The sequence below is a fragment of the Thermococcus sp. genome (assembly GCF_015521605.1).
GTDB lineage: Archaea > Methanobacteriota_B > Thermococci > Thermococcales > Thermococcaceae > Thermococcus.
Genome location: NZ_WANV01000038.1, coordinates 1 through 55273, shown reverse-complemented (window position 1 = coordinate 55273; position 55273 = coordinate 1). Strand labels below are relative to the sequence as shown.

At 53.1% G+C, this 55273-nt stretch carries 64 protein-coding genes, 1 tRNA gene and 1 riboswitch (1 of these 66 cut by a window edge); of the genes, 28 read left to right on the top strand and 37 right to left on the bottom strand.

All coding sequences use genetic code 11. From position 1 onward, the window contains the following. The 5 genes in view from F7C11_RS10045 to F7C11_RS10025 are tightly spaced (at most 24 nt apart) and all read left to right on the top strand, a layout consistent with a single transcriptional unit that may run on beyond the window. Positions 1-916, top strand: the end of a protein-coding gene (locus F7C11_RS10045; RefSeq protein WP_297093059.1) for a hypothetical protein. It extends 3836 nt beyond the left edge of the window; only the last 916 of its 4752 coding nucleotides appear in the window; its start codon lies off the left edge, out of view; its stop codon occupies positions 914-916. A 17-nt stretch (positions 917-933) separates the two neighbouring features. Next, positions 934-2043 (top strand): DNA double-strand break repair nuclease NurA, encoded by a 1110-nt coding sequence (locus F7C11_RS10040; protein WP_297093058.1) that lies wholly within the window; start codon positions 934-936, stop codon positions 2041-2043. Positions 2044-2067: 24 nt separating this feature from the next. After that, positions 2068-2862, top strand: coding sequence for a DUF5591 domain-containing protein (locus F7C11_RS10035; protein WP_297093057.1), 795 nt, complete (start codon positions 2068-2070; stop codon positions 2860-2862). Continuing rightward, a complete protein-coding gene (locus tag F7C11_RS10030; RefSeq protein ID WP_297093056.1) occupies positions 2852-3904 on the top strand; it encodes a tRNA-guanine transglycosylase in 1053 nt (350 codons plus the stop codon). The genes F7C11_RS10035 and F7C11_RS10030 overlap by 11 nt, the downstream gene beginning before the upstream one ends. A gap of 15 nt (positions 3905-3919) precedes the next feature. Beyond that, positions 3920-4375, top strand: coding sequence for a DUF6884 domain-containing protein (locus tag F7C11_RS10025; RefSeq protein ID WP_297093055.1), 456 nt, complete (start codon positions 3920-3922; stop codon positions 4373-4375). A gap of 194 nt (positions 4376-4569) precedes the next feature. Here F7C11_RS10025 and F7C11_RS10020 read toward each other — a convergent pair. The 23 genes from F7C11_RS10020 to F7C11_RS09910 all read right to left on the bottom strand — a co-directional run bounded on the left by F7C11_RS10020 (position 4570) and on the right by F7C11_RS09910 (position 25389). Further along, positions 4570-4656: transfer RNA gene (locus F7C11_RS10020), tRNA-Ser, on the bottom strand. 16 nt (positions 4657-4672) lie between these two features. Further along, complete coding sequence (gene rpsJ, locus F7C11_RS10015) at positions 4673-4981, bottom strand: 30S ribosomal protein S10 (protein WP_055429342.1); 309 nt, start codon at positions 4979-4981, stop codon at positions 4673-4675. A 52-nt stretch (positions 4982-5033) separates the two neighbouring features. After that, positions 5034-6320 (bottom strand): translation elongation factor EF-1 subunit alpha, encoded by a 1287-nt coding sequence (gene tuf, locus F7C11_RS10010; RefSeq protein WP_297093054.1) that lies wholly within the window; start codon positions 6318-6320, stop codon positions 5034-5036. A gap of 358 nt (positions 6321-6678) precedes the next feature. After that, on the bottom strand, positions 6679-8877 hold the full coding sequence (locus F7C11_RS10005; protein ID WP_297093053.1) for an elongation factor EF-2: 2199 nt from the start codon (positions 8875-8877) through the stop codon (positions 6679-6681). Positions 8878-8998: 121 nt separating this feature from the next. Then, on the bottom strand, positions 8999-10078 hold the full coding sequence (locus F7C11_RS10000; protein WP_297093078.1) for an HD domain-containing protein: 1080 nt from the start codon (positions 10076-10078) through the stop codon (positions 8999-9001). Positions 10079-10131: 53 nt separating this feature from the next. Continuing rightward, positions 10132-10884 carry an ABC transporter ATP-binding protein gene (locus tag F7C11_RS09995; protein WP_297093052.1) on the bottom strand — a complete coding sequence of 251 codons (753 nt, stop codon included), beginning with the start codon at positions 10882-10884 and terminating at the stop codon, positions 10132-10134. Then, positions 10881-11342: a hypothetical protein gene (locus tag F7C11_RS09990; protein WP_297093051.1), complete on the bottom strand. Its 462-nt coding sequence runs from the start codon at positions 11340-11342 to the stop codon at positions 10881-10883. The genes F7C11_RS09995 and F7C11_RS09990 overlap by 4 nt, the downstream gene beginning before the upstream one ends. Further along, positions 11339-12106, bottom strand: coding sequence for an MYXO-CTERM sorting domain-containing protein (locus tag F7C11_RS09985; RefSeq protein WP_297093050.1), 768 nt, complete (start codon positions 12104-12106; stop codon positions 11339-11341). Before F7C11_RS09985 ends, F7C11_RS09990 begins: the two co-directional genes overlap by 4 nt. A gap of 4 nt (positions 12107-12110) precedes the next feature. Beyond that, positions 12111-13211, bottom strand: coding sequence for a hypothetical protein (locus F7C11_RS09980; protein ID WP_297093049.1), 1101 nt, complete (start codon positions 13209-13211; stop codon positions 12111-12113). Beyond that, complete coding sequence (locus F7C11_RS09975) at positions 13198-14283, bottom strand: hypothetical protein (RefSeq protein WP_297093048.1); 1086 nt, start codon at positions 14281-14283, stop codon at positions 13198-13200. Before F7C11_RS09975 ends, F7C11_RS09980 begins: the two co-directional genes overlap by 14 nt. Next, on the bottom strand, positions 14264-15193 hold the full coding sequence (locus tag F7C11_RS09970; RefSeq protein WP_297093047.1) for a hypothetical protein: 930 nt from the start codon (positions 15191-15193) through the stop codon (positions 14264-14266). Before F7C11_RS09970 ends, F7C11_RS09975 begins: the two co-directional genes overlap by 20 nt. Positions 15194-15357: 164 nt before the next feature. Next, positions 15358-16386 (bottom strand): hypothetical protein, encoded by a 1029-nt coding sequence (locus F7C11_RS09965; protein ID WP_297093046.1) that lies wholly within the window; start codon positions 16384-16386, stop codon positions 15358-15360. Between the two features lie 49 nt (positions 16387-16435). Continuing rightward, complete coding sequence (locus F7C11_RS09960; RefSeq protein WP_297093045.1) at positions 16436-16774, bottom strand: hypothetical protein; 339 nt, start codon at positions 16772-16774, stop codon at positions 16436-16438. Positions 16775-17059: 285 nt separating this feature from the next. Further along, positions 17060-17863, bottom strand: a complete 804-nt coding sequence (locus tag F7C11_RS09955) for a GTP cyclohydrolase IV (RefSeq protein ID WP_297093044.1) — start codon at positions 17861-17863, stop codon at positions 17060-17062. A 58-nt stretch (positions 17864-17921) separates the two neighbouring features. Continuing rightward, positions 17922-18692 carry a DUF4129 domain-containing protein gene (locus F7C11_RS09950; RefSeq protein WP_297093043.1) on the bottom strand — a complete coding sequence of 257 codons (771 nt, stop codon included), beginning with the start codon at positions 18690-18692 and terminating at the stop codon, positions 17922-17924. Further along, on the bottom strand, positions 18680-19090 hold the full coding sequence (locus F7C11_RS09945) for a DUF1699 family protein (protein WP_297093042.1): 411 nt from the start codon (positions 19088-19090) through the stop codon (positions 18680-18682). The genes F7C11_RS09950 and F7C11_RS09945 overlap by 13 nt, the downstream gene beginning before the upstream one ends. A gap of 4 nt (positions 19091-19094) precedes the next feature. Continuing rightward, entirely contained in the window at positions 19095-20342 is a 1248-nt protein-coding gene (locus F7C11_RS09940) for a DUF530 family protein (RefSeq protein WP_297093041.1), read from the bottom strand. Beyond that, positions 20339-21499 (bottom strand): DNA topoisomerase IV subunit A, encoded by a 1161-nt coding sequence (locus F7C11_RS09935; protein ID WP_297093040.1) that lies wholly within the window; start codon positions 21497-21499, stop codon positions 20339-20341. Before F7C11_RS09935 ends, F7C11_RS09940 begins: the two co-directional genes overlap by 4 nt. Next, complete coding sequence (top6B, locus tag F7C11_RS09930) at positions 21492-23186, bottom strand: DNA topoisomerase VI subunit B (protein WP_297093039.1); 1695 nt, start codon at positions 23184-23186, stop codon at positions 21492-21494. The genes F7C11_RS09935 and top6B overlap by 8 nt, the downstream gene beginning before the upstream one ends. A gap of 2 nt (positions 23187-23188) precedes the next feature. Then, positions 23189-23887 carry a KH domain-containing protein gene (locus F7C11_RS09925; protein WP_297093038.1) on the bottom strand — a complete coding sequence of 233 codons (699 nt, stop codon included), beginning with the start codon at positions 23885-23887 and terminating at the stop codon, positions 23189-23191. A 10-nt stretch (positions 23888-23897) separates the two neighbouring features. Further along, positions 23898-24671: a serine protein kinase RIO gene (locus F7C11_RS09920; RefSeq protein WP_297093077.1), complete on the bottom strand. Its 774-nt coding sequence runs from the start codon at positions 24669-24671 to the stop codon at positions 23898-23900. A gap of 21 nt (positions 24672-24692) precedes the next feature. Next, a complete protein-coding gene (eif1A, locus tag F7C11_RS09915; protein WP_297093076.1) occupies positions 24693-25058 on the bottom strand; it encodes a translation initiation factor eIF-1A in 366 nt (121 codons plus the stop codon). An 85-nt stretch (positions 25059-25143) separates the two neighbouring features. Beyond that, the gene (locus F7C11_RS09910; RefSeq protein ID WP_297093037.1) at positions 25144-25389 is read right to left on the bottom strand and encodes a hypothetical protein; all 246 of its coding nucleotides are present in this window, start codon (positions 25387-25389) and stop codon (positions 25144-25146) included. A 129-nt stretch (positions 25390-25518) separates the two neighbouring features. Here F7C11_RS09910 and F7C11_RS09905 point away from each other — a divergent pair, with 129 nt between their 5' ends. From F7C11_RS09905 to F7C11_RS09890, 4 genes are all read left to right on the top strand, one after another. Beyond that, positions 25519-26313 carry a metal ABC transporter ATP-binding protein gene (locus tag F7C11_RS09905; RefSeq protein WP_297093075.1) on the top strand — a complete coding sequence of 265 codons (795 nt, stop codon included), beginning with the start codon at positions 25519-25521 and terminating at the stop codon, positions 26311-26313. Continuing rightward, the gene (locus tag F7C11_RS09900) at positions 26310-27131 is read left to right on the top strand and encodes a metal ABC transporter permease (RefSeq protein WP_297093036.1); all 822 of its coding nucleotides are present in this window, start codon (positions 26310-26312) and stop codon (positions 27129-27131) included. Before F7C11_RS09905 ends, F7C11_RS09900 begins: the two co-directional genes overlap by 4 nt. Positions 27132-27135: 4 nt before the next feature. After that, the gene (gene rnhB, locus F7C11_RS09895; protein WP_297093035.1) at positions 27136-27837 is read left to right on the top strand and encodes a ribonuclease HII; all 702 of its coding nucleotides are present in this window, start codon (positions 27136-27138) and stop codon (positions 27835-27837) included. A gap of 122 nt (positions 27838-27959) precedes the next feature. Beyond that, positions 27960-28262: a PIN domain-containing protein gene (locus F7C11_RS09890; RefSeq protein ID WP_363316576.1), complete on the top strand. Its 303-nt coding sequence runs from the start codon at positions 27960-27962 to the stop codon at positions 28260-28262. Between the two features lie 45 nt (positions 28263-28307). On the opposite strand, the gene F7C11_RS09885 is transcribed toward F7C11_RS09890, so the two are convergent. After that, a complete protein-coding gene (locus F7C11_RS09885) occupies positions 28308-29693 on the bottom strand; it encodes a dolichyl-phosphate-mannose--protein mannosyltransferase (protein ID WP_297093034.1) in 1386 nt (461 codons plus the stop codon). A gap of 61 nt (positions 29694-29754) precedes the next feature. On the opposite strand from F7C11_RS09885, the gene F7C11_RS09880 reads away from it, so the two are divergent. Beyond that, on the top strand, positions 29755-30897 hold the full coding sequence (locus F7C11_RS09880; RefSeq protein ID WP_394354851.1) for a methyltransferase domain-containing protein: 1143 nt from the start codon (positions 29755-29757) through the stop codon (positions 30895-30897). On the opposite strand, the gene F7C11_RS09875 is transcribed toward F7C11_RS09880, so the two are convergent. Beyond that, positions 30892-31095, bottom strand: coding sequence for a PCNA-inhibitor (locus F7C11_RS09875; protein WP_297093074.1), 204 nt, complete (start codon positions 31093-31095; stop codon positions 30892-30894). The genes F7C11_RS09880 and F7C11_RS09875 overlap by 6 nt on opposite strands. Positions 31096-31256: 161 nt before the next feature. Here F7C11_RS09875 and glmS point away from each other — a divergent pair, with 161 nt between their 5' ends. Beyond that, positions 31257-33065 (top strand): glutamine--fructose-6-phosphate transaminase (isomerizing), encoded by a 1809-nt coding sequence (gene glmS, locus F7C11_RS09870; RefSeq protein ID WP_297093032.1) that lies wholly within the window; start codon positions 31257-31259, stop codon positions 33063-33065. Between the two features lie 10 nt (positions 33066-33075). Then, a complete protein-coding gene (locus tag F7C11_RS09865; protein WP_297093031.1) occupies positions 33076-35940 on the top strand; it encodes a peptide transporter in 2865 nt (954 codons plus the stop codon). Here F7C11_RS09865 and F7C11_RS09860 read toward each other — a convergent pair. From F7C11_RS09860 to F7C11_RS09845, 4 genes are read right to left on the bottom strand one after another with little or no spacing between them, the layout of a single operon-like run. Next, positions 35937-36341: a ParB/RepB/Spo0J family partition protein gene (locus F7C11_RS09860; RefSeq protein WP_297093030.1), complete on the bottom strand. Its 405-nt coding sequence runs from the start codon at positions 36339-36341 to the stop codon at positions 35937-35939. The genes F7C11_RS09865 and F7C11_RS09860 overlap by 4 nt on opposite strands. Beyond that, complete coding sequence (locus F7C11_RS09855; RefSeq protein ID WP_297093029.1) at positions 36338-37009, bottom strand: class I SAM-dependent methyltransferase; 672 nt, start codon at positions 37007-37009, stop codon at positions 36338-36340. Before F7C11_RS09855 ends, F7C11_RS09860 begins: the two co-directional genes overlap by 4 nt. A gap of 1 nt (position 37010) precedes the next feature. Then, on the bottom strand, positions 37011-37292 hold the full coding sequence (locus tag F7C11_RS09850) for an MTH1187 family thiamine-binding protein (RefSeq protein ID WP_297093028.1): 282 nt from the start codon (positions 37290-37292) through the stop codon (positions 37011-37013). Continuing rightward, positions 37292-37573 (bottom strand): ubiquitin-like small modifier protein 1, encoded by a 282-nt coding sequence (locus F7C11_RS09845; RefSeq protein WP_297093027.1) that lies wholly within the window; start codon positions 37571-37573, stop codon positions 37292-37294. The genes F7C11_RS09850 and F7C11_RS09845 overlap by 1 nt, the downstream gene beginning before the upstream one ends. Before the next feature lie 65 nt (positions 37574-37638). Here F7C11_RS09845 and F7C11_RS09840 point away from each other — a divergent pair, with 65 nt between their 5' ends. Beyond that, positions 37639-38397 (top strand): hypothetical protein, encoded by a 759-nt coding sequence (locus F7C11_RS09840; RefSeq protein ID WP_297093026.1) that lies wholly within the window; start codon positions 37639-37641, stop codon positions 38395-38397. On the opposite strand, the gene F7C11_RS09835 is transcribed toward F7C11_RS09840, so the two are convergent. After that, the gene (locus F7C11_RS09835; RefSeq protein WP_297093073.1) at positions 38360-39034 is read right to left on the bottom strand and encodes an adenylate kinase; all 675 of its coding nucleotides are present in this window, start codon (positions 39032-39034) and stop codon (positions 38360-38362) included. The genes F7C11_RS09840 and F7C11_RS09835 overlap by 38 nt on opposite strands. 56 nt (positions 39035-39090) lie before the next feature. On the opposite strand from F7C11_RS09835, the gene F7C11_RS09830 reads away from it, so the two are divergent. Further along, entirely contained in the window at positions 39091-39537 is a 447-nt protein-coding gene (locus F7C11_RS09830; RefSeq protein WP_297093025.1) for a single- stranded DNA-binding family protein, read from the top strand. On the opposite strand, the gene trmY is transcribed toward F7C11_RS09830, so the two are convergent. The 4 genes from trmY to pyk form a co-directional block, all read right to left on the bottom strand. Next, positions 39521-40132, bottom strand: coding sequence for a tRNA (pseudouridine(54)-N(1))-methyltransferase TrmY (trmY, locus tag F7C11_RS09825; protein ID WP_297093024.1), 612 nt, complete (start codon positions 40130-40132; stop codon positions 39521-39523). The genes F7C11_RS09830 and trmY overlap by 17 nt on opposite strands. A gap of 77 nt (positions 40133-40209) precedes the next feature. Then, positions 40210-42456, bottom strand: a complete 2247-nt coding sequence (locus tag F7C11_RS09820) for an amino acid permease (protein WP_297093023.1) — start codon at positions 42454-42456, stop codon at positions 40210-40212. Between the two features lies 1 nt (position 42457). Further along, entirely contained in the window at positions 42458-42652 is a 195-nt protein-coding gene (locus tag F7C11_RS09815; RefSeq protein WP_297093022.1) for a hypothetical protein, read from the bottom strand. 52 nt (positions 42653-42704) lie between these two features. After that, a complete protein-coding gene (pyk, locus tag F7C11_RS09810; RefSeq protein ID WP_297093021.1) occupies positions 42705-44141 on the bottom strand; it encodes a pyruvate kinase in 1437 nt (478 codons plus the stop codon). Between the two features lie 98 nt (positions 44142-44239). Between pyk and F7C11_RS09805 the strand changes: the two genes are divergently transcribed. Continuing rightward, positions 44240-44701 carry a peroxiredoxin gene (locus tag F7C11_RS09805; protein WP_297093020.1) on the top strand — a complete coding sequence of 154 codons (462 nt, stop codon included), beginning with the start codon at positions 44240-44242 and terminating at the stop codon, positions 44699-44701. A gap of 48 nt (positions 44702-44749) precedes the next feature. On the opposite strand, the gene F7C11_RS09800 is transcribed toward F7C11_RS09805, so the two are convergent. Then, on the bottom strand, positions 44750-45211 hold the full coding sequence (locus F7C11_RS09800) for a hypothetical protein (RefSeq protein WP_297093019.1): 462 nt from the start codon (positions 45209-45211) through the stop codon (positions 44750-44752). Positions 45212-45315: 104 nt separating this feature from the next. Between F7C11_RS09800 and F7C11_RS09795 the strand changes: the two genes are divergently transcribed. Then, positions 45316-45516, top strand: coding sequence for a TIGR04140 family protein (locus F7C11_RS09795; protein ID WP_297093018.1), 201 nt, complete (start codon positions 45316-45318; stop codon positions 45514-45516). Here the strand turns inward: F7C11_RS09795 and F7C11_RS09790 are convergent. Together F7C11_RS09790 and F7C11_RS09785 are read right to left on the bottom strand one after the other, a co-directional pair. Beyond that, positions 45513-46559 carry a radical SAM protein gene (locus tag F7C11_RS09790; RefSeq protein WP_297093017.1) on the bottom strand — a complete coding sequence of 349 codons (1047 nt, stop codon included), beginning with the start codon at positions 46557-46559 and terminating at the stop codon, positions 45513-45515. The genes F7C11_RS09795 and F7C11_RS09790 overlap by 4 nt on opposite strands. A gap of 39 nt (positions 46560-46598) precedes the next feature. Then, a complete protein-coding gene (locus tag F7C11_RS09785; protein WP_297093016.1) occupies positions 46599-47303 on the bottom strand; it encodes a peptidase M54 in 705 nt (234 codons plus the stop codon). 93 nt (positions 47304-47396) lie between these two features. Beyond that, positions 47397-47471: riboswitch (Fluoride riboswitch) on the top strand. A gap of 24 nt (positions 47472-47495) precedes the next feature. On the opposite strand from F7C11_RS09785, the gene F7C11_RS09780 reads away from it, so the two are divergent. The 12 genes from F7C11_RS09780 to F7C11_RS09725 form a co-directional block, all read left to right on the top strand. Further along, positions 47496-48362 carry a hypothetical protein gene (locus tag F7C11_RS09780; protein WP_297093015.1) on the top strand — a complete coding sequence of 289 codons (867 nt, stop codon included), beginning with the start codon at positions 47496-47498 and terminating at the stop codon, positions 48360-48362. A gap of 9 nt (positions 48363-48371) precedes the next feature. Then, positions 48372-49061, top strand: a complete 690-nt coding sequence (locus F7C11_RS09775) for a DUF6062 family protein (RefSeq protein ID WP_297093014.1) — start codon at positions 48372-48374, stop codon at positions 49059-49061. Next, entirely contained in the window at positions 49052-49354 is a 303-nt protein-coding gene (locus tag F7C11_RS09770) for a hypothetical protein (RefSeq protein ID WP_297093013.1), read from the top strand. The genes F7C11_RS09775 and F7C11_RS09770 overlap by 10 nt, the downstream gene beginning before the upstream one ends. Further along, the gene (locus F7C11_RS09765; protein WP_297093012.1) at positions 49351-49791 is read left to right on the top strand and encodes a hypothetical protein; all 441 of its coding nucleotides are present in this window, start codon (positions 49351-49353) and stop codon (positions 49789-49791) included. Before F7C11_RS09770 ends, F7C11_RS09765 begins: the two co-directional genes overlap by 4 nt. Before the next feature lie 103 nt (positions 49792-49894). Further along, positions 49895-50266: a fluoride efflux transporter CrcB gene (gene crcB, locus F7C11_RS09760; RefSeq protein WP_297093011.1), complete on the top strand. Its 372-nt coding sequence runs from the start codon at positions 49895-49897 to the stop codon at positions 50264-50266. A gap of 4 nt (positions 50267-50270) precedes the next feature. Then, the gene (locus F7C11_RS09755) at positions 50271-50651 is read left to right on the top strand and encodes a DUF190 domain-containing protein (RefSeq protein WP_297093010.1); all 381 of its coding nucleotides are present in this window, start codon (positions 50271-50273) and stop codon (positions 50649-50651) included. A gap of 52 nt (positions 50652-50703) precedes the next feature. Further along, the gene (gene coaBC / locus F7C11_RS09750; protein ID WP_297093009.1) at positions 50704-51918 is read left to right on the top strand and encodes a bifunctional phosphopantothenoylcysteine decarboxylase/phosphopantothenate--cysteine ligase CoaBC; all 1215 of its coding nucleotides are present in this window, start codon (positions 50704-50706) and stop codon (positions 51916-51918) included. 61 nt (positions 51919-51979) lie between these two features. After that, positions 51980-52792 (top strand): mechanosensitive ion channel family protein, encoded by an 813-nt coding sequence (locus F7C11_RS09745; RefSeq protein ID WP_297093008.1) that lies wholly within the window; start codon positions 51980-51982, stop codon positions 52790-52792. An 88-nt stretch (positions 52793-52880) separates the two neighbouring features. Further along, positions 52881-53603 carry a MinD/ParA family protein gene (locus tag F7C11_RS09740; RefSeq protein ID WP_297093007.1) on the top strand — a complete coding sequence of 241 codons (723 nt, stop codon included), beginning with the start codon at positions 52881-52883 and terminating at the stop codon, positions 53601-53603. Positions 53604-53654: 51 nt separating this feature from the next. Continuing rightward, positions 53655-54335, top strand: a complete 681-nt coding sequence (locus F7C11_RS09735; protein WP_297093072.1) for an aspartate/glutamate racemase family protein — start codon at positions 53655-53657, stop codon at positions 54333-54335. Positions 54336-54375: 40 nt separating this feature from the next. After that, entirely contained in the window at positions 54376-54666 is a 291-nt protein-coding gene (locus F7C11_RS09730) for a MazG nucleotide pyrophosphohydrolase domain-containing protein (protein ID WP_297093006.1), read from the top strand. 97 nt (positions 54667-54763) lie between these two features. After that, positions 54764-55273, top strand: a 510-nt coding sequence (locus tag F7C11_RS09725; RefSeq protein WP_297093005.1) for a PmbA/TldA family metallopeptidase, incomplete at its 3' end; no start/stop codon positions are given.

The window sequence follows — 55273 nt, the reverse complement described above, 5'->3', positions numbered from 1 at the left end:
AGATAAGTATACCTCCCTTAAGGAAATACGAGAGCTCGTTAAACACTGGAAAGAACGAATTAGGATAGATAAGTTCTTAGCTTTAATGGAGCAACTTGAGGAAAGTATAAACAAGATCAATGAATCAAAACAGAGAATATTTTCCACTAAATCCATGATGAAGAAAGAAATTGAATACGTACTCTCAAATCTTGAATCTACAAGGACAATAAAAGAAGTTCTAAATACTGAAATTGAGTCATTAAATCAGTTGTCAAAAGACGTAGACGATATAGAAAATGGGCTAAACGCTAGTGTCGTTCTCCCGGAGTTAAAGGAGCAACTGAGTACAATAACAGATCCATACAAGAGACTAAAAACTATTAAAGACCTTCTAAACGAATACCAAAGAGAGATAGATTCAAATGAAAGCAAATACTATGAGATAAAACAGAAGCTCGGAGAGCTTATCGACAAAATAAATTCAAGAATTCATAAGAAATTAATAGACCCCAAGATGAATACTTCTAAAAATCTAGTTATTGCATTGGAGAAGCTAATAGATCTCAATCCACTTAGAAGCTCTGGAGGAGCCTGTACTAAATGGAGAATAAGAGAAGAATATAAGAACATAAGCAAAGAACTAAGCAGTATCTCAAGACTCATCGATCAAGCACTCAGTAATGGGGAGTATTCTAAAGTTGAAAAATACTTGGAGAATCTCGAAACTTATACGAAAACGCTCCAAGAACTGGTAAATTGTTATCTCACAGTAGAGGAACAGGAAGTATTCTTTGAGTATCTCAAAATTAAGAGTAGTGTCAAGAAACTAACCTTGAAACAATTCATTGAGATAGCTTCTGAACGTCTGGGCAAAGATGTCAAAGATACCTTTTTCCGATTAGTTGAGAGAGATATCATTATTTTGTATATCTAGCATGCCTTAGAGGTGAAATGGTTATGAAGCAACTATATAAGGAAATCATAGAAGAGAAAAAGCGTCTAGAGTTCAATATGACTGAGGGAGAAATACTAAATAAGTTAGTTCATGATGCCCACAAACTTAGTAATGAAACTAAACAACTATTTAGGATCTTGGACAATGCAGTTAAGTCAATCTTAGATACTTTGCCGTCATATTTCATTGTAAAAAACACAAATGCCTCATCTTTTTCTCACACAGCTATTGGCATTGATGGAAGTTTTCAAGTAATTGGAGGGATGGGTGGTATTTGGTATGTCCCTCTATCTTCAGTGAGGATTGTTTTCAAAAATGGGCTTGATAGAGATGTCGATTCAAAGTACTTCGCAACGATAAGGAAGATTGAAGCTATAGATGAATCCCAAGCAAAGAAATATGCCTCTTATTTAATGTTATATCTAGAAAGCAGTGAAATCAGGACAATTGCCGATGAGAAAATATCAGATTCCAATATTTTTCTTGATGGGCCGATAATTGATCCCCCATTTATGGTTGATAATCCCTATGTAGATCCTAGGGAATATACCAGCTATCGAACCAGCGCTATTTATGAAGTCTTGAAAAATGGAAATCGGGTTCTGGGATGTGTAAAAAGAATACGAGACCGGAAGCTTATTGAACATATTTCCCAAGAATTTCCAGAGTTAAATAGCATGTTAAATAAATTCCATAATGATTTGTATTTAATCGCTACAATGTTTAAATTCTACAGATTCAAATTAAATCCAAATTATGTAGGACCACTATCGACAATGTTAACTGAAGAAATCCCCCAAAATGAAATTGAGCTTAAATACTCAGAAAAGGGTATTAAGATATACTATTTGTTCTATCAGAGAAACGCCAGATCTCCAATTCTACGGATAGAGATCGCCACGAAGAGCCAATTAACCCAAGAGGAACTCAACGATGTTATCGAAGTTTTGAACTACTGGACAATCCCGGGGCATGGATTGCCAATTCCTGCATTGTTAGCCCATGAGAAATGTACTATACGAGAAGGATGTGCACAAGTATTATATGAGGAGATTATAACCAAAGAATCAGCAACATCCCCGATATTTAACCTTTGGATAAGATAAGCGCAAGAGTGAGGGGGAATCTTCATGAAGACGGACGATAAAATAAGAGCATGGCTTTATCAAAATGTGTCACTACGACATGCAAAAAATGTGAAAATATTGCCTGAATTGTGTGCATACACTCCCAAGGAAGTCTGTGAGCTGATTCAAAACAATTCCAGGATTCAAAATTGGTTTCAATTCATATCTACAGAATACTTGCCCCCATCTGAAAAAAAGATTTTGCTATTGTACCCATGTTCAACTGTAAAACCCTTTTGGGAGTCTCGGTCATATAGAGTTCTCTTCAAGACATTAAATAGTTTAGGAAAGTATAGTAAATATATTCACTTAGTAACAATATCTGAGCCATTTGGGCTAGTTCCTGAAGAATTTTATGGAAAGAAAGGAACATGGTTTAATTGGAAGGACGAATGGTATGATGTTCCAGGATTATTTGAATGGTGGGTTAGAAAATACAAGCTTCCTTATGAAAGAGAATGTGTTGATAGAAGTATCGAGATGATAAGTTCAAGCATTGCAAAATATCTTAAAAGGACAAAGAACCACTATGTTTTTAGAATTGCATTTATTAGGACATATTCATCCACATTAAAACAAAAGCCGTATCACACTCACAGGAGAATGATGGAGCTTGCAGTTAAGACGTCAGGAGTTGATGTCGAAATACTACCCACCAAGCAGATGATTGAGAGCATCGTTAGTAAGCATGGTAGATTCGCATGGGATATGTATGGTATAGCACACCCAGATGCTCAAGAATACCTCAAGCACTATCTAATTAAAGCCATAACGAAGGTGATTTCAAATGAAACTTGAGTTTCCATTTTTATGGTTAACTCAACAAGCAAAGGCTAGTCCAAAGCCATGGAAATATTTCGACATCGAGGGAGTTATGCTAAATGCATATGACATCTTGAAAAAACCTATGATCTCAGAAAGGATCAAAAAACAAAAAGTTCATAATTATTTAAAGTTCGATGGAGTTGTGGCTATAGATTCTGGTGGATTTCTATTCATGAAACACAATGAGGTTCCAATATCCCCTGAGAAGTTAGTTGAAGTTTATGAAGAATGGAAACCAAACTTTGCAGTTTCTCTTGATCATCCGATTTTTCCATCTCTTCCTGAGAATATCATTAGAAAAAGACAACGTAATAGTCTAGAGAATCTAAAAACAATGGTTGAAATCAAAAGGGGAGATAACCCTGTATTAATACCTGTAATCCATGGATACAACAAGGAATCCCTGGAATGGTATATACGAGAATTGGAGAAAATCGGTGAGTTTGATATCTATGGTATCGGAAGCTTAGTGCCTTTAGCGAAGGGAATTAAAGGGGGCAAGGGTGGATTGTATAAGGCCATAGATGTAATAATGTTCATCAAAAAATTAATTCCTGACAGAAAGCTTCATGTATTTGGTGTCGGGAGCTCTTTAACAATGCACATTATGTTCTTGTCAGGGGCCGATTCAATTGACAGTTCCTCTTGGAGATCCAAAGCAGCATTTGGTGCAATTCAACTACCTGGGATAGGAGATAGATACATAACCGGAAAAACAAGTGAGAAGTACCCTGACTTGTCTCCTAACGAAGTCGATATTGTAAAGAGATGCCAGTGTCCGGCCTGCAGAGAGCATGGATTGGAGGGTCTAAGAACAAAATTCACATTGAGAGCAATTCATAATGCGTGGGTTTACCAGAAAGAAATATACAAAATACGTGCTCATATAAAAGAAGGTACTTACGAGGAATACGTTAGAAGCATAATCAAGGGACATAAAGTATACAAAAAGATTTTCGAATACATTTTAAAACAAAGATCCCAGCTTGAAATTATCCATTATCTAAACTACTAAAATGGGGGTATTTTTGTGAATGCTCACAGAAGTAATAGGATAATAGTGATAACTGCTTGTGGAAACAAAAAAAGCACTGAACCAGGACCCGCATGGAAAGTGTATAAATCTTCTCGGATACGATATCTTTACAGAAAATCTCAAGAGCTAGGGTATTCGTTCTATGTTCTTAGCGCTAAGTATGGCCTCATTCATGCAGAGACCATTATTGAACCATACAATGAAATTTTGAATGAAGATAAGGTGCAAGAACTTCTTCCCCAAGTTTTGGAGGCTCTCAAACAGTATGATGTTGTGATATATTATGCCGGGGGAGCCAGAAAAAGTTACAAAACACTCATTCAACTAGCTGCAGGAAAATTAAACAAGGATCTAATTATTTTTGGATACGCAAACATGGGAGACATTAATAAGATAGAAGACGTCATTAACTGCGCCAAAAGACTACGGAAATCCACAAAGAGAGAGTAGTATGTCTAAACTATCGAAAATAATTTGTAGCATCATGACTAAAATTTCTTGGGTAATTTGTTGTTGCCTCGAAAGATTGGACGAATGAGCCGGTCTGATAGGAAAGAAGCAATTATCCTCCACATTGCCGAACCAAATACGCCATCTGTACAGAATTAAACCATTGGCGTCATTCAAGTTTCTTTAGAAGAGTTTGGCGCCGGGGCAGGGATTTGAACCCTGGCGGGCTAACGCCCACGGACTCTCCAGGCCCGCGCCTTCCCAGGCTAGGCTACCCCGGCGCAAAAAGGAGGAGAATCATGAGATAAGCTCGATCTCAATGGTGACGTCTTCCGGAACGCGGATGCGCATGATCTGGCGCATGGCCCTTTCGTCGGCCTCGATGTCAACGAGCCTCTTGTGGACGCGGAGCTCAAACTTGTCGAAGGTTGCGGTACCCTCGCCGTCCGGGCTCTTCCTGGTGGTGATCCTTATTCTCTTGGTCGGAAGCGGTATCGGGCCGCTCATCCTGACGCCGGTCCTCTCGGCTATCTGCTTGATCTGGTCGGTGACCTCGTTGAGGGCCTTAATGTTGGTGCTTGCGAGCTTAATCCTTGCCTTCTGCATTTCCGTCCCTCCTAAAAGTTCCAGGAAGTAAAGGAAAGGTCAGAGAAGGGCTTCACTCGCCCTTCTGGATGGATATGACCATACCGGCGGCGACGGTCTGGCCCATGTCACGGATGGCGAACCTGCCCATCTGCGGTATCTCCTTGACCGGCTCGATGACCATCGGCTTGGTCGGCCTGAGGACGACGATGGCGGAGTCACCGGTCTTGATGAACTGCGGGTTCTCCTCGACGATGTTGCCGGTCCTCGGGTCGAGCTTGGCGAGGAGCTGCTCGAACCTGACGGCGACCTGGAGGGTGTGCGCGTGGAGAACCGGGGTGTAGCCGACGGTGATGGCGGTCGGGTGGTTGAGGACGATGATCTGGGCCTTGAAGGTGTCCTTCGGCCTGACGACGGTCGGCGGGTTGTTGGTGTGTCCGGCAACGTCACCGCGCTTTATGTCGATCTTACCAACGCCACGGACGTTGAATCCGATGTTGTCACCCGGAAGGGCCTCCTGCATGGCCTCGTGGTGCATCTCGATGCTCTTAACCTCACCCTGGATCGGCTTGTGGAAGATCGTTGAAGCAGGCTCGAAGATGACGACGTCACCGACGCGGAGGACACCGGTCTCGACACGGCCGACCGGGACGGTACCGACACCTTTGATTGAGTAGACGTCCTGAATCGGGATGCGGAGCGGCTTGTCGGTCGGCTTCGGCGGCTCGGGGATCTGGTCGAGAGCGTCGATGAGGGTCGGGCCGTTGTACCAGGGCATCTTGTCGCTCTTCTTAACGACGTTGTCACCCTCCCAAGCGCTGATCGGGATGATCGGGAAGTCCTTGTAGCCGAGCATCATAAGGAGCTTCTTGACCTGCTCGGCGACCTGCTTGAACTTCTTCTCGTCGTAGTCGACCATGTCCATCTTGTTGATGGCAACGATAATGTGGTTGATACCGAGGGTCCTGGCAAGGAAGGCGTGCTCCTTGGTCTGCGGCATGACACCGTCGGTGGCGGCGACGACGAGAACTGCAGCGTCGGCCTGGCTGGCACCGGTGATCATGTTCTTAACGAAGTCCCTGTGGCCCGGAGCGTCGATGATGGTGATGTACCTGTGCGGGGTCTCGAACTTGGTGTGGGCGACGTCGATGGTGATACCCCTCTCGCGCTCCTCCTTGAGCCTGTCCATGACCCAGGCGAACTTGAAGGACTTACCCTTCTCACCCATCTCCTCGAACTTCTTGATGATGTTCTCCGGTATGTTGGCGGTGTCGAAGAGCAGCCTTCCGATGGTGGTGCTCTTTCCGTGGTCGACGTGGCCTATAAAGACGATGTTAACGTGCGGCTTCTCCTTAGCCATTTTCATACACCTCCATATTTTGGTCTAGTCTCGTTGACTAGGATGGCCTTTTAAATCTTTCGAACCTCGGCCCCCTCGGGCGGGAAACCCGCCGTTTCTCGGGGAGGCCTCATGAGTTCCGACCCTAAGTTACGAAGCGGGTTTAAAAAGTTAACTAATGAGAGTTGGCAGGAATCTGTCAATTTTTAGGGCGAACTCGCAAGTTCAGCCTTCATCGCCAGTATCCATCCCTCAGAGGCCATAATGCCAGTATCTCACGGTCAACCATAAACTCCGTGTTTGGTTAAGGATGATCTGGCAGGAATGAACGTGTGAAAGGTAAAAGCCGGAAGAGAAAAGCTTGGAGGGCGAAAAGCCCTCACTGCTGCGGGCAGACGTCCTGCTCCTTCGGCGGGTTCGGGTCGAGGCCCTTCCTCTGCCTGATCTGCCTGATGATGTTGACTGCCAGCTCGTTCGGGACACGCTTGAAGCCCGCATGTTCGGTGCTCCAGAGGGCCCTTCCACTGGTGGCGCCACGGATGGCTCCGGCGAATCCGAACATCTCGGCGACCGGGGCCTCGGCGATGATGATCATGACCTCGCCCTCCTGGCGCATGTCGATGAGCTGACCGCGCCTCTGGTTGATCTCCCTGCTGACGGCGCCCATGTACTCGTAGGGCACGTTGATGATGACCTTCTGGTACGGCTCGTAGAGTATCGGTCCGGCCTTCATTATGGCACACTGGATGGCGCCCCTGATGGCCGGGTAGATCTGGGCCGGGCCGCGGTGGACGTTATCCTCGTGAATCTTGGCGTCGTGGAGCCTTACCATCACCTTCATGACAGGCTCCCTGGCGAGCGGACCCTCGTCCATGGCCTGGTGGAATCCGTCAACGAGCAGATCCATGACCTCGTTGAGGTACTGGATACCCTTGGTGTTGTCGAGGAACAGGTTGCCGTTGTAGATGTCGACGATGCCCTTGGCGACCTCGTAGTCCATACCGAGCTCGGCGAGCTTCTTGGCTACCTCCTTCGGGTTCTTGGGTCTGCCCTCGGGGATGAGGCCCTCGCGGATGGCCTGGTATATCTCGTCCGGAAGCGGCTCGACGGTGATGTAGAACCTGTTGTGCTTGTTCGGGCTCTTTCCTTCGACTATCGGGCTCATCTTGCTGACGCTCTCGCGGTAAACGACGATCGGCGGGGAAACGTCGACGTCGAGCTTCCAGTCTTCCTTGAGCTTGACGAGCTTGACCTCAAGGTGGAGCTCACCCATGCCGCTGAGGAGGTGCTGGCCTGTCTCCTCGTCGATCTTGACGTGCAGGGTCGGGTCCTCCTTGGCGAGCTGTCTAAGCGCCTCGATGAGCTTCGGAAGATCCTTGACGTTCTTGGCCTCAATGGCAACGGTAACGACCGGCTCGCTGGTGTAGTGGAGGGCCTCGAACGGCTCGATCTGCTCCTGAGCGACGGTCTCACCGGCCATGGCATCCCTCAGACCGGTGACTGCGACTATGTTTCCTGCCGGAACGGCCTCCATGTTGACCCTCTCGGGACCCATGTAAATGCCGACCTGCTGGATTCTGGCCTTCCTCTTGGCGTTGATGAGGTAGACCTCCTGGCCGGTCTTCACGGTACCGCTCCAGACACGGCCGGTCGAGACCTCACCGGCGTGCTTGTCAAGGATGATCTTGGTAACGACCATGACCATCTTGCCCTTCGGGTCACACTTGAGCATGGCCTGCCCAATCTCGCTCTCGACCTCGCCCCTCCAGAGGTGCGGAATCCTGTATTTCTGGGCCTCAAGGGGGTTCGGCAGGTGCTTAACGACCATGTCGAGGACGACGACGTGGAGTGGGGCCTTCTGCCTGAGGGTCTTGAGGTCACCGGCGTTGGTGAGCTCGACTATGTCCTTGAAGGAGACGCCGGTCTTCTTCATGTAGGGGACGCTGAGGGCCCAGTTGTAGTAAGCGCTACCGAAGGCAACGCTACCGTCCTCAACCCTGACCATCCACTGGCTCCTGAACTCCTCCGGGGCGTACTTCTTGATGAGCCTGTTGACGTCGGTTATTATCTTGGCAAACCTCTGGAGTATCTCGTTCGGGCCGAGCTTGAGCTCCTTGATAAGACGGTCAACCTTGTTGATGAAGAGGACGGGCTTGACGTACTCTCTCAACGCCTGTCTCAGAACGGTCTCGGTCTGCGGCATGACCCCCTCGACGGCGTCAACGACTATGATCGCACCGTCGATGGCACGCATGGCCCTGGTAACGTCACCACCGAAGTCGACGTGACCCGGGGTGTCTATGAGGTTGATGAGGTAGTCCTGACCCTCGTAGTTGTGAACCATCGAAACGTTGGCCGCGTTGATGGTGATACCCCTCGCCTGCTCCTGCTCGTCGAAGTCGAGGACGAGCTGCTTTCCGGCGAGCTCCTCGCTTATCATTCCAGCACCGGCGAGCAGGTTGTCGCTCAGCGTGGTCTTACCGTGGTCAATGTGAGCGGCGATACCCATGTTCCTGATCCTCTCAGGCTGGGTCATAAGCTCCTTGATCTTCGCAATCATCTCTTCCCTTCTTCCCATCTACACCACCTTCTAACCTGATGAGCTTGTTCACCACTCACTTAAGAAGGCCGGTTATAAATCTTTCCCAGTGGAGAAATGGAGAGGTGCTCCGGACGTTCAAACTACTTAAGGTTTTGGGTTATGGAATGAACCCGGCCCGCAGGAATTTCTCAACCCTCTCCACCACGTCCGCCCTCGCGTAGACGCCCCAGCGCCAGTGGGTGTCCTTCAGCTCAACAAGGGAGCGGACGAGGGGCGATACCTCGCTCAATCGTTTGAACATCCCTCCCACAACTACAAAAGCGTTCTTCTCCTCGAACTTCGGCTTTGGGGGATAGTCCAGTAAGACCAGATGACCGAACTCGGCATCGAGTTCCCTCCCGAGTTCCTCAAAGAACTCCCTGCCCGGGTCATCACCGCTGTAAAGAACGCGCTTGTAGAGCCTCCTGCTGTCTATGGCGTTTATCAGCTCCCTGACCTCGGGTTTCTCGCTCTTCCTGAGCCTCGCAACCAAGTCAACCTCGTCCATGGCTCTTATTTCTCTATAGGGTATTCCCTCAAGCTCCACCGCCTTCACCAGCATCGAGCTGGCTATCCTCGAAACGTGATGCTGGTAAACGGTGGGGTACATCATGCTCCTTGCTAGGAGGAGGCTCTGCGCCGCTATGATGCCCTTTTCCCCGACCACCAGCTTTTCCCCATCGTAGCAGAGGTTTCTCACGAGTCTGTCCAGGTCAACGACTCCGTAGGCGGCGCCGGTGTAGTAAGCGTCACGCACGAGGTAGTCCATCCGGTCGGCATCGATGTCTCCGCTCACGAGGGGGTGCTTGAGGAGCTTGAGGAACTCCTCAATGGAATAGCGTTCCCTCACCACGTCGCCGATTTCGCCGTGCCTTATGAACCATTTCGTGTTCTCCTCATGCCTCGGGTAGAGGGCCTCAAGGGTGTGGCTGAAGGGGTAGTGGCCAAGGTCGTGGAGCAGGGCCGCGTAAACTGCGCCTTCCTCAATTTCAGAGTTGTGCTCGCGTATCCTTTTGGCGAGGTGGAAGGTCCCGAGCGAGTGCTCGAAGCGGGTGTGCCTGGCGGATGGGTAGGCAAAAAAGGCCAGGCCAAGCTGGGTTATCCTCCTGAGCCTCTGGAACTCCGGCGTATCCACGAGTCTAACCGCGAAGTCATCGAGTTCAATGTGGCCGTGTATGGGGTCGTGGATGAGCTTCATATTCATCACGCCAACGTGGAAGGAAAAATTAATAAATGTAGTCCCTGAAAAACTCAACCGTTGGCAGGAGTTTGCCGACCCTCCTGCCCCAGGGAGGGGTCTTCCGGGGCCCCTCCCTTCTTACGTCTCACGCGCGGTTTGAACAGCATCTCGACGTCTTCCTGGACTTCTTCCGCTTTCCCGGCCAGAACAAGCTTTCCGTTGCCTATAACCACCACCCAGTCCACTATCGGCATCAGGGGCTCCCAGATGTGGCTGATTATCACGAAGTTCGTCCCCTTCTTCATCTCCTCGATGGTCTCGATGACCCTCTCCATGCTGTCGAAGTCTATATTGGCGAGGGGCTCGTCGAGGAATATGAGCTCCGGCCTCCCCACGAAGGCCTGGGCGAGGCTCAGCCTCTTGAGCATTCCCGAGGAATATCCATTTATCCTCTTGTCGAGGAATTCTCTGGCGTCGAAGAGCTCGGCGGCCCTCTCGGCGTCTTCCTCGTCAAATCCCTTGCTCCTGGCAAACAGGGAAAGCCACTCCCTTCCCGTCACGAACTGCGGAAAGGCAGGCGGGTCGTAGGCGACTCCGAAGCGGGCCTTCAGCTTCCCGTTGTTCCAGGGTCTTTCCCCGAACACCAGTATTTCGCCGCTCGTAGGTCTGTAAACCCCGGTTGCCAGCTTGAGGAAGGTGCTCTTTCCGCCGCCGTTCGGGCCGAGGATGAGGGTTATCCCTTCGGGAATCTCAACGGTCACCCCGTCGAGCGCCCTGATGCTCCCGAAGATTTTCTTAAGTTCTTTCGCCTCTATCAGCATCATCTGACCCACCTCCAGACCACGAGGGCGAGGAGAAGGGCGAATGCCGAACCGCTCACGTAGACCGCGTTCTGAACCTCCTTGGTGGGATAGTTCTTGATGAAGCGGAAGGAGCAGGTGACCTTTTCAGTCCCGTTGTTGATTATCAGGTAGTCCCCCTCCCTGGGAAGGACGAACTGGTACCTGGCATGGCCATAGACGGCGTGTCTGTCCACCTGCGCTCCGGTGATGATGTCGTACACCTCGACGATTCCGTTGCCGTTGCAGGAAGCCTCAACCAGCGAGCTGGTGGGGGTGTGTGCCGTCACAGTGCTGAGGCTGGTGACGTTTCCCTGATGCTCCACAGGGGAGAGGAAGACCGGCCCTATCGAGCCGACCCTGTCCTCGTAGGAGCTGTAGACCCAGAGAGAGCCAATGGAGAGCATCAGCATTGCAGTAAGGAGAGCTGCCCAGAACCTCACACCACATCCCTCCTCCTGATGAGAACCCACGAAAGGGCGAAGAGTACCAGCGGGACGAGAATGCCCCAGCCGAGGTACTGTGCCGTGAAGGGGGTGAAGTTGGTGCTGCCGCTCCTCGAGATGGCATCGATAAAGAGCTGAGGGGGTATGCTGGAGTTCCCCAGAATTCTGGGTGCGTATATCACCGCAAAGCCCACCATGAATGCGAGGAAGGCATTGGGAGAGGCGAGAGAGGCGAGTGTGGCAACCGCTATCAGGTAGAGCACGAGGAAGACGAGCAGGGTCAGCGCGTCGCCGATGAATGGGGAGGTTATTTCTGGCAGATGACCCGCTATGCTGGCGTAGGTGGTCAGGGCGACGTAGACGAAGGGCAACAGGACCATCAGGAACCCGTAGATCAGGAATGAGAGCAGCTTGACCCCGAAGATTTCGTCGTTCGAGTAGGGCAGGGAGTAGACCGAACGCGCCACGCCGCTGTCCCTGTCGTAGCGGAAGGTGAGTGCGCCGAGGAGCAGGAGGAGGAAGCTCAGAAGTGTCCAGACGTCGTCGAGGGAAAGGAGCCCCTGGATAGACGTCGAAACACCACTGGATCGTGAAGCACCGAAGAGCATTATATCCGTTCCCGAGGCGAAGCCCATTGCGCCTCCAACGTGCATCAGCGACTGCTTCATCGACATCCCTGCCAGCAGTACTCCCAGGAACAGCAGGATGGCCTTTATCAGGTCGTTCATCTCCCACCTGAAGAGCGTGTAGAGCTTTCCCATCTCATCACCTCCGTTTTCTGGCAGTGGTAAGGACAAACATCAGGACGAGGAGCCCAAGAGAAGCGTAGTAAGCGTATTCGGACGGGGCCTCCGGACGGGGGAACTGGGCCTCTTCCGTTGCCCCGAAGTCGGCGTTGGTGTCGTAAAGGACAAGGCCGTAGCCCCAGGAGTCGTCCTTTTCGGCCATCATGCGGTAAGCGGCCTTTTCGTCCACGAACTCCGCCCAGAGAATACCTATCGCCATAAAGTCGGCGTAGGGGGCCATGCCTATCGAGTTTGGATACACCGCGAGTCCGGTGGACGGGTCATATATCAGTGAAGGACCCGGCCCATGGAGGGAAATGTCCATCAGCGTGTACTTTCTCCTGCTGTCTATACGCTGGGCAAAGGAGATGTCGCCCCTGGTGAAGTTGGTGGAAAGGGCAACGAGCGGAGGGCCAAACTGCCCGTAGTACGTCATCATGGATCTGTTGATGGACCTTAGCGTGTAGAACGCAATCTCAAAGGTCCCGGCCTCCGAAAAAATCGTCCCGGTTTTTGGTGGGTTCGAGGTGTCCACCCACAGGAAAGTGTGGCCGTAGTAGGCCCCGTCCATGCCCAACACGGCGCTGTCGTTCAGCCGTATCCTGTATTCTCCCACCAGGGTGAGTTTTCGGAGGTTCACTACGAGCCATACACAGTCGAGAAAGCCGACGTCGTGGCTCTTTTCGAGCTTCTCGGAGATGACGTCCCCACCGTCCCAGAACTTCGGAAACTCTGTGGAGTTTAGGCCTATCGACGTGACCGTGACGTTCTCCATTTCGATGATTCCCCGCACCCGGAGGGAGCCTTCCTCCACCCCGAGGAACTCAAAGCGAATCCTCGTGTCGTTGTGGGCCTCTATTCTGAACAGCGTGCCGTTCACGCTGTAGATGAGCATAGCGGTGTTGATCATGTCCGGCCTGGCACCGGTAACGAGGGGAAAGTAGGGGTCGTACCTGTGGGCCGCGTACTCGATGTAAACTCTTGGCTTAACCCAGTATGGTGCCGCCTGTACGGTAGGTGAAAGGAGCAGGCCAAGCCCCAACAACAGGACAATAATACTGGAAATCCTAATCTTTGTCATGGCTTGTCCCCCTCCTGGACTTGGACACTATCACCAAACCAACGAGTATGAGAGAGCCGTAGAAAAGGTAAGCGACTTCGGTTTTTGGTTTATTAAAAATAACCTCTTCTGTCGTTCTCTCATTAATTCTAAACGATTTAAGGACGAGTCCAGTGGCATATGAATTATCGTGTTCAACCTCCACTCTGTACTCGGCGTATTCGTCCATAAACTGGGCATCCAGGATGCCAATCGCCCACAGATCCGGGCCGCCATTGGGTGTTGCTATAAGTTTTCCATCAGAGGCATCGAACGTATAAATCAACGTGGCCAGTTGTACAATCTCAACTGGAAATCCCTTCCCAAACGGCTGGGTCAGATTAAAGGAGTAGTGATTGGTAACCACGGTCTTTATTGGAGGGTAATAGGTGATGTTCCTCCATTTTAGGGGATCCTCGTTGTTGATCGTGATTTTGTCTATGGTCGTGGAAAAGGGATACATCGTAAAGGTTTCTCCTTCCTTGAGCGGATTTCCAGGGTCGTCAAAAAGCATTGTGTGACCGTAGCTCAATTTGTCCTTTATCACTGTCAAGTCACTCTTTCTAATGAGATACTCCCCGCTTATTTTGACCCTTCTCAATTTGAACACGTACCACATCCAGTCCTTGAAGCTCGTATCGTGACTCTTTTCGGTTTTCTTGGAGATCAACTCTGACTCGTTCCAGAAAATTGGGGGAGATACACCCTTGGGGAGGAACGTCATGACTGTGACGTTGCTCAAAAGAACGGTAACGTGCGAGATTATGTACTCGCCTTTGTCCTTAAGTTTGAAGGTTATCTCCGTGTCGTTGTACGCATTTATCCGGTAGAGCACTCCAGAGTAGTTGTAGAACATTAAAGATGTGGTTACCCACTCGGGTTTGTCCCCATGGGAAAGCCGATAATTGACATATGGGTTATATCTTAAAGCTGTGTAAGTCAAATAATCAGTCTCATAGAAGTTGAGGGCATTTAACAAAGGCACAAAGAGGAGGGATATGAGCAGGGGAAGCGTCCACCTGACAATGACCATTTCAAGTGCGTTTGTCTTCATGCCTCCTCACTCTCCAGAGGTTTAAAACGACCGCCAGTCCAAAGAGTACCAGTGAGCCGTAGAAAACGTATTTGAGCTTAGTTCCTGGCCTTGAAAACGGCACCTCCTCTCCTACCTGAAACTCGGCGTTGGTGTCGTAGAGCTGAAGGACAGGATACACAGAGTAGTCCTCCTTCACCTCGTTGAAGTAGCACCCCTTGAGGTCGCTGAAGAGCGCGTAGACCACGCCAGTGGCCCTGATGTCAGTGGGGGGTACCAGCATGTCGCCTGCGAGGGTTATTCCGCTGTCGGGGTCGTACGTGAATCCACCGACGATTTCATGGCCGCCCGTTCCAAAGGGACACACCCTCCGGTTGCCGGCGGAAAAGCATACCTGAATTGGGCCGGGATTCCTCTGAACCAGCACAATTCTGCCGATTGGTGGGCCAAAGGTACCGTAGTACGTCACGAGCTCTTTGTCTATCCCGATAGTTCCGTTGAGGTAGAAGGGTGGCGCAACCGGGGTGAGATTCATGTAAGGGGAACCTTCAAGGTTTTCGGTGGGATCGTACCAGAGGAACGTGTGCCCGTAAGTCCTCCCGTCCCGTCCGATGACCACGCCGTCTCGCTTTCGTATATAGTAACTCCCCGTAATCTCCAGCGATTTCAGGACAATCTTGTACTCCACCCCTCCGGGCCACCAGGCTTCGCGGGCACTGAACGAAACCACTTCCGACTCGTTCCAGAAGGTCGGCAGGTCGGTACCGTTCTCCAGCACGACATCGACGGTAACGTTGTGGGCCGTTAGCCGGAAGGCCACCTCAAAATGGGTTCCGTTGTCGCGCTCTATTTTGAAGGTGAGAAAAACGTCCCCCGTTGCGTGGATGTTGAACAAAGCCCCACTGTGGTTGTAGAACAGTATCATTGTCATCGGCCGCTCCTTAACACCCTGCGACTCCATATACTGCACATACGGTTCATATGAAAGGGCGGCGTATTTAACATAAACTCCTGGCTTGACCCAGTACGGGTATGCATATGCAGGGAAAACAAGAAGGGATATCGTAAATAAAAGTCCCAAACCCCAGGAGACCTTCATCGCCTCTTCCTCCACACCACAAACAGTGCAAGCACCAAGAGAAGGGCAACGGCCGCGTATAGGTACCTCGTGTCCGTTTCAGATTTTGAAAACTGTACAGTCTCAGCGACCCCAAACTCTGCGTTGGTGTCGTAAAACCCTATCCCGTAGGTGTAGAACTTCCCTTCCTCCTTGTGGTTCCTGCTCATGTACATGCCCCACTGGTCCATAAAGTATACCAGCTTAACACCGCACGCCGCGAGATCCGGTGCTGTCGGGAAAAAGCCAGTAACGAACATACCGGTGGATCCGTCGAAATAGAGGATCGCATCGGTTCCCGAGAAAGAAACCTCCCCGACTGGAGTCTTTACACTCCCACCCCCTGCGGTTCTGACGTAGATTACCGGCTTCGTGAAATTGGAAGTTTTGGTGATCACGGTCACGTCAAGAGGAGTAACGTTCACCACCTTTGAAACGGAATTGCCCGCGAAGCCAACAAGCTGAAACGGCTGATCTACCGCTATAGGGGCGTTGCCCAGATCGTCCCAGAGGATTGTGTGGCCGTAGTTTGTGCCCGCGGTATCGAAGACCATGCCGTCCTCCTTTCTAATCTTGTATGTGCACGAGTATCTTGCCTCTGTGACGTTGAATAACGTCTCGTTGTTAAGGTTCTTCTTTGAGATCAAAGCGGACTCCGGCCACAACACCACCGTCCTGTCGCCAAACTGCTTTATTGTTACGTTAAACATTTCCAAACTCAGCTTCATGAGCAGGTAGTCCCCTTCGTCGCCCATGATGGTGAACGTCAAATACGTGTCTCCCAAGGCAGACATCTGGATGTAGGTGCCATTAACCTCAAGAACAACGTCACCCGTTGAGAAGGATGCACCCGCTGATGCATACTTCTGGGCAATTTCTTCGTGTCTTAATGCGGCGTACTTAACATAAACCCCGGGCTTGGCCCAGTATGGCATAGCTTTAACCGGATGCGCGGCAATTATCACGATCAAAAGAATCATAAGGAGTTTCAGGTTTTTGCTGTTCAAGACATCACCTCCAAATATTTTAACGGAAAAAGAAAAAAGGATAGTACTCTCAATATGCCGGCCAGTGGGCAGACGCCACCACGGTCTCTGGAGCATCAGGAGCAAGGACTACGGTCTTCACGGTAATTCCCGTGCTGTCTGGGTACTTGTAGACCCCATAGGAGTATGGATCAAGCTTGTTAATCAGGCCACCATCTCCGTACCTGTAGGTTATCTCATAGTTGGTGTATGGATTGCTGACATCGTACTTGACTCCGATCTCAGCATAGGCCCATCCATACTGGCCCGAGCTGTAGTCCTTGACAACCGTGGTGTTCCATATTGTCGCTGCCGCGAACCCTGCCGCCACTACTAACAGGCCGAACAGCACGGCAACCAGCCTCTTCATGATGCCGACCCTCCTGCCCGAGGGGCTATCGATACGCCCATACGGGCGATTGATAATACATTGAATTGATATTTAACTTTTACTTCGGAGTGGAAGTACAAATTCCAAAAAAAATCGGTCATACTGCGGTGTGGACATGACATAGTGAAAGTAATTGGGTTAGTTATTCCACATTAATAACCAAGTTATGCCAGAATTAACAAAATAATTTAACAAAACGTTCCATCAACGCGAAAAAATTTCGGCTGCCAAAATTGGGGTGAGGGGATATCGAAGTTCGAACCTTCAGCTCCACGTTTCCGCGATAACGTCGTGCTTGTGGATGCTCTCGTTGCTGATGACCTTCACGTGTATCCTGCCCTTGAAGCGCTCCTTTGCCTTGGCGAATATCTCCCTCGCGACGTCTTCGACGAACTTTGGGTTGGCGAACATGCCCTGAACCACCGCGTTCTCGTCCACCGTCTTGAGCAGGGTGTAGGTCGGATGGCTGAAGGAACTCTCGACCACATCAATCATGTCCTCAAGGGCTATCTCCTCGTCGAAGGCAGTCCTCACCTCAAGCTCTCCCACAGCGCGCTGTATGTGCGTCTTCCCGTTGTTGTTGGCCATCGCGTGGGGGCAGGCGGTGTTTCCGATGACCTTGACGCGGAGGGTCTTCTCGAAGGAGCCGTCGTAGTTCTTTATGACTCCGACCTCGACGTCGTAGGGCTCGTAGGAAACCCTCTTGCTCGCCGGCGTCTCGCGCGGGACTATCAGGTGTGTCCTTATCCAGACCTCCGCCCTCTTGTGCGGGTGCTTGCCCTCAAGGCGTCCGATTATCGCCCTTCCGAGTTCCTCAAGCGAGGTGTGGGCCTCCCTAACTTCCTCCTCGACGGCCTCGCTCATGGCCTCGGTTATGCTCTCCACGAGCCTGCTCATGTGGATGCCCTTCTTCTCCTCCGGGACGTCGATGGTTATCTCGAACACGGGAAGGAAGGTATAGACCCTGCCCTTCCAGTTTATTCTCGCCACGGTGCGCAGGTTGGTTATCCCAACGCGGTGAAGACGTTCCATTATCTCGGGAGTCTCCTCCTGTGTCTCAACGAGCATGACATCACCCTCTCCACTCGTTGTGTTTAGGGACTTCTAATTCGACCGCTTTTTAAACCTACCTAAGCAGCTCCATGAGACGGTCATAGCTCCTTCTGGCGGCGGTGACATCGGCCTCGTCCAGCCTGCGGGCGTATTTAGCCTTCTCGAATATCCTCGTGAGGACGTCGAGGTCTTCAAGGTCAGGAAAGATTTCCCTCAGCTTTTCCTCGTGCTCCCAGTGCGTCCAGCTCTTCTGATACGGATAGCCCCTCATAACGAGGCCGGCCACGACGTTCTTGTACATCCTTATTACCCTCTCCGCGGGGGTGCCCTCTATGGAGTCGTACGTTAGCGCTGGCTCAAACTTGACCTCAAAGGGTGTGACGTCCCTCTTCCGCCTCTTTACGGTGAGAAGAAACAGGACGAAGACCATGAAGGGGATGAAGTAGAATATCCCCGGGAGCTCCCTCAGTGTGACGACGAAGTCTCCGGAGGTAACGTTGTACCAAATCCCCGAGAGGGTTTCTCCAACCCTGCCGCCGTTTACGAGTTCTTCCGGCTTCTTTTCGAAGAGCAGTTTGAGGGCAACGAAAATCGACAGCAGGGTTATCGCACCGGCGAGAATGTTGCCCCTCCTGGTTTCACGCGCTCCCCTCTCGAAGTTTCCCTCAAGAAGCATCTTCAGCACGTAACCTGCGGCCGCAAACAGAAACAGGTTCGCGAAGAAAAAGACCCATTCGAAGTTGAAAACCGTAGTGCCCCCGTGAACCGCCGTCCTGCCCAGGAGTGCGGAGACCACGATAAAAGACGCAAAAAGAACCAGGTACAGGTTCCTCACTCTCTCCATTGCCGGACACCCAGCTGCTCGATCATGTAGTAAACAGTCCGGAGCGGGATGCCCATTCTGGCGCTTATCTCCTTTGGAGGAACGCCGTTCATTATGAGGTTTTGAACCTCCTTAATGGTCTTCTCATCGTATTTTCTGGGCCTTCCCCGGGGGTAGCCCTCGGGGACGAGCTCTATACCCATCTGCGCGAGGGCGTTAATTGCTTTCTTGGAGACCTTGGGGTAGAGGCTCGGGGGACAGCTTATGCGCCTGACGTTGGGGGCTCGCTCAAGAATTCTCACGAGTATCTCCTTCGTCGGACGGAGGTTCACGTAGACCTCCGTAACCTCCTCGCTCAGAACTTCGTTGAGCTTCCTTATGAGCTCGGAATTGTTACGGGCCTTAACCTCCACCCTCATAGACTCACCCCTGAAGGAGGGCCAAAAACTGTTTGGCCTTATCGCTCCTCGGCAGAAACTTCTCAAACTTCTTCGTGTTGGCAAAAAGGGTTCTATGGAGGCCGGAAATCACGAACTTCCTGATGGCCTCCTCAAGTTCGTCTCTCGGAACGCCGAGAAGCTCGGCAACTCTGTCCTCGCTGTACTCACTCATCCCATAGAGGAGAACAGCACCCAGCAGGTAGTTGGGGATGTTGGTTATGTCCTTCCTTTTTCCAACGAGGGCATTCTCCATCTCGCACTTCCTTATGATGAGCATACTGCCGTGGCCGGTTCTGAAGCCCGGCTCGTTCCGGAAGGGAAGGTCAAATATCGAGTAGTGGCAGTCTATGCAGAGCTTTATGTTGGGATAAAGGCCGAGGGTTTCCCTCTCATTCTCGGAGGTCAGGAAGTAGTAGCGGAAGAGGTCGAGGCCGAGTTTTTCGGCACCTGCCTCCGGGTCGAGGACGGAGTAGGCTAGGGAGAGATTGTCAACTGTGTAGTGGTTGTTTATGAGCACCCCTTTCGTCTTGACGAAGCTGAGAACGCGCCAGCGGAAGCGCCTTCCGTAGCGTTTTCTCAGCTCCCCCTCTATGTCGGCGTCCGCAGGGAGGTCGAGCCTCGCCTTTTTGAGCCTGTTGTTCTCCCAGTACTCGACCTCTATCCTGAGCCCGCGCGTCCTTACCGTCCCTTTCTCGCGGAGCTTGCCTTTTATGAACTTGAACGACTCCCTGACCGCTATGCTTTCCCTGGCGAGAAGCCTCAGGACGTCGCCGGAGTAGGCCAGGTGTGGTAGAATCTCTATCCTGCCGAGTCCAACGTTTCTCGGAACGGCATCGACGTCCTCAACGTTTTCCCTCGTGAGCTCTTTGAGGGTCACAGGTTTCTTTCCGAGGAAGAAGGTGTAGTTGGCGGAGATGAGGGCAAGGGCCATCTTGTGGGCGGTTATTGCCGCGCGGAGCCTTTCGAGGGCAAGAACCCTGTTGCGCTTTTTCTTATAAATCCACTGGATGTGGGGATCGCGGTCGCGCTTGCTCACGCCCCTGACGGAAGGGGTGGTCTCACCAACCCTCCTCGAAAGGTCGTCCTCAAGCTCCTGGAGGAGGGAGAGGTTTTCTTTAAGGCGATAAGAAATGGACGGGACGTCGAAAGTCTCAAATAACCCGTCCATGTCTATCCCGATGTCGTCCAGTATCTTGTTCACCTGCGCGACGAGTTCCTCCGTCGTCGTCATGGCAGGAGCTCACCGTTGTTTATCTTTTCAGGCAGGTACCTCTTCGCCACGAACTCAAGGCTCTTATTCGCTAAGGCCTGCTGCTCTATCCTGACTCCCATCTTAACGGCCATCTTGAGCTGTCTCTGCCACTCCCTGTTCTGGAACCACGGGTACTCCATCTCCTCCAGGATACGCTTGTAGTCGCCGGTTGGGCCGCCCTTCTTGTTCGGGGGAATGCCCTTAAGCTTTTCAGTGACGTTCTCAAGGCCGTAGCGCTTTATGTCGTCCATTGTCATTCCCACGAACTTCGCCTCGGGCGTTGCCAGCTTGTCGCTCAGGTAGGCAAGGTTGATGGAGCCCTGCTTTATTGTGGAGTATATGTACCAACCGTAGGGGTCTCCGTCGGTGAAGACTATAATCGGCAGCCCCTCCTCATAGTGGAGCCTGTGGATGAGCCTCCTAACGCCGCGCGAGGCCTGTCCCTGCGTTGCTATGATGAGGGCGTTCTCCTTCTTCGGGAACTTTTCCTCTATCAGACGGTCGGCCATAGCGGCAGTCTCGACGACGAGGGCGTAGTCGACGTTGACCTCAACGAACTGGAGGTGCTCGACGGTTCCGGGGACGGCCCAGCCGCCCATACCGAGCTTTGAAGTATTGAACTCGTCCTCGCCGTCGCGTATGACTATGTCGCCGTAGATGTAGCCGCGCCTGTCGGCGGTGAGGTGCATCTCCTCACGCAGAACGCCGAGCATCCTCTCCAGATCCTCGATTATGGGGTCGCTCTCGCGCTGGTCCTCGAAGGTGTTCTCCTTCGTCCCGGGGATGGTGTGCTTGTTGGCGTAGTAGGCTTCACGAAGGCTCGCGTGCTTGCCCTCGCTTACCAGCCTTTTAACGTAGGCCATTATGAGGAGCGTCTGCATGAACTTTCTGGCGTGGGCCACGTTGAGGAAGTACCTCCTGGAGAGCTTGTCGCCCATCCTGATGACGCGCCTCTTCTCGTCGAAGTAGACGTTGTTCAGTCCGCGCATAGGGATGTCGAAGTAGGGGTTCTTCCCGGCCTTTATGTCCTCAAGGACCCTCCTTCCGTACTCCTCAAGCTTGGTGAGCACCCTCGTTGGGTCGTAGGAAAAGCGCTCCCTGGGCTTCTCTCGTTTGACGGCTTTGGATTTAGGCATTCTCGCTCACCTCTTTAAGCTCACCCTCTTTGGATGCAAAGCGGCTCTCTATGAAAGTCAGGAAGTAGCTTTTAACGGCGTCCTCCTCCTCTCCCGTCAGGATGCTCAGGGCTCTCGCTATCTCGGGCACGTACTTCTCAAAGGTCTTCTTCCTCTTGACCTGGTAGAGCTTCCTGTGCTTGCCGCTGAGATACGTCTGGAGCCTTCTGGCGGCATCCATTATTGCCAGCCTTATCTCGTTCTGGATCTCCTCGACGTTGGCTATGCTCTGCTTTCCAGTACCGGTGTACGGGACGTGGACGCTGATGACGTTTATCATGAGAACCACCGGTGCCCTCTCCAGGTCGTCGACCTTGTAGCGCCTCCAGTCTATCGAGCGCGCCGCGAGGGTCGTCACACACGAGCCAGCATCAAAGAGTAGCGGAACGCGGTTGGCGTACCTCAAAAGCTCGAAGCCGGCAGGAATTTCACCACCGTAGGCGAGGCCAACCTCGACCTGGAATGGGATACCTCCTGAATAAACCTTGGGTGACCTCGTTACAGCGGTGACGAACTCCGGCTTGAGGATACCCTTCAGGCCCTTCTCGATGTTTTCCTCGCCGATGGGCCTGAGACCGTGGGTCGGCGGGGCTAGGAACTTCATGTACTTGAAGGCCTCGACTATCTCCTCCGCCTCGTGCCAGGTGAGCTTTTCCGGCGGCTTCTCCATGAGCTTTGCCACCTGCTTGACCACCTTCGTGTATCCCCTGAAGGAGCGGAGAACGGCCTTGACCTCACCCTTCATGAGCCTCTCGTAGAGCTGCTCCTGGACGTTCTTGTCCTCCTCAGTCTTTATGAGCCTCAGAGCCGCTATGTACTCAATGAGCTCATCGACCTTCTTGTCGCTTATCCTTGAGAACTCACCGATGAGGAAGCGCTTCACGGTGTTCCTCCGGGTCTTCTTGGCCATCCGGTAGACGTCGTCGGTGAGGACGCCGCGCGGGTGGGGCTTCATCTCAACCGGCGGCTCCGGAATGTAGTCGCTCGACCTCGGGAAGACTATGAGCTTTCCGTCCGGCTCTATGAGCTCGATGTGGGCGTGGGGGTTAGCTATGGCGGTCAGCTTGAGGTACCAGTAAACGCCCTGCTTCGAGCGTATGTAGCGGACGTTCTTCACCTCGAGTTCTATCCTGGTGCCGCGCCAGCCCTTGGGGTTTGGGTGCTTCTCTTTTTTGACTATTTTACCCTCGTTTTTGTCAACGTCGATCTTAACCCAGGCCTCAATGGTTTTATCGCCGCCGGTGGAGGTTATGACGCGAGTAGCCTTTCCGCTCGTTATCTGTGCGAACATGACGGCACCGCTTATACCTATACCCTGCTGGCCGCGGCTCTGTATGTTCCTGTGCGCCTTGGTTCCTGCCAGCATCTTGCCGAAGACGTGGGTTATGTACTTCTCCGGGATTCCCGGGCCGTTGTCCTCGACTATAACTTTATAGTGCTCCCTCCCGAGCTCCTCTATCTCGACGCGGATGTAGGGGGGAATTCCGGCCTCCTCACAGGCGTCGAGGGAGTTGGTCACCGCCTCATGGACGACCGTGGTGAGGGAGCGTATCTTGCCGGTGTAGCCAAGCATGGCCGCGTTCCGTCTGAAGAACTCGCTGACACTCTGAATCTTGAACTCCTTAAACAGCTGACTTGCTTCAGCCATTTTCACTCCTCCCCGTTTTTCTCCAGTTCGCCGCCAAGGGCCTCGTAATAGCTTATGCTTTCCAGTTCAAGGTCCTTCTTCCTGCGCTCCAGGTATTTGTAAACGACACCGTGTGGAGAGCCCTTGGCGAGCTTTTCTATGGCGGTTTTGGCAACCTCAACCTGAATTGGGTTGCCGATTATGGCTACCGTCTTACCGTAAACGCTCACATCCGCCCCGCTCATCTCTTCGATTATCTCCCTCGTTCTGCCTTTCCTCCCGATTATCCTTCCCCTGACGCGCGGAAGGGCATTCTTGTCATTGCCAATGACTATGTCGGTAAGGTTGACCACCTCAAGGACTTCACCCTCGTTGAAGAGCCTGAACGCCCTCTCCGGCGAGAAGCCCCTCCCGATGGCTATGACAACATCGCGTGCCTTCCACACCGCCAGGGGGTCGTCGGTCTCTTTCGTGGCGGTTATGAACACCTCACCGGTCTCGCTGTCGATCTCTATCTTGGTCTTCGTTCTCCTCTCTATCTCCTTCTTGGTCTGTCCCTTCTTCCCTATGACAACCGCCACCCTGTCGCGGGGGATCCTCACGAACTCCTCCTGCTCTCCCAAGGCCGCGTAGGTTATCTCCTCCTCCGGAGTTTCCCTGATGGGTCTGCCGTCCTTGTCAACGCGCTCGTACTTCTTAAGGAGTCTCTCAAACTCGTCCATACTCTCACCCTCACTCTATCAGCTCACGGAACTTATCATCGAAATCATCAACATCGACGCCTTTCCTACCGAAGTAATTGATGACGTTCCTCAAATCCCTCTTCAGCAACTCGACGCTCATCCTGTTCCTCTTAACGGTCGCCTGGGACCAGTCTATGACCACCGGCCCGTCGTGGAGCAGTATGTTGTACTCGCTCAGGTCTCCGTGAACCATATCACCCCTCTTCCAGAGCCTCTCGATGACCCGCATTGTGAAGTCGTAGAGCTCCTCGAAATCTCTGGGCTCAAGCTCGCGCTCTATGTCCTTGAGCCTTGGAGCGGGCAGCTCGTCACCTATGAACTCCATCACAAGGACGTTGTTGCGGAAGATCACGGGCTCGGGAACGCGAACCGCGTACTTTATCGCCCGCTGGAGGTTCTTAAACTCCCTCCGCGTCCAGACAAAGACGAGCTTTCTCATGTCCTTGGGGAGGTATCCCACCCTCGGATCAGCGGCGAGGTACTCCCATATGCGCCTGAACTCGGTGGTGTATGTCCTGTATATCTTCACCGCCACCCTCTTGCCCTCGCTGTCGATTCCGGCAAAGACGTTCGCTTCTTTCCCCGTGCTGATCACACCGTAAAGCGCCTCGACTTTTCCCCTCCGGTGCAGATACGCCAGGGTTTCTTTGGTAGTTCTGTCGAAGACCTCGTTGGCTATTTTATAGAGCTCACTGTCCTTTTCGCGCCTCTCCCTGAGGCCGAGCATGTCCTCGATCTCTCGCTCGATGATGTCCTCGCGCATCGCTATCACGCAGAGCCATGCTCAGAAGAGCATCTCGCCGCCGGTGAGGAAGTCCTGGCTTATCTTGCCCCTCCTCAGGAGCCAGTCAACCTGGGTTCTGGTGTAGCGGTACACTATGTCGCCTCTCTCGTCAGTCTGAACTGGCCAAGGCTGGACTATGACGACGTCGCCAACGCGCATCCACATGCGCCTCTTCAGTTTGCCCGGGATCCTGCATCTCCTGATTTTTCCGTCCTCGCAGCGGACGTCCATCCAGCCGGAGCCCAGGGCCTGCTCTATCACCCCAAAGAGCTGTCCTTCCTTTGGCAGGGGGACGCGGATAACCTCATCACCCTGAACCTGCCTGTTCTTTTTCTTTCCTCCTCTTCCACCCTTATGGTACGCCATGAGCATCACCTCCAGCGAGTAGGTTCGAGCCCTTATAAACTTGAGCCTTGCAAAAATTTTCTAATGGGAGTACAGGTCTGTGCTTTTAAAATTTTTGCACAAAGTTCCTGATGGAATAACCGATTAGGGCAGCACCGAGTATCAGAAACGCCCAGCGCAACCGGCCCGGGGAAACGTACCACACCAGGATTGCCAAGACTCCCACGGCCAAGTACTTAATCAGCACCTCGGTTCTGGAGAGAACGTTCTCCGGCACGATCGACACTGTGACAAAGGCCATCAGCACAGTTCCCCGGGAATCGCGGCTGAGAATGCCGACCACTACCCCCACGAGGCCGGCAAGGAATGCAAGCCTTGTAAACCGGGACCACCTCGATATGGACTCCATCCCTTATCCCCTTCACAAATAACACATGAAGGTTTAAAAGCGCGCGGTTCAATCTGAAGTCCGGAGATGTTTATGGCAGCGGTAATCGCCGAGAACCTCACGATAACCTACGACGGCAAGCCCGCAGTTGAGGGGGTTGACTTCCTGCTTGAAGAGGGCGAGACGCTGCTCCTCCTCGGGCCGAACGGTGCCGGAAAGACCACCCTCCTCAAGACCATAGCCTGCTTCCACAGGGAGTACTCCGGGGAGCTCCGGGTCTTTGGCAGGCCCCCGTGCGATGCGAGGGACATGATAGGCTACGTCCCCCAGAGCCACAGCCTCAACGAGAAGGTTCCGCTAACGGCTTTAGAGGTAGTCGCGATGGGGAGCATCTACAGGAGGGGCTTCGCGCACTTTAAAATACCCCGCGAGGTTATGGAGAAAGCGGTGGAGGTTCTCGGCTTTGTCGGGCTGTCCGGCCTTGAGAACAGGCTCTTCCGCGAGCTGAGCGGAGGGCAGAAGCAGAGGGTTCTTCTCGCGAGAGCACTCATAAGCGACCCGAAGCTTCTCCTCCTCGATGAACCCCTTTCGGCCCTCGACCCAAGCGCGAGGGTAGAGGTTGCAAACGTTCTTGAGAGGATAAAGCACGAGAGGGGCATAACGATGATAATCACCACCCACGATATAAACCCCCTCCTTGAGGTTGGAGACAGGGTAATGCTCCTCAGCAGGCGTCTCGTCGCCTTCGGAAGGCCCGAAGACGTCATCCGGGACAGCATTATCAAATCTGTCTACGGCCCACTGGCCAGGGTGGTGCCGGTCGAGGGCAGACTCTTCTGCATAACCGGCGACGCACACCTCCACGACCATGGGGGTGGAGCCCTGTGATTCCGGAATACCTCCTGCGCGCCGTACTTGCGAGCATCATGGTCAGCGTTCTCCTTGGGATGCTCAGTCCACTGATCAACGCAAAGGGACTGGCCTTTCTCACCCACGCCCTCTTCCACGCGCTTCTCTTCGGGGCGGTTCTGGGGATGATCCTCGGACTGCTCTTCGAGAACCTCTCACTTGTCATGCTCACAGCCCTGGCCGTGACGGTCACCGTAGTTCTCATCATAGCCCAGCTTGAAAAGGCCGGATTCTCTCCGGACTCGGCGGTGGGGATCGTTGCCAGTTTCGTGGCTGGATTAACCGTTCTCGGCTTCGGCGTTCTGTACAAGGTCATGGCGGACAGGCCGTACTTCCCCCTCAGCCAGAGCATAGTCTCGTACCTCACGGGCGAAATATTCCTGATAACCCTCAACGACCTCACGGCGCTCGTCCTCGGCGGCGCACTACTTTTCTTCACCATGCTCTTTCTGTACAGGGACTTTCTCTATCTCAGCTTCGACCCGGAGGGAGTGGAGAGCTACGGGGGCAACGCGAGGGCCTATTTGACTATCCTCTACGTCCTCGTCGGTGCAATCGGGGCATTGATAGTGCAGACCGTCGGGCTGATTACTCTGCAGGTTGTGGCCGTCCTTCCCGGTGCAATAGCGCTGATGGTGAGTTCGGACGTGAGGAAGGTCCTTGCCGTTAGCCTCCTGCTGACCCTCGCGGTACAGCTCTCATCGGTGGTGCTCGCCTACTTCACAGACATACCGCCGAGCGGTCTGGCAACGATAATGCTGGGCGTCATCTACGGTGTCCTGCTCTTCAGGAGGTGAAACCTTGGGCAGAAAACTCGCTGGAATTGATGAGGCAGGCAGAGGGCCGGTAATTGGCCCGATGGTTATAGCCGCGGTCGTTGTTGATGAGGACAACATCCCTAAACTCGAAGAGCTCGGCGTTAAGGACTCCAAAAGGTTAACCCCAAAAAGGAGAGAGAAGCTGTTTGATGAGATAATTGCACTTTTAGACGATTATGTAATTCTCGAATTATGGCCCAAGGAGATAGACTCCCGCGGAGGAACGCTCAACGAGTTCGAGGTGGAGAACTTCGTTAAAGCTCTAAACTCGCTCAAGGTCAAACCTGACATCGTTTACATAGATGCGGCCGATGTCAAAGAGGCCCGCTTCGGCGAAGAGATAAAGGCAAAGCTGGACTTCGAGGCCGAGATAATAGCAGAGCACAGGGCAGATGACAAGTTCGTGCCCGTCTCAGCCGCATCAATCCTGGCCAAGGTGACCCGCGACAGGGCGATAGATGGGCTGAAGGAACAGTACGGCGAGATAGGCTCTGGATACCCGAGCGACCCGAGGACGAGGGCGTTTCTTGAGAGCTATTATCGCGAGCACGGCGAGTTCCCGCCAATAGTGAGGAGGAGCTGGAAGACGCTGAGGAAGATAGAGGAGAAGCTGAAGGCCGAGGGAAAGCCGAAGGAAAAGAAGGGACAGAGGAGCCTGGAGGAGTTCCTGAGGGGGAAAGCCTAACCGGATAGCTTTTTCAAGAACTCTTCAGCTTTCTTAAATCTCCCGTTTCTCAGGAAGAGAGCGACGGTGGAGTAAAGGCCTAGGAGTTCGAGGTTTCTCACTTCAATGAGCTCTTCTACGTCCTGATTAGAAAGCTCGCCGAGAGAGAATACGGTGTATCCTCAGTATGGGGAGTCAAGAAGCTTCTCAGAAGGGATGGGAAGTTCAGGAAGCGCGCCTCCGAGGTAATATCGACGATCTTCGCATTGCTTGAGGTGAAAAACATTCTCCTCGTTTCTAATTCGAGGGACTGGCTCATGATTGCCACGCTGGTTCATGATTATTCGCTCCTTCCCCCGGATGCCAGGATACCCGCGACGGCACTGGAATACAACTGTGAGAAGCTTGCGACGCTCGATGAGGACTTCAGGATCAGTCTTGCATAAAAAGAACATAGAGGGCAAAGATTTCCTCCTATGAAAGAACAAAGTCTAACGGCCCAGCCTCAGCCTTATCCTGTCCTTCGCCTCCAGCAACCACTCAAGGTACAGCCAGAGTGAATAGGTGAACGCCTCCCAGCGGAGGAGCTCCTTCAACGCAACGCCCATGACGATAGCGGCCGGCGGGACGAGAACCGTGGCGTAGAAGCTGAACTGGGTCGTCCCACCGAGGATGTACTGGAGGACAAAGAACCCCACCGTGCTCCAGAAGACACCGTACGGTATCAGCAGCTTCCCTCTCCTCCTGTAGAGCCAGGGAAGGGCAAGTATGAACAGAACCATGCTGAGGAGCAGGAACGGGTCTGTCTGGGCGAACACGTTGGGGTTGTAGTGGAAGGGAAAGGCCTTCTTGTTTATGAACCAGTCCCAAACAGGTGAGGCCGCAGGATGGCCGCCCTTATTTGAGAGGTGCCAGCGGAAGCTGCCCAGTATGTCGTCCACCCACTGCTCGAATCCCACCGCCCTTACGGCCACCAGGTTTGGGATGAGGAATCCCAGTGCGGGAATAACTGCTATGGTGAGGATGAAGCCCATCAGCTTCCGTTCACCCTTAAAAGCCTTTACGAGGAGCACGGGATAGCCGAACGCTCCACTGAGCTTGGCGGCGGCGGCAAGGCCCACCGCAAAGGCGGAAGACTTTTCCCGATCATAGACCAGCAACGTTGTGAACAGCGACACGAAGAGCGCCACGTGGATGTCCAGCATGGCCGTTACGGCGGTGGCTTCGAGCGTTGGGTCTGCGACCGTAAAGATAAGGGCTATAAGCGCCGCAAGGTAGCTGTCGCTTATCCTATAAGTTGCAAGAACGACCAGAACGCCTATCAGGACGAAGGCGAATATTCCGGGCAGCCGCCAGTTTATAGGCCTGTCCTCGACAAGCATGCCCAGCATTATGAGGTCCTTCCCCAGGAAGGGGTGCTCTGTGTTGAGGTAGTTCTGGATGTTCTCCTTGTCGGGATACCTGTAGCCGGGAACTACGTAGTAGGCATCCGCCGGTATTTCTGCGGACAGGGCATTGAGGAAGTCCTCCACGTTGCCCACAGGTATCTCAAAGTAAACGCCCGGAAACTTGAGGTACTCCATCTCGTAGGTTGCGTTGTATTGGAGGGCTATCTTTTCAACGTCGTACTGGTATTTTATTCGCGTGCTCGTGTCTGAGAAAATAACGTTTATCCCGGCGGAATTCGTCGTTTCATTCACGTAGCGAAGCTCAACGCCAAGCCTGTGGAGGATGTTCCTGCTCGCGGGGACGTACCAGACCTCGTCTCCGATGTAATCCCTGAGGTCGGGACGGGAGGCGAAATCGTAGAGATACCAGAATGAACCGATCAGTATAACGGCCGAAATCGCGATGAAGAGGACCCTTTTCCAGTCCATTTTATCACCGGGTAGATTAGCGCGGCAACGTTTTTAAGCCTCTCCCCGAGGTTCGAACATGATGATAACCGAGGAGCAGGTTCAACTCGCGGTGGACATGATAAGAAGGGGGCTCGACGAGAGAAAGCTCCGAGCCAAACTCGGTGATGAGTGGAAGCTCATAGCCGAGATAGCGAGGGCCAGGATAAGGGCAAGGGACAAGTTCTCCCGCGATGACCTCTGGATGGACTTGGAAGGCCTCCGCTACGCCACCCACGAGGCAGTGGCCAGATACCGTGCCGAACGCTTGGGAGAGCTTGGAGTCAGGAGCATAGCGGACGTCTCCTGCGGAATCGGAATTCAGCTGATTTTCTACGCGATGAAGGTCGATAAGGCATACGGGATCGATATCGACCCTCTAAAAGTGGAGTTCGCGCGGAGAAACGCCGAAAAGTACGGAGTGGACAACATCGAGTTCATAAACGCCGACTCACTCAGCAGGGATGTCATTGAGATGATAGACGCGGATGTAATATTCTCGGACCCAGCTCGTCCCCCGGAGATGCCCGAGAGGAGGCTGGAAGACCTCCTGCCAAGCCCCCTGGAGGTGTATGAGGCGTACAGATCCAAAACGGATGCCTTTATCTTCGACCTGCCGCCCCAGATGAGGCGCGAGAGGGTTCCATGGAGGGGAGAGTTCGAGTATATAGACCTCTTCGGCGCACTCAACCGGCTGACCTTTTACACCGAACCCCTGGCGCGGGCCGAGAGGAGCGCCGTCATACTGCCTGCCGGGGCGAGGCTTGAGAGCGCCCCTGACCTAGAGAACATAGTCGAGTGGACGGAAAAGCCCGGCCAGTACCTCTACGAGATTCCCCAGAGCGTTGACTACGCCGATTTAATAAACGAGCTGTTCCATGCCTTAAACGCAGATGTCAGGATGCTCCTTCGCGAGAAGAGGCGCATTTTAGCAACCGGAGACGGGGAAATCAGAAGCCCATACCTCAAGAGAACCTACGCCGTTGTGGGCGTTGTGCCCTTCCATCCGGTCAGAATAAACGACTTTCTCAGGAGAGAAGGCTTTGGAAGGGCAACTCTCAGGATAAGCGTGCCGGAGGGGGAGTACTGGAAGGTCAGGAGAAGGATAGAGGCGAACCTGAAGGGAGATAGAAGGGCCTTTGTATTCCAGTTCGGAAAGCTGGCGATAATAGCAGAGGGGTTATAGCTCCTCTATTCTGGCGTTTCTTATCTTCTTTGACCCTATGCGGAGTTCCCTGAAATAGTTCACGTATTCCTCGGGGAGGAAAGACTCCAGGCTGGTGGCCTTCAGGCGCTTTTTTCTTTTTCTTCTCCCGCCGTTATCAGCGTCTCCCGGGGCTTTCGATGAGACCGCCTCAAGGAACTCGTCGAGCTTCCTGTTCATCGGCACACCCGGAGTGGATAGACGGCAGGGTATAAAGGCTTTTCCTCCCATCGAGGGTTGAACCAAAGGCCATATGAACCCACCAGAAAACCACCGTTGAGAAACGCTTTTAACTTCCGGCATTTATTTAGGGAAAGAGTAAGAGAGGCGGGTGGAAGGTAATGTGCGGTATAATCGGCTATATCGGAGACGGCAGAGCCTCCCAGATTATCGTCAAGGGCCTCAAAAGGCTCGAATACAGGGGGTATGACTCCGCGGGAATAGTCACGGAAGACGGCGGGAGGCTTTACATAAAGAAGGGAACCGGAAGGATAGACGAACTCGCTGAGAAGCTAGGCTTTCTCGAAATGCCCGGCAAAAGGGGAATAGGACACACCCGCTGGGCCACCCATGGGGTTCCGAACGATATTAACGCTCATCCCCAGAGGGACTGCACAGGCAGGATTGCCCTCGTCCACAACGGCATAATCGAGAACCACCGCGAGCTCCGCGAGGAGCTTCTTAAGCGCGGTCACCGCTTTAACAGCGACACGGACACCGAAGTTATAGCCCATCTCATCGAGGAGGAGCTCAAATCGGGGGGCACCTTCGAGGAGGCCATGAGGAGGGCCCTTCTCAGGCTCAAGGGCTCATTCGCCCTCGGCATAATCTACACGGGTGAGCCTGACAGACTCTACTTCGTCAGGAACGAGAGCCCGCTCGTCCTTGGAATCGGAGAAGGGGAAAACTTTGGAGCGAGCGACGTTCCGGCCTTCCTTGAGTACACGAACCGTGTCGTGTTTCTGGACGACAGGGAGTACGCCGTAGTAGGAAAGGACTTCTGGGTCGTTAAGAACCTCGACAGTGGGGAGATCGTCGAAAAGCCAGTCCAGGAGATAGAATGGAGCCTTGAGATGGCGGAAAAAGCCGGCTACCCCCATTTCATGCTCAAGGAGATATACGAGCAACCAAGGGCCATAAGGGACGCCCTCCATGGGAATGCCGGGATAATCCGTTCGATAGCAGAGGAGGTGGCCAAATACGAGAAGATATTCATCATAGCCATGGGCACCTCGTATCACGCCGGTTTGGTTGCCAAGTACCTCTTCCAGAGGCTCGCCAGGAAGGTCCCGATAGTTGAGGACGCCAGCGAGTTCCGCTATGAGTTCGAGGATCTGGTGGACGAGGACACCCTCGTGATAGCAATAACCCAGAGCGGAGAGACCGCCGATACCCTGGCGGCTATGAAACTGGCCAAGAGGAAGGGGGCAAAGGTTCTCGCGATAGTCAACGTTGTCGGGAGCATGGCGACCAGAATAGCTGACCTCACCCTGTACACACACGCCGGGCCGGAGATAGGCGTCGCTGCCACCAAAACCTACACGACCCAGCTGACGGTTCTCACGATGCTCGCCATCGAACTGGCAAGGGTTCTTGGAACCGTCGGGGAGGAATACCTCGAAAGGCTGGAGAGGGAGCTCAACGCAGTCCCAGAACTTGTAGAGGACGTTCTCAAGCACGATGAATCACTGAGAGAGCTGGCCGAGGGGCTCAAGGAAAAGAGGGACTTCTTCTACATCGGCAGAGGCATAAGCGTCCCAACGGCCCTTGAGGGGGCACTCAAGCTCAAGGAGATAAGCTACATCCACGCAGAAGGTCTAAGCGCGGGCGAGCTGAAGCACGGGCCCCTGGCACTTCTTGAGGATGGCGTCCCCGTGGTTGCCATAGCACCGGGCGGAAAGACCTTTGACAAGATGGTGGGCAACATAGAGGAGTCCCGCGCGAGGGGGGCGTATATAATAAGCATCGGGGACAGGGATGAACTGGAGAGGATCTCCGATGTCTTCATCAAAATGCCAGAAATGGACGAGCTTCTCACCCCGATAGTTTACGTTGTTCCGCTCCAGATACTCGCTTATCATCTGGCTGTCCTGAGGGGTAACGACCCCGACAAGCCGAGAAACCTGGCCAAATCGGTCACCGTTGAATGAGGTGGTTTGGATGGTAAAAACGAAAATTAAAGAGAAACGAAAGAAAAAAGGGGAAAAGACTTCCCTCCCCGAGTACTATCAGAAGTTCAAGGCCTACGGCCTCCCCCTGATAGTCCTCATACTGGCCTACGTTGGCTTCAGGATAAGGAACATCACCTCGAACTACAAGACCTTCCTCGACCCGGACACCTTCTTCCACTACGAGATGTACAGGATAGCCATCAACGAGTGGGTTCCCAAATACTTTGCCTACGCTGACCCTCCCACTGGAATAAAGGCGGGCGGTTACCTGGGTCTCTATACTATCCAGGCCGTATTCTACAAAATCGTCTCCGTATTTGGCTACGACCAGCTGGGGGCGTTCAAACTCTGGCCGCCGTTCGTGGGAGCAATGACCATCATAGGAGTCTACCTTCTCGGAAAGAAGCTCCACTCCAACTGGGCCGGCCTCTGGGCGGCGGCGTTCATGATGTTCTCCTACGCCAACTTCAGCAAGACATACTCCGGCAACAACCGTGGTGAAGGCCCCTTCATGATGTTCTTCATCTATGCAGTGTTCCTCCTCATGGTGTACCTCGATGAGAAGGAATGGAACCTGAAGAAAATGCTCTCCGGGGCCCTGTTCCTGCTGGCCAGCCTCCTCTACATGGCGGCATGGACAGGAAGCACGTTCGGTGTCAGCATACTGCTCCTCTTCGCGGGCATCACCACGGTGGTGTTCTTCATCTTCGGAATGGTTGACGTCCTGAAGAGGTTCGTCAGGGACTTCTTCCCGCTCTACGGCGCTTCCCTCATACTAGGAGTAGTCCTTTCCTATACAGGATTCATCGGCATAAGGTGGTTCCTGGTTTTTGCCATTGAGGCATTCATTGCCCTCAGCGTTCTGGTCTCAATAATGCTCTACGGGGAAAGGTTCGGTCTCAACTATTCGGACAAAAAACACCGCTTTGGAATGGTTGCGGGCATAGCGATTCTGGCAGCCCTTGCATTTTACGGTTACTTCGGTAGGGATCTCCTCAAGTTCATGGGGGCAGCATATCAGTCCAACCCCCTCTACCAGACGGTTGCGGAGCTTGCGAAGACTGACTGGAACACGATAACCGCATACTACAGCGTCAAGACCAAGGACGCAATAATATTCATCCTCTCCGCGGTGGGATTCATCATAGTCGCCGCGAGGTTCGTCAGGAAGCTTACCAAAAACGACCTGACAGGTCACAAGGAGATATTCCTGGTCACCTACTACATCGGCTCCCTCTACCTGCTCCTCCTGGCGGTTCGTTTCGTGTTCCAGGCCTCGGGAGCCATACTGCTCCTAGCGGGAGTCGCCGTAGGGGAAATATTCCTCTTCATAGAGGAAATGAAGGAGAGCATGACCACCAAGGCACTCTATGCAGTCCTCCTGATGCTCCTGTTCCTGCCGCTACCGATTATCGGGGCCCAGTACATGGGCAGCATAGCCACGAACACCGCAAAGAGCCAGGGTTCAGTCCCGGCAGACTGGGTCAACTCCCTCAACTGGCTCAAGGAGAACAGCAACCCCCTCGACAGCGCCACGAGCTGGTGGGACTACGGCTACTGGATTGAATCCAGCCTGCTCAGCCACAGACGCTCGGCAACGGATGGAGGTCACGCCTATGACAGGCGTTACATCGTGGCGGACTTCTTCTCCCACTACGGCAACGAGAGCGAGCAGGACTTCGAGGCCTGGGAGCTGAATTACATGATAGTCTGGCAGCAGGACATCTACAAGTTCAACGCCATAAGCTACCTCGGCGGTGCGATAACCTACGGCGAGTACAGGAGCAGCCCGATGTTCCAGGTCATCCCAGCACAGTACATTCAGCACGCCAACGAGAGCGGAAAGACTGTGGTTTACATAAACACCGGAAAATACGCCTATCAGCCGGTGCTCACGATAGACCTCACCAAGGGACAGGTCATACAGGGCAGGGGAGATATACCATACGTTCTCTACATCTTCCAGGGTTACGGGCTTCTGGCCTACCAGAAAATAGCCTTCAGCAACTTCGTGAGGCTGGCGTTCCAGATACCCTTCTCATTCGATCCATGGGACGCCCAGATGCTCTTTGCCAATTTCAGACCAGTCCACCGGGATGGAGGCGTTTCAACCTACGAGTTCAGGCCCTTCGCGGTTTACAGGATTGACAAATTCGAGAACGGAACATGGAAAGCCTTCTACAGCACCCTCGGCGGTGGAAAGCTTCCGCTGGGAGAGCAGAAGCTGAGGCTATGGATATCGGCCTTTGGAAGGGACATCAAAGACGCAACGCTCATCTTTGAAGCCTACAACGGCAGCGTGCTGGTAAAGAGGGAGATCCTGGCCGAGGGCATCACCATGAACCACCTCAACGAGACACCCATCGAGTTCAACCTGACAGTACCCAACGCCACCAAGTACCGCTTCATCCTCGTTCAGGACGGGCCGGTAGGGGTCCTCGATGGGCCAGTTTACGTCAACGGCAAGAACGTCGACCCTAGCTACGTTCTCGACGAAGGGGAGAACGGGGAGCTCAAACTCACCGCCGCGTTCAGGGAGGAGCGCACCGTTGACCTCTACCTTAGGGAAAGCGTCGTCTACTACATCGCGCCCAACGGAAAGGACATCTACCAGGAGAAGTTTTACCTCGAGCCCCACCAGGACATCATAACCTACGTCCCGGTCAAGGAGGGCATAAGCGTCGCCCCCGGGGACAACGAGATAACCGTCCAGGCTTCGATGCCACAGGGAGTCTTTGATACATACATCCAGAAGCTCTACCAGAAGTACGGTGAGGACAAGGTCGTCATCGTCAGGAAGAGGATAGAACCTGTCTTCATAACAAAGAAGGAGTACGTGATATGGGAGGGTTAATCCCTCACGATTTTTATGTCTTCGAGTCTTTTTAGTCCCTCTTTTTCTGTTGTTTTGATAACGCCCGGGACAAATTCTCCCCTTGGCCTGATGAGGATGGCCTCAATCTCGTCAAAGCCCAGTTTCTTCAGGGCAAAAGCCCTGTGGTGACCGTCTATGAGGTAGTACCTGCCTCCGTAGGGTATGACTATGATGGGGGCGTTGTAGCCGTGCTTTATCTCCTGAAGAACAACCAGAAGTTTGACCTCACTCAGCGCCGCTTGGGTGGGCACAACACGGGTGAGCGGTATAAATGCCGCTTCAAGTTCAAACTCGATGCCGTAAATCGCCTCGTACTCCCGTTTTATTCTCCCCGCCCTCTTCCAGGCCTCCTCCCGGGTCACCAGGCGTATCTTTTTCAAGGCTTCACGCCCCTGACCGCTATAAAAGCCGCGATGCCCTTGCAGCGGTTGTGAAGCTTTTTGTCGAGGCGCTCGGCAAGGCCGTGGAACGGCCAGAAAGACGGGAAGAATATCACTCCACCGCTCCGGACATCGGTAAAGCCGGCATTCCTGAGCAGGTCCTCAAGCTCCCCTGGAGTATAGAAGCGAGCGTACCTGTAAGCGGTCTCCACGAAAAGGCTCTTAAATCTTTTGAAGACGAACCAGGCACTCCGTCCGTTCATCGTCGCTATAAGAACCTCACCTCCCGGCTTCAAGACACGGTTTATCTCCGCCACAACCCTCTCGGGCTCGTAAATAAACTCAAACATCGTGACACTGAGAACCAGATCAAAGCTCCGGTCGGGAAAGGGCAGACTGTAGGCGTCGCCCTTTATGCAGTTCAGCCCTTTGGAGCGGGCCACCTGGAGCATGCCCTCGCTGGCATCCAGACCGATCACGTCGAAGCCCCTCTTCTTCAGCTCAAGGGTGTAGTTGCCCGTCCCACAGCCGAGGTCGAGGGCTTTCCCCGATTTCGACTGCAGCATGGAAAAAACGAGCCACTTCTCAGTTCTGTCAACGTACCTCCCGGTTTCTGTTCCGTACCAGTCATCGTACCTGCGGGCTATTCTGTCGAAGTACTCCGCCATCTTACACCCTCATCTTGCCCTCGATCGTCAGGGGCTTGTCGAGTCTATCGTCTATCCTGAGGCTTATGACGACCCTCTTTGCCCCTGCCTTGAAGATGGCCTCCCGGCAGGCCTTTACCAGCTCAAGAATTTCCTCCACCGAGCCCTCAACGACCGTGCCCATCGGGCAGAGCCGGTGCTTCAGTCCGCTCTCCCTTATAACGTCCATGACCGGCTCAAGGTATTTCCCGACGCTTGGGCTCTCCGTCCCGAGCGGAAAGAGGCATATCTCGGCAACCGCCATCACCCACCACCGGCCGGCGGGAATATGTGAACCTCATCGTCGTCTTTGAGCTCGGTATCTAGTCCCCTCAGGTGAAGCACGTTGTGCCCGTTAACAAGGATCATACCGTCAATGGGCTTCCCTTCCGCAACGCGTTCCGTTTCCAGGAGCTGTTTTCTGATCTCCGGGCTGTAGTGTTCGGCCAGGTATTCTACAAGCTCGCGAACCGTTTTCACCCCGTGAACTTCCACTTCCTTCTTCCCTATGAGCTCCCTGAAGGTTGCATAAAATTTGACTCTCATAAAGAATCACCGGTATTAATTGATGGGAAACCCTTAAAGTGATTTCGCCGTAGTTTCGTTACGGAGTGTTGAGATTGCTGAACGTCAATCCACCTGAATACTATCCGATTATCGATAAGCTCTTTGCGGGAAGGATTAGAGAGGCCGTAGAGGCCTTTGGGGCGTCATTGGAAGAGCTTACAGTTTTGGTTCAGCCCGAGGAACGGGTGCTGAACTTGGTCTTCCTTTTAAAGGTTCGGGGGCTCCGGAGGTTTCTCTCAATGGAGGTCGACCCTTTTGTCTATGGCCTCCTGGAAAAGCTGGCATCGGACGCCACGGAGACCCTCGGTAAGGTCTACGGGGTGAGGTTTTCAATCTCGGGGTTCAAGGTGGTCGACGAAGGACCCGAGGAGGCCCGCCCCGAAAAGACTCCAAAGCTGATCGTCAATGGACCTGAAAAAATAAAGGAAACCCTGGAACGTCTTGGAAAAGGACTCGTAATAACCCTAAGGGAGTGGAACGTGGAGTTCTCAGCCCTTGCGGTAACGGTGCCCTTCGAGGAGCCCCACGTGCTAACGATAGTCCTGAGAACGGACCGTCTTCTTTCCCCGGAGGAAAAGGGCGAGCTTGAAAAGAAAATTAGATACAAGGCGGGGACATACATCAAAACCCTAACCAAGAGGGTCTTTCCGCTTGAGGTCAAGATCATAGACCCGGAGGACAAGGCTCTGGCCTCGATTCTCAAAAGAAAGGTTGAGATAGAGAAAGAAGCCGAGGAACTCGCCCAGAGTGAGGAAGTTCGGGAGCTCATGGGCCTCCTCCGGAAAGGGACTCCCGGTTCCTGATGTAATCCAGGAGGGGTCTTATCCTCTCCCAGACCTCGTTTATACCGCCGTGCCCGTCTATTCTTACATACACGCCCTGTTTCTTGTAGAACTTGATTATCGGCTCCATGTTTCTTATGTAGAGGTCGTAGCGTCTTCCAACTATTTCCGGCCTGTCGTCTTCCCTCTGCACGAGTCTTCCGCCGCAAACGTCACACTTTCCCGGAACTTTCGGAGGGCGATATCTTAGATGATAGACCGCGCCACACTTGGAGCAGATTCTTCTTCCCGAGATTCTCTCAACGCTCTCCTCCTTGGAGATGGATATCTCCATGGCGACGTCTATGCTCATGCCATGGTCGTAGAGGTAGTTCTCAAGGGCCAGAACCTGTTCCGCGGTTCTTGGATAGCCGTCTATGATGAAGTTCCTCCTGTCACGCCTCAGCCGAGAGATTATCAGCGTGTTGACAACCGTGTCAGGTATCAGGTCTCCCCGCGCAAGGTACCGCTCCAGTTCCCTGCCGAGAGAGCTCCCACGTTCTATTTCAGCACGTATCATGTCTCCGGAAGAGACGTACGTCAGACCATAGCGCTCGGTTATTGTTCTGGAGTGGGTGGACTTGCCGCTTCCGGGAGGGCCAAATATCAGGATGTTCATTTTTCTCACCGTTAGTTATTTATTTCCCAAAGAATAAAACACTTATGGTGGTGGCCATGAGGCTGAGTACTGGCTTTGTCCGTGCCTCCGGTTACGCCTACAAGGTGAGACGCGTTCTCTTCGCACTGACGCGGAAGAAAGTTGACCCCAGAGAGGTCGTCAGAGCGGCGGGAGAGCTGAACCAGAAAATCTTCGAGAAGCTCCAGGAGCTCGGCGTCGAGAAGAGCGACGTCATCAGGATAACCGTTCCGTTCAGGATCGAAGATGGAACCATCAAGTGGGACTACGAGGGACTGAGCATCGAAGTCTACAGGAAGAGCGAGGAGGAGAAGCTCGCAATGGCTATGGAGGAAATCGAGGAGCGCGAGAGGGCGCTGGAAGAGCAGATAAAAGAGCTTGAAGAGCTGGCGCTGCAGCTCAGGGAGACCAGCGAAAAGATACTTGAGAAACTGGAGGAACTCAAGCAGGAGCACACATCGCTGAAGCTCAGGGCGGAGGAGTGAGGGAATCGAGGAAAATGTTTACGTAGGCAATCACGTGGGATGCCAGATAGCTCTTCTTCCCAACGCTTATTTTTTGTGCTATTCCCGCAAGGAAGGCCTCGTCTTCTTCTCTCAGGCCTTCATGGTCACCAAGGACGAAGGCAACGTTCTGAGGGAAACGCTCGCCGGTTATCGGCTTCCCCTCTTCGTGGAGGTAGTAGAGGGCAGAACCCTTGAGCGTTCTTCTGACGATGTCCTCGAAGGTCATGTTGCTCACATAGATGCCTGGCAGAACCTGGACCTCTTTGCTCGGTTCCTTCAAGCCTTTGGAGGCTTTAAGCGCACGAATTATCAGCTTGGCGGTGCTGAGCTCATCGGGGTTGAGGGTCTTCGGCTTTATCTCACTTCCCTCGAACCTTATTGCCTTGGGCGGGTCCGGTGGGCCGTAGAGGCTCAACCACACCCTGACGTTTTTTCTGAAGCCGTGGGATAGGAGGAAGGCCGAGTTGAGAGCCCTGCACAGGAGGTCTATTCTGCCGCTCGTCCCCGGGAGATCCCTGAGATTGAAGTCCGGGGCGGTATGAGCTTTGTTGGCTTTGACTATAAACGTCCTCATATGGGATAATGAGAGGAAGGGATTTATAATGATTGTTAAGGCAAAACACAAAAAATGAAAGGCTAAAAAATTCTGTTTTACTCCACGCGCCTGCCCACAAGACGGTTTATCCTAGCCCTTATGCCCCGGTTTATCTTGACAAGCAACACCGTCCTCCTGCACTTTCCGGCCACTTTCTCAGGAACTTCCCCGAAGATGAGCCTTTTGAAGAGCGGTTCCCTCGTGGCACCCATGACAACTAAGTCGTGCTTCCTGCACTCTTCCAGTATTGCGTGAACCGGTTCCCCCTCCACAATCCTTAGATTGGCCCTTGATATCTTCTCCACTATGGGTGTGAGTCTTTCCCTGAGTTTCTTCTCATCCTCTCCGGATTTGACTGTGAGAACAGTGACTTGGGCATTGTATATCTCCGCTAGAAGGGATACCAGCTCGGCGCTCATTCTGGCGTGTTTACCTCCCCTCGTCGGGAAGAGTATGTTCTCGATTTTCTCCCGCTCCTCCGTATCACCAGGCTTTACAACAACGACGTTGCAGGGCGCGTTCTTGACTATCCTGTCGAGATTGCTCCCGAGGACGTACTTGCCCCACCGGGAGCGTCCTTCCCAGCCAAGGATGAGGAGGTCGACCTTTTTATCCCGGACGGCACTCATTATTCCCCTGTAGACGCTGTGAGAATAGTAGATGATGCCCTCGACGCCGACCCTTCCAGAGGTGTGGGCCCTGGCCTCTTTGATCGCCTCTATAGCCTCATTCGCGAAGTGTCTGGCCTCTTCAAGTGGAGTCTGTTCTGGGACAGTGACAACGCTCACTATGAGCAGCTCACCACCGACGCGTTCGGCTATTGCCTCCGCGTATTTCGTCAGAACCCCTGCATTTTCCTTGTTGGAAACAGCCACCATTATGCGGTATCTCGCGGGCTTGGCTTCCTCAAAGACCGTCTCACGCTCGAACCTGAAGGGCTCGACCCTGGCCCCTTCGTAACTCCTGTATACGATGAGCCCGATGACGACCCAAGCTATCGTGATGGCCCAAGCGGTTGGGCTGACGTTGAAGACCCAGAGCGAAAGTATCGCCTGGAAGAGTATCGCGAGCAGGGGGATGTATGGAAAATATGGCATAAGGAAACCATAGTCAAGCTCATCTCCCCTTTCATTCCTTATCTTTATCACCGCCGCGTTGACGAGGAGGAATATTAAGAGGAAGACTATGTCGGCACTAGCAGCGACATCCTCTATGGGAAAGATTGCAGCGATGGTGAGGACAATGATAGAAGAAGCAAAGAGAGCATAATGGGGAATCCTCCTGACAGGGTGTATCCTTGAAAAGATTCTGGGGAGCCTACCGTCCCTGCTTATCGCGAAGAGAACTCTCGTGGAAGAATAGATGGTTGCGTTTAGAGCAGACGTCGAGGAGAATATCGCGGCGAGGGTTATTAGAAGGCCGCCGTAGGGCATCAGGTCCTTTATGGCCTCACCCATCCCCACTGCTCCGAGTTCGGCAAACCACTCGTGAACCGGCACGTTGCCCGGCTCTGCACCCACTATAGCCGCGAAGGCGAAGATGAGGTACGTGGCGGTAACTGCTGCGACTGAGTAGAGTATGGCCTTCGGAACGGTCTCCTTCGGGTTGACTGCTTCCTCGCCGGCGTGTGCTATGACCTCGTAGCCCTCGAATCCGACGTAGGTGAACCCCATAGCCATCAGTATCTTGTCCCAGCCATTGGGAACGAAGTCGTTAAAGTGGGCGAGCTTCTCGGGGTGAACGAAGATGTAGTAGACTGAGAACAGCCCGATGAAGGCAAGCGTCCCCATCTGGCCGAGGGTTATTAAGTTCTCTATACTCCCAGTCTCGGAGACGCCGATGTAGTTTATGGCAATGAACACGAGTGCTATGGCCAGCGCGAGGAGCTTGATGATGAGCTCGTGCTCGAGGTTGATGCTGGTGAACCAGTCCGTTCCCTCAAAGAGAAAAACCGTATAAGTTGCGAAGGTTATGGCGTAGAGACTGCCAGCTACCGTCAGCGCGAACCAGTTCATCCAGCCAGAGATAAAGCCAACCAGCCCCTTGAAGGCCTCGTCGATGTATGTGTATGCACCTCCCGCTGTAGGAAGGGCCGAGGCGAGCTCGGCAAAGGACATCGCTGAGAAGAAAGCGATGAGACCGTTGAGAGCGAAGGCAACCAGTATTCCTCCTGAGCCTGCAAAACCAATGGCATAACCAGTCGCAACGAAGACGCCAGCTCCTATCATCATCCCCATACCCATCATCATTAGATGCATGAGCGAGAGCCCTCTGGAAAGCTCGATCGTTTCCCCGTTCTCCATTTTATCTCCTCCTATGCCTCGTAGTCCTTTGAACTTCAAGGACATGCCCCACCCTCTTCTTGGCGTACCTTCTTCGACGCTCAATTCTGCGCCTTTTCATTTCAGCTATTGCGTGATTGGATGCGTGGAGAAGGTAGAGCATTAAACCGTAGGCACCAACAATAATCACCATGCCGATAATTTGGTCTCCGTTCATAGACACACCTCAACTAGGGGTGTATCGCATAGGGGCTCTAAAAAATTTAGGGTCAAACCAAGAATATCCTGATGGTGTTCGTTCCGGCGGTCTTTCCTATCGGTGTCCCCTTCGTGAGGAGAACCGGGTCGTTTTCCTTCACTATACCTAACCCCTTGATCAGCCCCAGTATCTCCCGTTCGCTGGTCTCCTCCACAACGAATGGATATACACCGTAGGAGAACATCAGGTTCCTCGCAACGTGTTCATCGGTTGCAAATGCCAGAATCCACTGCTTGGGCTTGAAGCGGGAGATAAGCCTCGCAGTCTCTCCGGTTCTCGTCGGGGTCAGGATGTACTTAATGTCCATCGAGTTCAGGGCCTCTATTATGCTCCTGGCTATCGTGTCCTTTATGGTGCCTTTTCTGGGACTCTTCTCGCTCCAGCGAGTCATCTTCCATTCGATTATGCGGGTAGACCACTGGGAGTCACGGTACGCCTCTATCGTCTTTGATATCTTTGCCATCATCCTGACCGCATCGACGGGATACTTCCCAACGGCAGTCTCCTCTGAGAGCATCACGGCGTCCGTTCCATCGAGGATCGCGTTTGCCACGTCTGTAACTTCAGCCCTCGTTGGCAGCTTCTCCTCTGTCATGCTCTCCAGCATCTGGGTGGCCGTTATCACGGGCTTACCGGCAGCGTTGGCCTTGTGTATCAGCTTCTTCTGAAGAACCGGGAGCTTTTCAATGGGCATTTCAACGCCCAGGTCCCCCCTTGCTATCATTATCCCATCGGCGGCACAGAGAATGTCATCAAAGTTTTTCACGGCGTCGGGCCTTTCTATCTTGGCTATTATGAAGAGGCTTCCGTTCTTATCTTCTACGAACCTCCTGACTTTGAGAACGTCGTAGGCAGAGCCGACGAAGCTTATCCCGACGGCGTCGATGCCGTGTTCGATGGCGAACTCAATGAACTTTAAGTCTCTGTCGGTCACCGCATCAATGGCCATCCTGGCCTTCGGGACGTTGATGCCCTTGTGCGAGAAGAGCGTCCCACCCACAAGGACTTTGCAGACAACGTCCTGTCCGCGGACATCTTCCACCCGGAGCGCTATGAATCCGTCGCTTAGATAAATCACATCCCCCTTTGACACCATCCTGGGAAACTCTTTGAACTCCACTGGTATCTCCGCTTCGGTTCCGATGATGTCCCTCGTTGTCAGGACAACCGTCTGCCAGCGCCTTAGCGTGACCGAGCCGTTCTGTATCTCCCCCACGCGGATTTTTACCCCCGGAAGGTCTCCAAGGATGGCCACGGGACGGTTCAACCTCTGCGAGGCCTCCCTCACAAGCTCAACAGTCTTCGCATGCTGTTCCAGGTCGCCGTGGGCGAAGTTTATCCTCGCGACGCTCAGCCCGGCCTTTATCATCGCCTCGATGGTTTTTCGCTTCATTGAGGATGGGCCTATCGTGGCAACTATCTTGGTCTTATGAGATGGCAGCCTCATGTTCCCACCTGGAAGTACAATTCAGACTAACTCCTAAATAACCTTATCCCACCCGAAACGTTTATGAGTTAGGTTACCCTAATTACTTCGGTGGTCGTATGAACCCGCTGGATGTCAGGGTCTTCGATGAGAATGGGGAAGAGATAAGTCTTAAGGATGCTGTCCTCGGGAAATGGACCGTTCTCTACGTCTATCCCAGGGACAACACGCCCGGCTGCACAGCGGAAGCAAAAGAGTTTACGGAGCTCCTCCCAGAGTTCGAAAAACTGGGCTTTCAGGTTATCGGAGTTTCAAAGGACTCAGTAAAGAGCCACATAAAATTCAAGGAGAAACACGGCCTAAGAATCCGGCTGCTCAGCGATCCGGAAGGGGAACTCATAAAGGCCCTCGGTGCCTGGGGCAAGAAAAAGCGCTATGGCAAGGAGTACGAGGGAGTGATCAGGAGCACGTTCATATTCAACCCAGACGGTGAGGTTGTCTGGAAGAAGCTCAACGTCCGGGCAAAAGGGCACGCGGCAAAGGTTCTGGAGGAAGCGAAAAGGCTGGTCGGCGGTTCATAGAAGATATATTTCAGAACTTAAAAACAAAAAGTGAAGGAGGCAGTGGGCTCACTTCATAAGAACGAAGCCCACTATGTTGCCATCATAGGCCAGGAAGACCTTAACCCCATGCAGGGTCTCGTAGGCGGCATAAACGTCCAGCTCGCCGAGGTTGTAGTCACCGACGACCTTTCCAACGTAGTCGCCGTCGTAGACGAGTTTCTGGACGGTTATGCCGCGGTTGTTCGTGAACTCTTCAATTGAAACCTGGGCGAGATAGTCGGTTACCTCGGCCGGGTCAACGCTCACTTCGGTTAGGTTGGCGGACCTTACACCGAGCCCCATGTAGGGTGTGCCTTCTCCAGCCATCATGCCGCCGTGGCCCTGCCCGTAGCCCTTGGCGTAGGCCATTGGTGTGGCGCTTCTCTCAACCTCCGGGTTCGGCCCCGGGGTGCCCTGATAGGCCGCAACGGCCCCAAATACAAGGCCAAACACGGCCAATGCCATAAATCCAGCCAGCAACTTCTTCATGTCACATCACCTCTGCATGTGTAATTGTAATATTACATATGTGCAATTCTTTATAAACTTTACGGTTCCGGAAATCATAAAACAGGTCGTGTCGAGTTTGGAGTATGAGGCTGCAGATAACAACCGCAATTCCCCCCGGGGAGCTGGGGGAGATACTCAGAAAGTCAGGGGCTAGGGTTTCCATCAGCGTGGAAGAGACGGAAGAGTTCCACGGCATGCCGCGATGGAGTGTCCTCATCGAAGGGGTGGAGGATGAGATCCAGCGCTTTATGGAAACCCTGAGACTCGCCAGAGCTGGCGGCTAGCCAACAAGGGCGTTTCTGAAACCAAGCTCCTCGACAATCCGAGCCGCTTTTTGCTTTTCTTTGCCTTCCAGCATCCTGCTGATCTCCGGATATTCTCCAGCCTGGTATTCCGGCCGGTACTGGAACATGACGTTTACCCTGACGTCTTTTCCGAGATTTTCCACTATCCACTCCAGCACTGGCCGCGTGCAGCATTCAAGATGGCCCGGAAGGACCAGATGCCTTACGATGAACTCAGCCCCAAAGTGCTCCGCGGCAAGGAGGAAGTTTCTCGTCACGACCTCCCAGTAGCGGGGAATCTTGGAATACCTCATGGCACACCCATCGTTTCCCCATTTAAAGTCAGCCAGATAAACGTCAACAACGCCGTCGAGGAGCCTCATGGCATCCTCGCTCATGTACATGTTGGAGTTCCAGACGACAGGGATGGGGACGCTGACGTGCCTCAAAGTCTCAACGATGAAAGGCAGATTCGGCGTCGGTTCGCCGCCGACGAAGTTGACGTTCTTGGCACCCCTCCTGAACGCCTCCTCGATTTTGAACGCCATGAACTCGGGGACGTGCTCAATCCCAACGCGGTACTGACTTATGTCCCAGTTCTGGCAGAAGACGCAGCGGAAGTTGCAGCCGGAGAAGAAGACAGTGTAGGAAGGCACTAGCTCCGGTTCTTCACCGTAGTGAAGGAAGTCGCTCGCCACGAGGCTCTCCCCCACGCGGCAGTAGCCAATGTACTCCCTCCTGTCCACGCGGCACTTTATCTCGCACAGTGTGCAGGATTCCATAATCCTGCTGGCAATCAACGCCTTGAGCTCCAGGAGGTTGTTCTCGGGTTTCTCCCTCAGGTCGTTTTCCCTTAACCTGTCCATACCCTCGGCATGGAGGTTCCACAGCTCATCAAGCGGGAGATTATCTTCAAACCTGACCTCAACCCGTTTTGAGATGGAAAATACGGGCTCTTCCGTCCCTTCAAGAATCGAGAAGTAGCGTGGCAGCGCCTCCCTTGCTCCTTCGTCTTCCCACTTGGAACCACGGCCGAGCCACATCAGTGTGAACTAACGCCCAAGGGCCTAAAACTTTTTACCCTACTCCCCACGGGGACTGCGTTCGGACCACTCGACTGCCCTCTTGAGGCTGATAAAGCAGGAATCGCAGTAGCCGAGCATTCTGGAGTCCCATTCTTCCATCGTTGATGGGGAGTTCATGACGCACTGGTTTGAGCAGTGGCCGAGGTCGAAGCTGTGGCCAACCTCGTGGAGGACACCCTTGAGGAGGCGGTTTTTGAAGAGCTCAAGCTCCCCTTTTATGAGGGCCTTTTCTTCTTCAGATACACCCTCCTCATCAGCCCTTTTCAGGAATTCGGAGAGTTCAGGCGGTTCGAAGGGCTTCATTGACAGAACCATTACCCTCAACCCGATCAAGGTCTCGTGTATCCCCAAGAACTTCTCGTAGAAGTCAAAATACGGATTGCGGGAAACGAGGGGGAACGTGGTCAGGGCGAATATCTTGTTCATCTTTATGTTCGGCCTCTCCTCTATCTCGTTGAGGAGCTTGGCGTGGAGAACCTCCACAAGGACTTCGATGGGATAAGCCCGTATCTTCCCCCCTGAGGTGTATATGTTTATCAGGTAACCGGGCTCCAGCTTTAGCTTTCCGATGTAGAGAAACCTGAGCGGAAGGCCGTTCTCCTCAAAGAAACGATTCGCCTCATCAAATACGGTGAACACAACTTCCTTTATTACCTCCTCCTTCACGAAGTTTCCAGCGTAGGTGAAGGCTATGAATTCCATGATTTCATCACAAATGAAAGGCCGTTTTATGCTTATTAAATTTTTAGGTTATTAGGTAATTGCACCACAAACGTTTTTAAACGTCTTTCAGATGGTTTTTCGGGCGATGGCGTCCGCCCGGGCTTCGAGCCGAACCGCCCGCCAGGGGCTGATGACGCCTGTTCTCCGTCAAAAGCTTGAGGAGGCGGTAGAATGGGCTCGAAGCTTTATGAAATTGGAAGGTTCGTTAACGTCGATCTGATCATCCGGTATACGAAGGAGAGGCGCCATGAGGACGGAGGATACTGTTTTGTCAGTGTCCTCAACGACACCAACGTCAACGACACGTATTACGCCGTAAAAATCCACGATCTCCTGGGTCTGGATGTTCCAGAGAAGGAAAAGACCATCGAATTCTTTGAAAACGCAATACAGCCCCAGACGGCGGTCGTTGCGATAGCCATGGCTATGGAAGGCCTGGCGATCCTCGGTGCAAAGGACGTGGCGATGAAGCATGTGGACATAATCTTCACCAAGTACAACCCCCTGGAGGACAGGTTCGCCGTGGGTCTGGGCGGGAGCGAGGAGTTTGGAACGGCAACACCGCTGGAGGCAACGTACTGGGTCGTCAAGGCATTTAAGGCCATAGGATACCGCTTTGACAGTGAAACAAGAGAGAAAATAAGGGAATTCGTAATGCGCTTTAGGAACGGGAACGGATTCGGGGTGAGGCAGCCAACGACGACGATGACGTATCAGGCGCTCTATACCCTGAACGCCCTTGGGTACAGGCCGCCAAAGAGCCCCCACTTTAGAAACTGCGAGCTCTGCGGCGACTGGGGCGGGTTTACGGAGGTTCCCTACAGCCTTCCACCATACCTTGAGCCGACATTCTACGCGACGAGGGGTCTGGAACTGCAGGGTGAAAGACCGAACTGCCCCAAGAGGCACATAAGGTTCATTCGGACACTCCAGAACCCCAACGGCGGCTTCAGGCGTTCGCTGGAACTGGGCATTTCAAACTTCCAGAACACGTATAGGGCCCTAGCGGTACTGGATTTCATGAAGAGATTCATCTGAGTGGTAGGCATGGACTTGATAGGTATGTATCTAAGGGATGCCCTCGGAGAGGGGTGTCCCGTCTGCAGAATACTCCGCAAATACGAGGAGTCCGAGATAGACACAATCCTGTACGAACACGTGAACAACCCGGGCGTGAGGGAGAAGTTCAAGGAGAGCCTCGGTCTCTGCACCTACCACGCATGGAAGACCCTGGGAAAAGCGTATTCGGAACCGCTGCTGGGGCCGCTGGGTGTGGCCATAATCTACGAGCACATGCTCAGGACGTACATAACGTACCTTGAGCGGGGCGAGACTCCGGAGGAGGGAGAATGCTTCCTCTGCAGGTTAATGGAGGAGAAGGAGAGAAGCACAGTAGAGGCATTTGCGGAAAGGATTGAAGAACTCCTCCCCGAATACGAGCGCTCCGAATCGGTACTGTGCAGGCATCATTACAGAATGCTCCTGCAAATTCTCCAGCGGGGGGATCCCACTGCGGCTGAAAGGCTGAAGATGGTCCAAATTGAAAAGCTGAAGATACTCAGGGAAAGGCTTGGTGCGTTCATTGACAAGTTCGACTACAGGGCCAAGGAGCGGCCAACGAAGGAGGAGATATCGGCACTTCCACTGACGATAGAAGCCCTGAAGGGTCTTGAAACGGGCGTGACAGTGAAGAGAACCGGCAACAAAAAGTCAAGGAGGGTGTTCCCGTGGAGATAGAGGTCACAAACGAGGAACTGAAGGCGATAAGGGAGAACAAACACGAGATAGAGAGAAGGTTCCGAGACCTGGAGGGGCTGGAGAGGACGCTCAGGGTTCTGAAGCTCCGCCTCCTTCTCGAAGGAAAGGACAGGGTGGAGAAAAAACTTGCTGAGATGAGGGCAAGCTATGCCGAACTCGTGGAGTTTGAAAAGATGGCAAAGCGAGACAAGGAATTTCTGATGGCATTCCGGAAAGAGCTCAGCGAGGAGAACAAGAGGCTTAGAGCGGAGCTGGAGGCGATGAAGAAATGAAGATCACCGTGAGGCCAAAGAGGGGCTGGCGACGGGTAACGTTCAAGATTGCGGACGAGACCTTTGAGAAAATTAGGGAGCTCTGTGAACGCTACGATTTCCGGGTTGAGGAGGCGATCAGGATAATCCTCCTGCACGGCTACATTGATGACGACCCCGAAGCCAACGAGACGACGTTTAAAAAGCTCCAGGAGGAAATAGCCCGGCTTGATGGGGAGCTCTACGAGCTGGAAGGCAAATGGTCCCCCCTAAAGTTCCGCTCATACTATATTGCGATGGACAACCAGAACCTTGCGATACAGCTTTCGGCCATGATCGCCGAGAACAAAAGGCTCCGGGAACAGCTGGGGCTTCCGAAGAGGGACTACAGCGAAGTCGAGGAGAAGATACACTACTACCTCAACTTCGGCGGAAAAAATGATGAAAGCTCAGACTAGAGCTTTTCTGTGAGGGCCCTATCCTTGACATCCCAAAATCTTAAGTAGGGGTCACACGACGCACCCTCGGGAAACGGGAAGGCTAGAACGCAGGGTGAGAAAAATGAACGTCAGGATAATTGCCGCAATAATGCTCGGTGGCGCCTTGGGCGCGCTGGCAAGGTTCTATATCTCGGGCTTACTCCCGGTTTACAAGGACTTTCCAGTTGGGACCCTCCTCGTAAACAGCATAGCCAGCCTGATTCTGGGCTATCTGTACGGCCTGCTCTTCTGGGGCATAGGAATTTCAGCCGAGTGGAGGCTTTTCTTTGGAACGGGCTTCTGCGGGGCACTAAGCACTTTTTCGACGTTCTCCTACGAGACTTTTTCACTCCTGCGCGAGAGGGAGTACTCTTTGGCCCTTCTGAACATCTCGGCAAACGTTATAATCACAATAGGCCTAATATTCCTCGGGTTCGTCCTTGCAAGGAGGTGATCTTGTGGTTGAAGTCGAGCACTGGAACACGCTTCGCCTTCGCATCTACATAGGTGAGAACGACCGCTTTAACGGAAAGCCCCTCTACAAGGCGATAGTGGAGAAGCTCCGCAGGATGGGCATCGCCGGTGCGACCGTCTACCGGGGCATCTACGGGTTCGGTAAGAAGAGCAAGGTTCACTCGGCTGACGTTATGAGGCTCTCAACGGACCTCCCCATAATAATAGAGGCCGTTGACAGGGGATACAAGATCGAGAAGGCCATAGGGGAGATAAAACCCATGATACGAGATGGAATGATAACGGTCGAGCCGACAATAGTCGTGTGGGTGGGAACGAAGGAAGAGGTGAGCAAGTTCGAAGATGACGCCGTGAGGGAGCTCTGAGCCTCCTAAGTATTATATATGAGTTAGTGCAACCCCTTCTGGAGGTGCCATCATGCTTCATCATGTTAAGCTTATTCACGCCACCAAGAGCCGGAAGCTTCTCGGGAAGAAAATCGTCCTTGCAATTCCGGGCAGTATAGCAGCTGTGGAGTGCGTCAAGCTCGCGAGGGAGCTGATAAGGCACGGCGCAGAGGTACACGCCGTCATGAGCGAGAACGCCACCAAGATAATCCACCCCTACGCGATGGAATTCGCCACTGGGAATCCGGTCGTGACGGAGATTACAGGCTTCATAGAGCACGTCGAACTCGCCGGGGAGCACGAGAACAAGGCCGACCTAATCCTTGTCTGCCCCGCCACTGCCAACACGATAGGGAAAATCGCCTGCGGCATAGACGACACGCCTGTTACGACCGTCGTGACAACGGCCTTCGCCCACACGCCCATCATGATTGCCCCCGCGATGCATTCCAGCATGTACGAGCACCCGATCGTCGTTCAGAACATTGAGAAGCTCAAAGAACTCGGCGTCGAGTTCATAGGGCCGAGATTCGAGGAGGGCAAAGCCAAGGTTGCGACGATGGAGGAAATAGTCTACCGCGTGATCAGGAAACTCCACCCAAAAACGCTCGAAGGAAAGCGTGTTCTCGTAACGGCCGGTGCGACGAGGGAGTACATAGACCCCATCCGCTACATCACGAACGCGAGCAGCGGCAGGATGGGAGTGGCCATAGCGGAGGAAGCCGACTTCAGGGGGGCCGAGGTAACGCTCATCAGGACGAAGGGGAGTGTTCCGAGCTTCGTGGAGAACCAGATTGAGGTCGAGACCGTCGAGGAGATGCTCCGGGCGATAGAGAACGAGCTGAGGTCTAAAAAATACGATATCGTCGTCCTCGCAGCGGCGGTTAGCGACTTCCGCGTTAAGGAAAAGGCCAGCGTGAAGATAAAGAGCGGAAAACCTCTGACCCTTGAGCTTGAACCAACGCCGAAGATAATAGACAGAATAAAGGAACTCCAGCCGGACGTTTTTCTGGTTGGGTTCAAGGCAGAGACCGGTCTGAGTGATGAAGAACTCGTTAGAGAAGCGAGAAAACAGATTGAACGGGCAGGAAGTGACCTCGTTGTGGCCAACACGCTCAGGGCCTTTGGCAGCGAGGAGAACGAGGTCGTTCTCGTGGGCAGGGACTTCACCAAGAAACTGCCCAGAATGAGCAAACGCGAGCTGGCCGAGAGGATCTTTGATGAAATAATTTCAATACTTGGCTGAAAAGGAAAAGCCTTTTCTGCACTTTAACCAACTTTTTTTGAAAACTATTCGGGGTGATACCATGGCGGCTCTGAATGAGCCCCTTTCATACATAGGGATTACACCGTTCCAGATAATCTCCGCGCTGATTATTCTGGTGGCCGGTTACGTTGTGTCAAAGATTCTGATCTCGCTCTTCAAAGAGAGCATAGGGAAAACAAAGCTCCCGCCTCTTGTGATGGAGTTCCTTGCCAGGTTCCTGTCGATACTCCTGTACATCATTGTCATAATAGTAGCCCTAGGTGCGGTAGGTATCTCCGTATCCCCGCTCATTCTCGGCCTCTCGGCCGTCGTGGGCTTGATTTTGGGCTTTGGCCTGCAGGATACCCTCACGAACCTCGCAGCAGGAGTCTGGATCGCCGCACTCAGACCGATAGACATTGACGAGGTTGTTGAAGTTTCCGGCCAGGTTGGAAAGGTCAGCGGCATTGGTTTGATGTCAACGGTACTCATGACGCCGGACAACAGGATAATAACCATACCCAACAAGCTCGTCTGGGGCAGCATAATTGTAAACTACACGAGGATGCCCACCAGAAGGGTTGATGTGGACATAGGCATCGCCTACGGAACTGACCTCGACAGGGCGATAAAGCTGGCGATGAACCTACTGAAAAACCATCCCAAGGTTCTCGATGATCCCGAACCGGGAGTTGTGATAACAGCCCTTGCCGATTCGTCGATAAACCTCCAGCTCCGCGCCTGGACCAGGACAGAGGACTACTGGGAGGTCAGAGGCGACCTGACAAAGGGTATCTACGAGCTCTACACCAAGGAAGGAATCGAGATTCCCTTCCCGCAGCTCGACGTTCACGTGAGGGAGATGCCCAAGTGACACCACAGTTCCTGGGCGGCCAAGAAAGATTTTTGAACTTTGCCGTCCAGTTTTATTATTGTCAGAAACCGTTACAGAGTGAGCCGGGATGGTGGTAATAGGGATAACCGGCTTTGAGGGCAGTGGAAAGACCGCCCTGACAGCAAATATTGGGGCATGCCTAGCCATGAGAGGCGTCAGGACTCTTCTCATCGACGCCGACCTGTACTTTCCGAACCTTGCGTTCCAGTTCGGGGTCACACCGAAGTACACCATCCACTCCTATCTTGAGAACCCCAGGATGGATCTGGAATGGCTGACGTACCCCTATCTGGAAATCAAGAACCTCCACCTCCTCCTTGGCGACCCAAACGCCCCCATCAGACACAGACTGTCGTTTAAAGGCCTCAACACACTAATTGAATACTTCAAAAGTGCATACGGTGCGGTTCTTGTTGACTTTCCATCGGGTCTTCCAATAGACGCCCACCCCATCGTTTCCGAGCTTGATTACCAGGTACTGGTCATAGACCCCAGCACCATCCCCCTGAGGAATCTCAACGACTGGGTGGATTCGGCAATCAGAAAGTTCCTTCATCTCGGGATCGAGGACTTCTGGGTTATACTCAACAAGCCCCTCATACCTGAGAAAAACCTCGAAGCCCTGGAAAAGTTCATCTCCGAGGAACTGGAGGTCCCGCTCCTTGGAACGGTTCCTTATGACCCCTCCATCCTGGAGGGCACGTACAACGGCATCCCCATATGCGCCTGGAGGGATGAGCTGGGAGTCATAACCAAGCTTTCCTACACGTTTGAAGAAATCTTCTTTTAACCTTCCGAAAGCCTGATAAACCCGGAAAACTCCCTCCCTTTGGTGGTTCTTATGAAGAAGATAGGCATAATCGGCGGAACCAGCCCCGAGGCAACGTGTTATTACTATAAGAAATACCTGGAGATAAGCCGCGAAAAGTTCGAACCCTACGTCTTCCCCGAACTGATAATCTACTCGATAAACTTCAAGGAATTCATCCACAACCCTAACGGCTGGGAGGGGAGGAAGGAGATACTCATAAACGCCGCCAGGGCGCTTGAGAGGGCGGGGGCAGAGATAATATCCCTATCGGCCAACACCCCGCACATAGTCTTCCCCGACGTTCAGGCCGCCATCGGTGTTCCAATGGTGAGCATAATAGATGCGCTCATAGAGGAAATGAAGAGGAAGGGAGTTAAGAAAGTTCTCCTCCTCGGCACCAAGACGACGATGACCGCGGACTTCTACAAGAACGCCCTCCGCGAGGCAGGTTTCGAGGTGGTCACTCCCAGTGAGGAGGAGATGGACGAGCTGAACAGAATAATCACCGAGGAGCTGATGTTCGAGAACTTCATCAGCAGGGAGTGGGTGCTCGACCTCATCAACCGCTACATAGAGCGGGAAAACATCGAAGGGGTCATCCTCGGCTGCACCGAGCTTCCGCTGATAGTCAAATCCGGCGATGTGCCGGCGGAGGTCTTCGACACGGTGGAGATACACATGAGAAAGCTCATCGAAGTTGCGAGCGAGTGATTTTTAAGCCCTTTTCTTCCCTTTCCTCCAGGTGGGAGAGATGGAGATCAGAGAGTTTCAGGACATGATCAGGGAGATTTATTTCCACAAGGACTCTAAGCGGGGCGTTGAGAGAACCTTCCTCTGGTTCGTCGAGGAAGTCGGAGAGCTGAGCGAGGCGATAAGGAAGAACGACCGCGAGGCGATGGAAGAGGAGTTCGCCGACGTTTTAGCCTGGCTCGCCAGTTTGGCGAACCTCCTCGGAATAGATATCGAGGAGGCGGCAAAGAGGAAGTATCCCGGCGTCTGTCCATACTGCGGGAAGAACCCGTGCGAATGCGAGGAGAAATGAGCTTTATTTTTTGACCGCCTTTTCGACCGCCATCTTAACGGAAAGACTTTTATACTTTCGGGCGCACTATTCTATGCAGTAAACCGAGGTGGTGTGCATGCATGAACTCGTAGAGTTCGCGGTTGAGAAGGCCCTCGAACTGGGGGCGTCCTACGCCGAAGCGCGCTTTGAAGAAAAGAACGGCACTTCTCTGGCGATGAAGAACGGAAACCCCGAGGGCCTGTCAATACTGGCCGAGAAGGGCATTGGCATAAGGGTTCTCGTGGACGGGGGAATGGGCTTCGCCTCGACCAATGTTCTCACGAAAGAGAGCATCGCCGAGGCCGTTAAGAAGGCTGTGAAGCTCGCAAAGGCGGCCTCCAAGGTGAGGAACGAGCCGATTCGCTTTTCCGATGAGGACTTCCACGAGGTCTACTATGAGGTCAAAATGCGCAAGGACTTCCGCGACGTCTCCCCCGAGGAGAAGCTCGAACTCCTAAGAAAAATCGAGGAGGAGGTAAAGGCCACCGGCGTGAACGTGCCGATGCGCTACCTTGGCTACTCCGACCAGGTGTGGCACAAGATAATAGCCAACAGCGATGGAGCGTTCATCGAGAGCGTCATTCCG

Excerpts from the sequence above, each read along its gene's own strand:
- F7C11_RS09960 (WP_297093045.1), bottom strand. The coding sequence starts at position 16,774 with ATGAAGAGGCTGGTTGCCGTGCTGTTCGGCCTGTTAGTAGTGGCGGCA.
- F7C11_RS09995 (WP_297093052.1), bottom strand. The coding sequence starts at position 10,884 with ATGATGCTGATAGAGGCGAAAGAACTTAAGAAAATCTTCGGGAGCATC.
- pyk (WP_297093021.1), bottom strand. The coding sequence starts at position 44,141 with ATGAGGCTGCCATCTCATAAGACCAAGATAGTTGCCACGATAGGCCCA.
- F7C11_RS10030 (WP_297093056.1), top strand. The coding sequence starts at position 2,852 with ATGAAACTTGAGTTTCCATTTTTATGGTTAACTCAACAAGCAAAGGCT.
- F7C11_RS09745 (WP_297093008.1), top strand. The coding sequence starts at position 51,980 with ATGGCGGCTCTGAATGAGCCCCTTTCATACATAGGGATTACACCGTTC.
- rpsJ (WP_055429342.1), bottom strand. The coding sequence starts at position 4,981 with ATGCAGAAGGCAAGGATTAAGCTCGCAAGCACCAACATTAAGGCCCTC.
- F7C11_RS10005 (WP_297093053.1), bottom strand. The coding sequence starts at position 8,877 with ATGGGAAGAAGGGAAGAGATGATTGCGAAGATCAAGGAGCTTATGACC.
- tuf (WP_297093054.1), bottom strand. The coding sequence starts at position 6,320 with ATGGCTAAGGAGAAGCCGCACGTTAACATCGTCTTTATAGGCCACGTC.
- F7C11_RS09985 (WP_297093050.1), bottom strand. The coding sequence starts at position 12,106 with ATGGGAAAGCTCTACACGCTCTTCAGGTGGGAGATGAACGACCTGATA.
- F7C11_RS09790 (WP_297093017.1), bottom strand. The coding sequence starts at position 46,559 with ATGTGGCTCGGCCGTGGTTCCAAGTGGGAAGACGAAGGAGCAAGGGAG.
- F7C11_RS09765 (WP_297093012.1), top strand. The coding sequence starts at position 49,351 with ATGAAGATCACCGTGAGGCCAAAGAGGGGCTGGCGACGGGTAACGTTC.
- F7C11_RS09940 (WP_297093041.1), bottom strand. The coding sequence starts at position 20,342 with ATGACGACGACGGAGGAACTCGTCGCGCAGGTGAACAAGATACTGGAC.
- F7C11_RS10000 (WP_297093078.1), bottom strand. The coding sequence starts at position 10,078 with ATGAAGCTCATCCACGACCCCATACACGGCCACATTGAACTCGATGAC.
- F7C11_RS09880 (WP_394354851.1), top strand. The coding sequence starts at position 29,755 with ATGATAACCGAGGAGCAGGTTCAACTCGCGGTGGACATGATAAGAAGG.
- F7C11_RS09835 (WP_297093073.1), bottom strand. The coding sequence starts at position 39,034 with ATGAACATCCTGATATTTGGCCCTCCCGGAAGCGGCAAGTCCACCCAC.
- top6B (WP_297093039.1), bottom strand. The coding sequence starts at position 23,186 with ATGGCTGAAGCAAGTCAGCTGTTTAAGGAGTTCAAGATTCAGAGTGTC.
- F7C11_RS10035 (WP_297093057.1), top strand. The coding sequence starts at position 2,068 with ATGAAGACGGACGATAAAATAAGAGCATGGCTTTATCAAAATGTGTCA.
- F7C11_RS09730 (WP_297093006.1), top strand. The coding sequence starts at position 54,376 with ATGGAGATCAGAGAGTTTCAGGACATGATCAGGGAGATTTATTTCCAC.
- F7C11_RS09830 (WP_297093025.1), top strand. The coding sequence starts at position 39,091 with ATGAGGCTGAGTACTGGCTTTGTCCGTGCCTCCGGTTACGCCTACAAG.
- F7C11_RS09925 (WP_297093038.1), bottom strand. The coding sequence starts at position 23,887 with ATGGACGAGTTTGAGAGACTCCTTAAGAAGTACGAGCGCGTTGACAAG.
- F7C11_RS09920 (WP_297093077.1), bottom strand. The coding sequence starts at position 24,671 with ATGCGCGAGGACATCATCGAGCGAGAGATCGAGGACATGCTCGGCCTC.
- F7C11_RS09885 (WP_297093034.1), bottom strand. The coding sequence starts at position 29,693 with ATGGACTGGAAAAGGGTCCTCTTCATCGCGATTTCGGCCGTTATACTG.
- F7C11_RS09865 (WP_297093031.1), top strand. The coding sequence starts at position 33,076 with ATGGTAAAAACGAAAATTAAAGAGAAACGAAAGAAAAAAGGGGAAAAG.
- F7C11_RS09780 (WP_297093015.1), top strand. The coding sequence starts at position 47,496 with ATGGGCTCGAAGCTTTATGAAATTGGAAGGTTCGTTAACGTCGATCTG.
- F7C11_RS09935 (WP_297093040.1), bottom strand. The coding sequence starts at position 21,499 with ATGCCTAAATCCAAAGCCGTCAAACGAGAGAAGCCCAGGGAGCGCTTT.
- F7C11_RS09775 (WP_297093014.1), top strand. The coding sequence starts at position 48,372 with ATGGACTTGATAGGTATGTATCTAAGGGATGCCCTCGGAGAGGGGTGT.
- F7C11_RS09815 (WP_297093022.1), bottom strand. The coding sequence starts at position 42,652 with ATGAACGGAGACCAAATTATCGGCATGGTGATTATTGTTGGTGCCTAC.
- eif1A (WP_297093076.1), bottom strand. The coding sequence starts at position 25,058 with ATGGCGTACCATAAGGGTGGAAGAGGAGGAAAGAAAAAGAACAGGCAG.
- F7C11_RS09905 (WP_297093075.1), top strand. The coding sequence starts at position 25,519 with ATGGCAGCGGTAATCGCCGAGAACCTCACGATAACCTACGACGGCAAG.
- F7C11_RS09955 (WP_297093044.1), bottom strand. The coding sequence starts at position 17,863 with ATGCTCGTTGAGACACAGGAGGAGACTCCCGAGATAATGGAACGTCTT.
- glmS (WP_297093032.1), top strand. The coding sequence starts at position 31,257 with ATGTGCGGTATAATCGGCTATATCGGAGACGGCAGAGCCTCCCAGATT.
- F7C11_RS09845 (WP_297093027.1), bottom strand. The coding sequence starts at position 37,573 with ATGAGAGTCAAATTTTATGCAACCTTCAGGGAGCTCATAGGGAAGAAG.
- F7C11_RS09795 (WP_297093018.1), top strand. The coding sequence starts at position 45,316 with ATGAGGCTGCAGATAACAACCGCAATTCCCCCCGGGGAGCTGGGGGAG.
- F7C11_RS09820 (WP_297093023.1), bottom strand. The coding sequence starts at position 42,456 with ATGGAGAACGGGGAAACGATCGAGCTTTCCAGAGGGCTCTCGCTCATG.
- F7C11_RS09950 (WP_297093043.1), bottom strand. The coding sequence starts at position 18,692 with ATGGAGAGAGTGAGGAACCTGTACCTGGTTCTTTTTGCGTCTTTTATC.
- trmY (WP_297093024.1), bottom strand. The coding sequence starts at position 40,132 with ATGAGGACGTTTATAGTCAAAGCCAACAAAGCTCATACCGCCCCGGAC.
- coaBC (WP_297093009.1), top strand. The coding sequence starts at position 50,704 with ATGCTTCATCATGTTAAGCTTATTCACGCCACCAAGAGCCGGAAGCTT.
- F7C11_RS09970 (WP_297093047.1), bottom strand. The coding sequence starts at position 15,193 with ATGACAATGATACTGTTCTACAACCACAGTGGGGCTTTGTTCAACATC.
- F7C11_RS09975 (WP_297093048.1), bottom strand. The coding sequence starts at position 14,283 with ATGAAGACAAACGCACTTGAAATGGTCATTGTCAGGTGGACGCTTCCC.
- F7C11_RS09800 (WP_297093019.1), bottom strand. The coding sequence starts at position 45,211 with ATGAAGAAGTTGCTGGCTGGATTTATGGCATTGGCCGTGTTTGGCCTT.
- F7C11_RS09785 (WP_297093016.1), bottom strand. The coding sequence starts at position 47,303 with ATGGAATTCATAGCCTTCACCTACGCTGGAAACTTCGTGAAGGAGGAG.
- F7C11_RS09805 (WP_297093020.1), top strand. The coding sequence starts at position 44,240 with ATGAACCCGCTGGATGTCAGGGTCTTCGATGAGAATGGGGAAGAGATA.
- F7C11_RS09740 (WP_297093007.1), top strand. The coding sequence starts at position 52,881 with ATGGTGGTAATAGGGATAACCGGCTTTGAGGGCAGTGGAAAGACCGCC.
- F7C11_RS10040 (WP_297093058.1), top strand. The coding sequence starts at position 934 with ATGGTTATGAAGCAACTATATAAGGAAATCATAGAAGAGAAAAAGCGT.
- F7C11_RS09735 (WP_297093072.1), top strand. The coding sequence starts at position 53,655 with ATGAAGAAGATAGGCATAATCGGCGGAACCAGCCCCGAGGCAACGTGT.
- F7C11_RS09945 (WP_297093042.1), bottom strand. The coding sequence starts at position 19,090 with ATGAGGGTGGAGGTTAAGGCCCGTAACAATTCCGAGCTCATAAGGAAG.
- F7C11_RS09850 (WP_297093028.1), bottom strand. The coding sequence starts at position 37,292 with ATGGCGGTTGCCGAGATATGCCTCTTTCCGCTCGGGACGGAGAGCCCA.
- crcB (WP_297093011.1), top strand. The coding sequence starts at position 49,895 with ATGAACGTCAGGATAATTGCCGCAATAATGCTCGGTGGCGCCTTGGGC.
- F7C11_RS09980 (WP_297093049.1), bottom strand. The coding sequence starts at position 13,211 with ATGACAAAGATTAGGATTTCCAGTATTATTGTCCTGTTGTTGGGGCTT.
- F7C11_RS09875 (WP_297093074.1), bottom strand. The coding sequence starts at position 31,095 with ATGAACAGGAAGCTCGACGAGTTCCTTGAGGCGGTCTCATCGAAAGCC.
- F7C11_RS09855 (WP_297093029.1), bottom strand. The coding sequence starts at position 37,009 with ATGGCGGAGTACTTCGACAGAATAGCCCGCAGGTACGATGACTGGTAC.